Annotated in this window: 54 protein-coding genes and 1 other RNA gene (2 of these 55 running past the window's edge); 48 read left to right on the top strand and 7 right to left on the bottom strand. The window is 50.1% G+C overall.

All coding sequences use genetic code 11. The features are described 5' to 3' along the window. The 4 genes from addA to GGC63_RS13265 all read left to right on the top strand — a co-directional run. Window positions 1-2782 carry the 3' portion of a helicase-exonuclease AddAB subunit AddA gene (gene addA / locus GGC63_RS13280; protein ID WP_192702737.1) on the top strand. Its footprint begins 1247 nt before the window's first position, so only the last 2782 of its 4029 coding nucleotides appear in the window; its start codon lies beyond the left edge, outside the window; it ends in the stop codon at window positions 2780-2782. A gap of 68 nt (window positions 2783-2850) precedes the next feature. After that, on the top strand, window positions 2851-4014 hold the full coding sequence (locus GGC63_RS13275; RefSeq protein WP_192702736.1) for an exonuclease SbcCD subunit D: 1164 nt from the start codon (window positions 2851-2853) through the stop codon (window positions 4012-4014). Window positions 4015-4035: 21 nt separating this feature from the next. Then, on the top strand, window positions 4036-7494 hold the full coding sequence (locus tag GGC63_RS13270) for an AAA family ATPase (protein ID WP_192702735.1): 3459 nt from the start codon (window positions 4036-4038) through the stop codon (window positions 7492-7494). 86 nt (window positions 7495-7580) lie between these two features. Beyond that, entirely contained in the window at window positions 7581-9701 is a 2121-nt protein-coding gene (locus GGC63_RS13265; protein WP_192702734.1) for a stalk domain-containing protein, read from the top strand. On the opposite strand, the gene GGC63_RS13260 is transcribed toward GGC63_RS13265, so the two are convergent. Next, a complete protein-coding gene (locus tag GGC63_RS13260) occupies window positions 9691-11646 on the bottom strand; it encodes an FAD-dependent oxidoreductase (protein ID WP_192702733.1) in 1956 nt (651 codons plus the stop codon). The two genes, GGC63_RS13265 and GGC63_RS13260, sit on opposite strands and share 11 nt — an antisense overlap. Before the next feature lie 236 nt (window positions 11647-11882). Here GGC63_RS13260 and efeO point away from each other — a divergent pair, with 236 nt between their 5' ends. From efeO to rnpB, 27 genes are all read left to right on the top strand, one after another. Next, window positions 11883-12755, top strand: a complete 873-nt coding sequence (gene efeO / locus GGC63_RS13255) for an iron uptake system protein EfeO (protein ID WP_192702732.1) — start codon at window positions 11883-11885, stop codon at window positions 12753-12755. A gap of 4 nt (window positions 12756-12759) precedes the next feature. Further along, window positions 12760-14061 carry an iron uptake transporter deferrochelatase/peroxidase subunit gene (gene efeB, locus GGC63_RS13250; protein ID WP_192702731.1) on the top strand — a complete coding sequence of 434 codons (1302 nt, stop codon included), beginning with the start codon at window positions 12760-12762 and terminating at the stop codon, window positions 14059-14061. A gap of 37 nt (window positions 14062-14098) precedes the next feature. Then, window positions 14099-15898: an FTR1 family iron permease gene (locus GGC63_RS13245; RefSeq protein ID WP_192702730.1), complete on the top strand. Its 1800-nt coding sequence runs from the start codon at window positions 14099-14101 to the stop codon at window positions 15896-15898. Window positions 15899-16056: 158 nt separating this feature from the next. Further along, a complete protein-coding gene (locus GGC63_RS13240) occupies window positions 16057-16401 on the top strand; it encodes a histidine triad nucleotide-binding protein (protein ID WP_079910550.1) in 345 nt (114 codons plus the stop codon). Window positions 16402-16507: 106 nt separating this feature from the next. Continuing rightward, the gene (rpsU, locus tag GGC63_RS13235; RefSeq protein ID WP_010491812.1) at window positions 16508-16681 is read left to right on the top strand and encodes a 30S ribosomal protein S21; all 174 of its coding nucleotides are present in this window, start codon (window positions 16508-16510) and stop codon (window positions 16679-16681) included. Between the two features lie 12 nt (window positions 16682-16693). Further along, window positions 16694-17137 carry a GatB/YqeY domain-containing protein gene (locus GGC63_RS13230; protein ID WP_079910549.1) on the top strand — a complete coding sequence of 148 codons (444 nt, stop codon included), beginning with the start codon at window positions 16694-16696 and terminating at the stop codon, window positions 17135-17137. 156 nt (window positions 17138-17293) lie between these two features. Further along, window positions 17294-18688 carry an NfeD family protein gene (locus GGC63_RS13225; protein WP_192702729.1) on the top strand — a complete coding sequence of 465 codons (1395 nt, stop codon included), beginning with the start codon at window positions 17294-17296 and terminating at the stop codon, window positions 18686-18688. A gap of 58 nt (window positions 18689-18746) precedes the next feature. Continuing rightward, entirely contained in the window at window positions 18747-19736 is a 990-nt protein-coding gene (gene floA, locus GGC63_RS13220; RefSeq protein WP_192702728.1) for a flotillin-like protein FloA, read from the top strand. A gap of 36 nt (window positions 19737-19772) precedes the next feature. Then, the gene (locus GGC63_RS13215) at window positions 19773-20282 is read left to right on the top strand and encodes a hypothetical protein (RefSeq protein ID WP_192702727.1); all 510 of its coding nucleotides are present in this window, start codon (window positions 19773-19775) and stop codon (window positions 20280-20282) included. Window positions 20283-20531: 249 nt separating this feature from the next. Then, window positions 20532-20810 (top strand): sporulation protein YqfC, encoded by a 279-nt coding sequence (gene yqfC, locus GGC63_RS13210; protein WP_192702726.1) that lies wholly within the window; start codon window positions 20532-20534, stop codon window positions 20808-20810. 14 nt (window positions 20811-20824) lie between these two features. Beyond that, on the top strand, window positions 20825-22006 hold the full coding sequence (yqfD, locus tag GGC63_RS13205; protein WP_192702725.1) for a sporulation protein YqfD: 1182 nt from the start codon (window positions 20825-20827) through the stop codon (window positions 22004-22006). A 31-nt stretch (window positions 22007-22037) separates the two neighbouring features. Next, complete coding sequence (locus GGC63_RS13200) at window positions 22038-23000, top strand: PhoH family protein (RefSeq protein WP_377739581.1); 963 nt, start codon at window positions 22038-22040, stop codon at window positions 22998-23000. Between the two features lie 53 nt (window positions 23001-23053). Further along, a complete protein-coding gene (locus GGC63_RS13195) occupies window positions 23054-25306 on the top strand; it encodes an HD family phosphohydrolase (protein ID WP_079910542.1) in 2253 nt (750 codons plus the stop codon). A 4-nt stretch (window positions 25307-25310) separates the two neighbouring features. Next, a complete protein-coding gene (gene ybeY, locus GGC63_RS13190) occupies window positions 25311-25865 on the top strand; it encodes an rRNA maturation RNase YbeY (RefSeq protein WP_192702724.1) in 555 nt (184 codons plus the stop codon). After that, window positions 25862-26563 (top strand): diacylglycerol kinase, encoded by a 702-nt coding sequence (locus GGC63_RS13185; RefSeq protein ID WP_192702723.1) that lies wholly within the window; start codon window positions 25862-25864, stop codon window positions 26561-26563. The genes ybeY and GGC63_RS13185 overlap by 4 nt, the downstream gene beginning before the upstream one ends. 30 nt (window positions 26564-26593) lie before the next feature. Then, window positions 26594-27004, top strand: a complete 411-nt coding sequence (cdd, locus tag GGC63_RS13180) for a cytidine deaminase (protein ID WP_192702722.1) — start codon at window positions 26594-26596, stop codon at window positions 27002-27004. Between the two features lie 4 nt (window positions 27005-27008). Further along, window positions 27009-27920, top strand: coding sequence for a GTPase Era (era, locus tag GGC63_RS13175; protein WP_192702721.1), 912 nt, complete (start codon window positions 27009-27011; stop codon window positions 27918-27920). Between the two features lie 145 nt (window positions 27921-28065). Continuing rightward, window positions 28066-28209: a YqzL family protein gene (locus GGC63_RS13170; RefSeq protein ID WP_192702720.1), complete on the top strand. Its 144-nt coding sequence runs from the start codon at window positions 28066-28068 to the stop codon at window positions 28207-28209. A 34-nt stretch (window positions 28210-28243) separates the two neighbouring features. Further along, window positions 28244-28990 carry a DNA repair protein RecO gene (gene recO, locus GGC63_RS13165; protein ID WP_192702719.1) on the top strand — a complete coding sequence of 249 codons (747 nt, stop codon included), beginning with the start codon at window positions 28244-28246 and terminating at the stop codon, window positions 28988-28990. A 231-nt stretch (window positions 28991-29221) separates the two neighbouring features. Beyond that, window positions 29222-30034 carry a pyruvate, water dikinase regulatory protein gene (locus GGC63_RS13160; protein ID WP_079910535.1) on the top strand — a complete coding sequence of 271 codons (813 nt, stop codon included), beginning with the start codon at window positions 29222-29224 and terminating at the stop codon, window positions 30032-30034. A gap of 94 nt (window positions 30035-30128) precedes the next feature. After that, window positions 30129-30590: a YaiI/YqxD family protein gene (locus tag GGC63_RS13155; protein ID WP_079910534.1), complete on the top strand. Its 462-nt coding sequence runs from the start codon at window positions 30129-30131 to the stop codon at window positions 30588-30590. A 40-nt stretch (window positions 30591-30630) separates the two neighbouring features. Then, on the top strand, window positions 30631-32463 hold the full coding sequence (gene dnaG, locus GGC63_RS13150) for a DNA primase (RefSeq protein WP_079910533.1): 1833 nt from the start codon (window positions 30631-30633) through the stop codon (window positions 32461-32463). Window positions 32464-32508: 45 nt separating this feature from the next. Further along, a complete protein-coding gene (rpoD, locus tag GGC63_RS13145) occupies window positions 32509-33624 on the top strand; it encodes an RNA polymerase sigma factor RpoD (RefSeq protein ID WP_192702718.1) in 1116 nt (371 codons plus the stop codon). A 125-nt stretch (window positions 33625-33749) separates the two neighbouring features. Further along, window positions 33750-34586, top strand: coding sequence for a hypothetical protein (locus GGC63_RS13140; RefSeq protein ID WP_192702717.1), 837 nt, complete (start codon window positions 33750-33752; stop codon window positions 34584-34586). A 1-nt stretch (window position 34587) separates the two neighbouring features. Next, window positions 34588-35358: a tRNA (adenine(22)-N(1))-methyltransferase gene (locus tag GGC63_RS13135; protein WP_192702716.1), complete on the top strand. Its 771-nt coding sequence runs from the start codon at window positions 34588-34590 to the stop codon at window positions 35356-35358. After that, entirely contained in the window at window positions 35325-36440 is a 1116-nt protein-coding gene (locus GGC63_RS13130) for a Nif3-like dinuclear metal center hexameric protein (RefSeq protein ID WP_192702715.1), read from the top strand. The genes GGC63_RS13135 and GGC63_RS13130 overlap by 34 nt, the downstream gene beginning before the upstream one ends. 126 nt (window positions 36441-36566) lie before the next feature. Beyond that, an RNA gene (rnpB, locus tag GGC63_RS13125) (RNase P RNA component class A) lies at window positions 36567-36973 on the top strand. A 78-nt stretch (window positions 36974-37051) separates the two neighbouring features. Here rnpB and GGC63_RS13120 read toward each other — a convergent pair. Beyond that, on the bottom strand, window positions 37052-38965 hold the full coding sequence (locus GGC63_RS13120) for a S8 family peptidase (RefSeq protein ID WP_192702714.1): 1914 nt from the start codon (window positions 38963-38965) through the stop codon (window positions 37052-37054). A 197-nt stretch (window positions 38966-39162) separates the two neighbouring features. Between GGC63_RS13120 and GGC63_RS13115 the strand changes: the two genes are divergently transcribed. From GGC63_RS13115 to GGC63_RS13055, 13 genes are all read left to right on the top strand, one after another. Next, the gene (locus GGC63_RS13115; RefSeq protein WP_079910527.1) at window positions 39163-39663 is read left to right on the top strand and encodes a YpuI family protein; all 501 of its coding nucleotides are present in this window, start codon (window positions 39163-39165) and stop codon (window positions 39661-39663) included. A gap of 71 nt (window positions 39664-39734) precedes the next feature. After that, window positions 39735-40850 carry a glycoside hydrolase family 15 protein gene (locus tag GGC63_RS13110; RefSeq protein WP_192702713.1) on the top strand — a complete coding sequence of 372 codons (1116 nt, stop codon included), beginning with the start codon at window positions 39735-39737 and terminating at the stop codon, window positions 40848-40850. A 47-nt stretch (window positions 40851-40897) separates the two neighbouring features. Then, window positions 40898-41104, top strand: coding sequence for a DUF1540 domain-containing protein (locus tag GGC63_RS13105; RefSeq protein ID WP_079910525.1), 207 nt, complete (start codon window positions 40898-40900; stop codon window positions 41102-41104). 36 nt (window positions 41105-41140) lie between these two features. Then, the gene (locus tag GGC63_RS13100) at window positions 41141-41563 is read left to right on the top strand and encodes a hypothetical protein (protein ID WP_079910524.1); all 423 of its coding nucleotides are present in this window, start codon (window positions 41141-41143) and stop codon (window positions 41561-41563) included. Window positions 41564-41762: 199 nt separating this feature from the next. Then, the gene (locus GGC63_RS13095) at window positions 41763-42464 is read left to right on the top strand and encodes a lytic transglycosylase domain-containing protein (RefSeq protein WP_192702712.1); all 702 of its coding nucleotides are present in this window, start codon (window positions 41763-41765) and stop codon (window positions 42462-42464) included. Between the two features lie 91 nt (window positions 42465-42555). Further along, window positions 42556-43722: a cysteine desulfurase family protein gene (locus tag GGC63_RS13090; RefSeq protein ID WP_079910522.1), complete on the top strand. Its 1167-nt coding sequence runs from the start codon at window positions 42556-42558 to the stop codon at window positions 43720-43722. Window positions 43723-43724: 2 nt separating this feature from the next. Next, complete coding sequence (gene thiI / locus GGC63_RS13085; protein ID WP_192702711.1) at window positions 43725-44927, top strand: tRNA uracil 4-sulfurtransferase ThiI; 1203 nt, start codon at window positions 43725-43727, stop codon at window positions 44925-44927. An 81-nt stretch (window positions 44928-45008) separates the two neighbouring features. Next, a complete protein-coding gene (locus tag GGC63_RS13080) occupies window positions 45009-45677 on the top strand; it encodes a TerC family protein (RefSeq protein ID WP_192702710.1) in 669 nt (222 codons plus the stop codon). Between the two features lie 196 nt (window positions 45678-45873). Next, a complete protein-coding gene (gene typA / locus GGC63_RS13075; RefSeq protein WP_079910518.1) occupies window positions 45874-47721 on the top strand; it encodes a translational GTPase TypA in 1848 nt (615 codons plus the stop codon). A gap of 153 nt (window positions 47722-47874) precedes the next feature. Beyond that, a complete protein-coding gene (locus tag GGC63_RS13070) occupies window positions 47875-48159 on the top strand; it encodes a YlaH-like family protein (protein WP_079910517.1) in 285 nt (94 codons plus the stop codon). Between the two features lie 17 nt (window positions 48160-48176). Then, entirely contained in the window at window positions 48177-48614 is a 438-nt protein-coding gene (locus GGC63_RS13065) for a hypothetical protein (protein ID WP_192702709.1), read from the top strand. A gap of 384 nt (window positions 48615-48998) precedes the next feature. Beyond that, complete coding sequence (locus tag GGC63_RS13060; protein WP_192702708.1) at window positions 48999-49271, top strand: hypothetical protein; 273 nt, start codon at window positions 48999-49001, stop codon at window positions 49269-49271. 186 nt (window positions 49272-49457) lie between these two features. Then, a complete protein-coding gene (locus GGC63_RS13055; protein WP_192702707.1) occupies window positions 49458-49910 on the top strand; it encodes a pyridoxamine 5'-phosphate oxidase family protein in 453 nt (150 codons plus the stop codon). Between the two features lie 43 nt (window positions 49911-49953). Here GGC63_RS13055 and GGC63_RS13050 read toward each other — a convergent pair whose 3' ends face one another. Then, on the bottom strand, window positions 49954-50496 hold the full coding sequence (locus GGC63_RS13050) for a YhcN/YlaJ family sporulation lipoprotein (protein ID WP_225948174.1): 543 nt from the start codon (window positions 50494-50496) through the stop codon (window positions 49954-49956). Between the two features lie 102 nt (window positions 50497-50598). On the opposite strand from GGC63_RS13050, the gene GGC63_RS13045 reads away from it, so the two are divergent. Continuing rightward, the gene (locus GGC63_RS13045; RefSeq protein ID WP_079910512.1) at window positions 50599-51930 is read left to right on the top strand and encodes a PhoH family protein; all 1332 of its coding nucleotides are present in this window, start codon (window positions 50599-50601) and stop codon (window positions 51928-51930) included. A gap of 96 nt (window positions 51931-52026) precedes the next feature. Here GGC63_RS13045 and GGC63_RS13040 read toward each other — a convergent pair whose 3' ends face one another. The 3 genes from GGC63_RS13040 to GGC63_RS13030 form a co-directional block, all read right to left on the bottom strand. Then, complete coding sequence (locus GGC63_RS13040; RefSeq protein ID WP_192702706.1) at window positions 52027-52530, bottom strand: hypothetical protein; 504 nt, start codon at window positions 52528-52530, stop codon at window positions 52027-52029. A 34-nt stretch (window positions 52531-52564) separates the two neighbouring features. Continuing rightward, window positions 52565-53662 carry a hypothetical protein gene (locus GGC63_RS13035; protein ID WP_192702705.1) on the bottom strand — a complete coding sequence of 366 codons (1098 nt, stop codon included), beginning with the start codon at window positions 53660-53662 and terminating at the stop codon, window positions 52565-52567. Between the two features lie 115 nt (window positions 53663-53777). Then, complete coding sequence (locus tag GGC63_RS13030; protein WP_192702704.1) at window positions 53778-54743, bottom strand: hypothetical protein; 966 nt, start codon at window positions 54741-54743, stop codon at window positions 53778-53780. A gap of 145 nt (window positions 54744-54888) precedes the next feature. Here GGC63_RS13030 and GGC63_RS13025 point away from each other — a divergent pair, with 145 nt between their 5' ends. Further along, window positions 54889-56007, top strand: a complete 1119-nt coding sequence (locus GGC63_RS13025) for a class I SAM-dependent methyltransferase (RefSeq protein WP_192702703.1) — start codon at window positions 54889-54891, stop codon at window positions 56005-56007. A gap of 24 nt (window positions 56008-56031) precedes the next feature. Here the strand turns inward: GGC63_RS13025 and GGC63_RS13020 are convergent, their stop codons facing one another. Continuing rightward, window positions 56032-56262 (bottom strand): DUF2626 domain-containing protein, encoded by a 231-nt coding sequence (locus tag GGC63_RS13020; protein WP_079910507.1) that lies wholly within the window; start codon window positions 56260-56262, stop codon window positions 56032-56034. A gap of 338 nt (window positions 56263-56600) precedes the next feature. Here GGC63_RS13020 and GGC63_RS13015 point away from each other — a divergent pair, with 338 nt between their 5' ends. Together GGC63_RS13015 and GGC63_RS13010 are read left to right on the top strand one after the other, a co-directional pair. Continuing rightward, window positions 56601-57254 carry an RsfA family transcriptional regulator gene (locus GGC63_RS13015; protein WP_079910506.1) on the top strand — a complete coding sequence of 218 codons (654 nt, stop codon included), beginning with the start codon at window positions 56601-56603 and terminating at the stop codon, window positions 57252-57254. Window positions 57255-57337: 83 nt separating this feature from the next. Then, window positions 57338-57671: the 5' end (the start) of a ketopantoate reductase family protein gene (locus tag GGC63_RS13010; RefSeq protein WP_192702702.1), read on the top strand. 659 nt of this gene lie beyond the right edge of the window; only the first 334 of its 993 coding nucleotides appear in the window; it begins with the start codon at window positions 57338-57340; its stop codon lies beyond the right edge, outside the window.

Below are 57671 nucleotides of genomic sequence, written 5' to 3'. Positions count from 1 at the left end.
CCGGGTACAGGAATCGATTGTAGCCTTGATATCGAGAACAGCCCCCGGGAATCGCTTTATGGTAGGCGACGTGAAGCAGAGCATTTACCGCTTTCGCCTGGCGGAGCCCGGATTGTTTCTCGAGAAATACAAGAGCTACCGGAACAATGGCACGGAGCCGGGGCAGCGCATCGATCTGGCGCAAAATTTCCGGAGCCGGCTGTCTGTCGTTCACGGAGTCAATTACATCTTCAAGCAGCTGATGGGCGAAACCGTCGGAGAAATTGCTTATGATGATAAAGCTGAGCTGAAGTACGGGGCTGCTTATTATCCGGAATGGAATACGGCCATCAATGGACCGGAAGCCGCCGAGTTGATTCTGATCGACCGTTCGGAGGCGGAAGACAATAATACAGCAGCAGATGCTCCTTTTCAGGAAGGGAACGAGGCTGACGAGAGCACAGGAAGCGGGGAAGCCGCCGATCCGGCTCTGGAGGGTAAGGAGCTTGAGAACGTCCAGCTGGAGGCGCGTGCTATTGCCGCACAAATTCATAAGCTGCTCGGCACGAACGGAGAACAAGCCTTTCAGGTGTATGACAAAGCCACCGGCGGCAAACGAGACATTACCTATAGGGATATGGTGATTTTGCTCAGGGCGACCCAACAGTGGTCTCCGGTTCTTATTGAGGAGCTGCGGCAGCAGGGAATCCCGGCATATGCCGAATTGAATTCGGGATATTTCTCGGCAACGGAGGTAGAGGTGCTGCTGTCGCTGCTTAAGCTGATTGATAATCCTTATCAGGACATCCCGCTGGCTGCAGTGCTTCGCTCTCCGATCGTCCAGCTCTCCACGGAGCAGCTGGCCCAGATAAGGATAGCCGGCAAATACTCGGCATTTTACGATGCAGTCAGAGCCTATGGCAAAGCTCCCTCGGAGCTTATGGAGTCCGGTGAAGACGCAGTCTACCAGGAGTTTGAATCGGAGAATGAGGACAATACGATCGATGATGCAGCGTGGAAGGAAGTTGCAGCCGGCCGTTCTGATGGCTGGGAACCGTTCGAAGTCTTGCCTGCCGGGACAGATGCCGAATCGGATGCCAGGGACAAGGTGCAGCGGTTTTTAAAGCGGCTTCGCTCCTGGAGGGAAGAGGCAAAGGAAGGCTCACTTTCTGATTTGATCTGGAATATCTACAGGGAAACCGGGTTTTATGATTTTGTCGGGGGCTTGCCGGGAGGGCAGCAGCGCCAGGCGAATTTGCGCGCGTTATATGACAGGGCCAGGCAGTATGAAGCCACTTCGTTCAGAGGCTTATTTCGTTTCTTGCGCTTTATCGAACGGATGAGGGACGGAGGCGGCGATCTGGGTACGGCCCGCGCTCTGGGTGAGCAGGAAGATGTAGTCCGGATCATGTCCATACATAAAAGTAAAGGCTTGGAGTTCCCCGTTGTATTTGTAGCCGGTATGGCCAAGCGGTTTAACCAAAGGGATCTGACGGATACGTTTATGGTGCATAAGGACCTGGGCTTCGGACCGAAATGGATGGACCTGGAAGCAAGAATCAGCTATCCAACCCTGCCATGGCTGGCGATTCGCAGAAAAATGCGGATGGAAATGCTTGCAGAGGAAATGCGAGTCTTGTATGTAGCGTTGACAAGAGCCCGTGAGAAGCTTTATCTGCTGGCAACCGTAAAAGGGACGGATAAGCTGCTTCAGAGCTGGGCTAATGTATTGGAACATGACGAGCCACTATTGCCCGACGATATGGTAGCGCGGGCGAAATGCTATTTGGATTGGATCGGCCCCGCTTTAATGCGTCATCCTGACGGCAGACAGCTCAGGGATCAGGCGGGAGCCGGATACCGCCTACCCGCTTTCATGGCGGAGGAGCCGTCCAAATGGCTGGTCCATTGGGTAAGACCCGATATGTTCACGGCTTTGGAGGAGGCGGCTGTAAGCTTTGAGATGTCGGAGGAGCGGAAGCAGGCTGTTTTCCGGCTGGAGCCTGTAACCGGGGAGGACGGTACCGAGTGCCTGTTTGAATCCCATATCGAAGAACGGCTGTCCTGGTCATATGAATTTGCCAAGTCCTCTTCGCTGCTGTCGAAAACATCCGTAACGGAACTAAAACGGCTTTCCGAGCATCACAAGCTGCTGGAGCTCGTATCTGAGGAAGCGCCTGCCGGAGTATCCGAAGTTCTGGGTCAGCAGGGGCCAAAAAGCGTATATCAGCCTGCGATCGTGCGTCGTCCCCGGTTCATGGAGCAGTCGAAGCTGAATGCGGCCGAGAGAGGGACGGTATTCCATTCGGTTATGCAGCATATGCCGATCCATTTCACACCGTCGGTAGAGGTGGTCAAGGAAACTTTGGCGATGATGGTGCACAAGGAGCTGCTTACGGAGGCTCAAAAAGAGGTCGTTGACGCTGAAGTTATCGTCTCATTCTTCCATAGCGACCTTGGACAGCGTCTTTTGCAATCGAAGGCTGTGCACAGAGAGGTGCCGTTCAGCTACGGGCTGCCTGCAAGGGAAGTCTATAGCGGAACGGATGCGGCTTCCTCCGAAGAAACGATTCTGCTTCAAGGGGTTATTGATTGCGTGTTCGAGGAAGCGGACGGGCTCGTGCTTCTTGATTATAAAACGGACCGGTTAAAGGGCCAGGGAGAAAAATCGCTGCAGGCGGTTCGTGACCGCTATCAGCTTCAATTGGACTTGTACGCCCAGGCGATCTCCAGGATATGGAGAAGGCCGGTCACCGGGAAATATATCTTTTTGTTTGACGGGGCTCACATTTTGGAGATGTAGAACCTTATGCGAGTTTGGACTTTATTTAGGATACAGTCAGGCATACATGCCGGAAGGGAGGGGCTTCGATGCGGATATTGCATACGGCTGATTGGCATTTTGGGCGGCAGCTGGAAGGAAGGAGCCGGTTGGAGGAGCAGGAAGCCTTCGTAGAGGAGCTGTCACAGCTGGTGAAGGATCAATCGATTGACCTGGTGCTGATCGCAGGCGACGTATATGATTCCGTCAATCCGCCGGCAGCGGCGGAGCAGTTGTTTTACGACGCATTGGCCCGGCTGGCGGACAACGGCAACAGGCCAGTTGCCGTTATTGCAGGCAACCACGATCATCCGGACCGTTTGGCTGCGGCGGCCCCCTTGGCGCAAAAGCTGGGAGTTAGGCTCGCAGGGCTGCCTGAGGACCGGATCGAGCGTATTGATATTGCAAGAACAGGAGAACAGGCTTGCTTATTTTCATTGCCTTATCCTTCGGAATCGCGTCTTAAGGAGCTGCTGTCCGAACAGGTGGAGGAAGAGCTGCTGAGGGCAGCATACTCGGACCGGGTCAAATATATTGCGGCACAGCAGGCGAAGCATTACAGGAACGATACGGTCAATGTGCTGATGAGCCATATTTATGTCCTTGGCGGTGCGGAGAGCGAATCGGAACGGCCCATCCAGGTAGGAGGCGCCTATACGGTAGATACGGCGGCGCTGGCTGTCGGTGCGCAGTATGTCGCACTCGGTCATCTGCACAGACCGCAGACCATTAAAGCTCCATCGCTAATGCGGTACAGCGGATCGCCTTTGGCGTACAGCTTCTCGGAAGCGGGACAGGCCAAATCGGTCACGGTGCTGGACGTGAAGCCGGGTGAAGCGCCAAAGCTGGAGGAGCTGTTCTTGACCTGCGGCCGACCGCTGACGCGTTGGAGAGCGGAAGACGGATTGGCACAGGTGCATGCGTGGCTGGAGGAAGGAAAGGACGCAAGGGCCTGGATTGATCTGGAAATCCATATGACCGAGGCGATGTCGATGGAGCAAATCCATTTGCTGCGCAAGGCTCACGAAGGGATTGTCAATATACGCCCGATCTATCCGGAGATGGAAGCGGCAGCGGTTTCTTCTGTTTCAATGCGCAGTATGCCGATGGATGAGCTGTTCCGCCGTTACTATGCGAGACAAACAGGCGGAGCCGAGCCGGAGGCTGAGTTGGTGAAGCTGTTTATGGAGCTGTTGGATGCTCCGCAGGGATAAGACGAAAGGAGGTTAACATTTTTGAGGCCGATATACCTTCAAATGGCAGGCTTACAGAGCTACCGCGAGGTACAGGAGATTGATTTTACGGCGCTATGCGATGCGGGCGTGTTCGGGATTTTCGGACCGACGGGAAGCGGCAAATCGACCATTCTCGATGCCATGACCTTGGCGTTGTTCGGCAAGGTGGAGAGGGCTGCGAACGGGACGCAGGGCATTATGAACCATGCGGAGCAGGCTCTCAGCGTCTCGTTTACGTTCGAGCTGGGGCATGCTTCCGGGGCGCAGCGCTACAGAGTAGACCGCCAATTCAAGAGAGGCGGGGAAGTTTCCGTTAACAATACCGTAAGCCGGCTTATCCGCTATCAGGATGGGGAGACGGTCGTCCTGGCGGATAAAGCGGGAGAAGTCAATCAGCAGGTCCAGGATATTTTGGGCTTGTCGATGCAGGACTTCACGAGAGCGGTTGTGCTTCCGCAAGGCAAATTTGCGGAGTTTCTCGCATTAAAGGGCAGCGAACGGAGACAAATGCTGCAGCGGTTGTTTCATCTGGAGCCGTATGGCGACCAGCTGAGCGCCAAGACAGCCGCCCGCTATAAGGAAACGGATATAGCGATCAAGGAGATCACCGCCGAGCAGCAGGGGCTCGGCGATGCGTCGCAGCCGGCGCTGGATGCCGCGGCGGCCGCGCTCGAAGCGGCGGCGCAGGCTGCACAGCGGCTGCGCGAGCAGCTTGCCGCCTGCGAGGCGCGCGCAGCCGAGCAGCGCCGCGTGCGCGAGCTGCAGCAGGAGCTCGCGGCCGTGCGCGTGCAGCGCGAGCAGCACGCCGCCCGCGCGCCGCACGTGCTCGCGCTGCAGGCGCAGCTCGCCCGCGCCGCGCAAGCGGAGCTCGCGCAGCCGTACGCGCGGCAGCGCGAGCAGGCGCTGGCGCGGCTGGCCCGCGATAGCGACGCGGCTGCGGCCGCCGAAGCGGCGCTGCAGAGCGCGCAGGCCGCGCTGGAGCAAGCGCAGGCTGCGCATGCCGCCGCGCGCGAGGCGCTCGCTGCACAGGAGGCGCCGCTGCTGCTGCGGCTCGACAAGCTGCAGCAGGCGCAGGCGCTCGCGGCAGAGCTGGAGCAGCAGCGCGAAGCGCTCGCCAGGCTCGCTGCGAAGGACGCGCAGACGGAGGCTGCTCTTGCCGAAGCGCGCGAGCAGCTTCTGCGGGAGCAGGAACTTCGCGACAAGGCCGTCAAGCGCCAAGCTGACCTGAAGGCGGAGCTTGCGCTGGTGGAGGTGCCGAGCGGGATCCGGGAGCGCCTGCAGGAGGCGCTGCAGGAGAAGCGGACGATCGAGCAATGGCGTCAGCAGCTTGAAGAGCAGCGTGCGGAGCGCGAGCGCCACGAGGCCGGGCTGCAAGCTATCGCGCAGGAGCAAGCTGAATTACAAAGCAAAGAGAGCCAATGGGGACAAGACTTGTCTGCCTGGCTTCAGGATATGTCCGAGATCTACTCGGCAGTAAGCGGTCATGAGGATAGCCTGACCGGGATTACGGAGGCTATCCCGGGATTAATCGGCGAATTCAAGGCTGCGGGACGCGAAGCCGAGCTGAAAGCCATGGCGGCTGCATTAGCCGCCAAGCTGGAGAGCGGAGATCCATGCCCGGTATGCGGTTCGACGCATCATCCGGCTCCCAATTCGCTTCACGAGCATGAAGCGGAGACAGGCTCCGATACCGAGGCCGCGATTGCCCGGCTTGAGCACTTGCTGCTTCAGGTGAGGCAGCAGCAGCTGGCGGCAAGCCAGCTGAGCTTGAGCTTGAACCATGTCGTACAGCAGTGGAGGTCCATGCTTCCGCAGCTGCAGGCGAACGAAGCGTTGGCCGAAGCGGCTGCAGCCATTGAGGCATGGGAACTGCGATCCGAACGGGAACGGTCCTGCACGGTGGTCGATCGATCTGTGGCTGAGCAGCAGCTGAAGGAGGATTTTCAGCAGGCCGAGAACGGTCTGACGGAGGCTAACAAGCAATATCAGCTGCTGCAGATGAGGCTTCAGGAGCTGCTGCAGCTCAGGGGAAGCCTGGATCGGATGAGCGGAGAGCTGCGTTCCAAGCAGCAGACCTTACATACACTGTCGGCCGGGGTCCGGCAAAAAACGGAGAAGCTCCAGCAAACCGTCAGCGAATTGACGGATTCATGGAAACGCAAGTTTTCCGATATCGATTATGAGCAAGTCGAAGCGGCTGCAGAGCGCCAGCGCAAGAGCCTGCAGCAGGCGGAGGACATCCGCCAGCGGCTGGACAAGAGCGTAGGCTTTATAGACGAAAAGCTGCTTGCGATCAGCGTGATTCAGCAGCGAATGAACGAGCTGGACCGCCAGAGCGTTCAATGGAAGACGGAATGGAAAAGCGTTCATCAGCAGGTGGAGGAGAAAGCCGCTAAGCTGACGGAATGGGCAGGCAGCGGGGACATTCAATCCCAAATGGAGGCTGCTTCCAAGCAACTGGATGGACTAAGGCTTGCCAATGATCGGACGAAGCTGGAACATGAGTCGTCCCAGCTGGCCGGACAGCAAGCCGCACAAGCCTATGCAGCGGCCTGCAAGGCGGTCCAGAATGCGGCGGAGCAGGCGGAGCAAGCGGAGGAGGAGTGGAAGCGTCAAGCCGCTCTGCATAGCTTTGCTTCACCGGAGGAAGTCATCTCCGCATTAATTTCCGACGATAACAAGCAAGCCTGGAGCTCGGAGGTAGAAGCCTACAGCAAGCTGGAGCATCAGCTAAGGACTCAAGAAGCCCAATTGGCCGGGCAGCTGGCCGGACGCAGCATTACAGAGGAGCAGTGGGCAACGATGGAGTCCGAGCTTGCCGAATGCAAGCGGCTCGATGAAGCAGCGCTTCAGGCTAAGGCAAAGGCGGAACGGGACTGGGAATCCATCCAAGCCAAGCATGCAAGGTGGAGCGAGCTGGAATCCAGGCGGTTGGTCAAGCAGAGCGAGCTGACGCTGCTCAGCAAGCTGCAGTCGGTGCTGCGGGGCAATGCCTTCGTCGAATTTTTGGCTGAAGAGCAGCTGATGCAGGTAAGCCGTGCGGCATCCGAGCGTCTAGGACAGCTCACACGACAAAAGTATGCCATTGAAGTCGATTCCTCCGGCGGCTTTATCATTCGGGACGACTCTAACGGAGGCGTGAAGAGACCGGTTTCCACGTTATCTGGCGGAGAAACCTTCCTCACATCGTTATCGCTGGCCCTGGCCTTATCTGCACAAATCCAGCTGAAGGGGCAATATCCTCTGGAATTTTTCTTCCTCGACGAAGGATTCGGCACGTTGGATCAGGATTTGCTGGAGACGGTCATTGTTGCGCTGGAGAAGCTGCATTACGATAAGCTGACGGTAGGGGTCATCAGCCACGTTCCCGAGCTTCGAGCCCGTCTACCGCGCCGGTTGGTCGTACAGCCTGCCGAGCCCGGGGGCAAAGGAAGCAGCGTCTATTTAGAAACCTTATAGGCATTTATACGTAAATAGATTCATTATGGATAAAATCGACGGTCCACTCGCAGCCGGTTACAGGCAGCGAGAGAGGGGAGAAGAACATGGCTGCTGCTACACCTAAAGTACTAACCCGGTGGATCAAAGGCTTGCTTGCGGTAACGATGGCTTGCGGCTTGTGGCTGGGAGCATCCCCGGCGCATGCCGACCCGATATGGGATCGCTGGAAGGCCGCTGAAGCCGCCGTGAGCGCCGGCCGCCCGGATGAAGCGGTGCCTCATTGGGAATTTTTGGTCGACCACTATGCATCCATCGAGGATTGGCAGAGTGCCGCGCTCTTCAGCGGCAAGCTGGACGAATATTTTGACAGCATCCGCGATTATGACAATGCCATTCGCTATTATGAGCTGGAAAATCAATATTGGCTCTTATACGGCAAGGATTGGGGAGCCGTCGACCTTCAGCGCGCCGAGCAGATAAGGACGATTCTGGACGTGTACATGTCCACGGACGATACGGAGCTTTTGCGGCAGCAGGGGGCTCCGAAGAACGGCAAGCTGGCCAAATTCGAGCCGGAGTACGGCATGTATATCGGCATGTACTCCGAGCAGGACCCTGCGATGCAAAATCAGTTCACCAAATCGAAATCCCTGTACGGGAAAAATCATGCCCTGTACTTGGCATACGCACAGGTAGGGAATCCTTTTCCCCAGCAGTATGCCGTAAGAGCCAAGGAAGCGGGAGCGGCCTTGCAGATCGCTTGGGAGCCATCCAAGGGGCTCGATTCGCTCCAGGATGACGCCTACCTGCGTCAGTGGGCGCGTGCGGCCAAAGCGTCCGGCATCCCTATTTTCCTTCGCTATGCCAGCGAAATGAACGGAGATTGGGTCGTATGGCATGGCGATCCGGCGAAGTATATAGAAAAGTTTCGGCTTGTCCATGATGTGATGGCCGAAGAAGCCCCTAATGTGGCCATGGTTTGGAGTCCCGGCGATGTTCCGGCCTACTCGATGGATGTCTATTATCCAGGGGATGATTATGTGGACTGGGTCGGTGTCAGTATGTATACGGAGCCTTATGAGAACGGCGACCCCAAGCAGGCGAATATGCAGGCAACGAGTCCGATCGAGAGGCTGGACTACTTGTATAAGACTTATTCGGACCGGAAGCCTCTCATGATCAGTGAAACGGCCGTTTCCCACTATGCCCACATTCCGCAAGAATCGTTTACAGATTACGGTCTGCTGAATTTGCACCGGTTATATGAGATCATGCCGCTTAAGTACCCGCGCCTGAAATCGATCACCTATTTTAATGTGGATCTGAAAAACCGCGAATCGCAGAATAACTATTTGCTCGGAGCCAACGAGCAGATGAAAAGCTTGTACAGCCGGATGATCGCCTCCCCGTTTTATTTATCCAAGGTAGAGCAGGGAGCCAAACCATCGGACGGCATCGGCCATGTGAAGCTGGGGGGTTCTGACACCTTTGCGATCAAAACGAAAATCACGCCTTGGGTCAAAATTCCTGATATTTATATCGGAAAAATCGAATATTCGATCAACGGGGAGATCATTGAGTCCCAGACGAACCCTCCTTTCGGGATCGAATTGAAAGCCGGACAAGTGCCTGAAGGATCGAATCTTCAGCTCACGGTATACAATCGAAGCGGAACGAAGGTCGCATCCAAATCGTTTGCCTTATCCTCCCAGATTACCGTTGAGTTGAACGGGCAGCGGCAGCATTACGAACAGCCGCCTGTGATACGGGACGGTAATACATTGGTGCCGCTAAGGGCTATCTTCGAAGCGATGGGTGCTGACGTGACTTGGGATGAGAAGACGCAGACGGCAACAGGACGCAAAGGGGATATGACAGTTTCTCTGAAAATTGGGGACCGGCAAGCCTGGAAAAACGGGCAGGCCGTTCAACTGGAAGCACCAGCACAGCTGGTTAACGGCTACACGATGGTGCCTGCCCGATTTATCGGTGAGGCGTTCGGAGGACAGCTTAGCTGGGATGGGGCAACTCGAACCGTAACAATTAAATCCTCAGGGGCTAAGACCGCCTTTCATAATCCTTCCATAGAGCAAAAGCCTAAGGAAACACAACAACCCGATTCTGTTCAAGAATCGGGTTGGTTTTCCAAGCTGCTATGGACTGCGGGGCTCATTGTCCAAGCCGCGCTTTCTTTTATCGGTCAAATGATATCCTCTATACTTTAGCCGGCACTTTTAAATCCTCAATAATCGATTTCGCAACCAGCCGCGCACTTGAAAATGCTCTCTCCGCCAGCTCGCCTTTTCCGACACAACCATCTCCGCAGAAATAAAACGGTACATGATCCAAACGAGTAGGTAGCAGCTCGTTCGTTACGATGTTTTTCACACTGGCTACCATCGCTTTTTTGGAAACACGCTTCACTGCGGTCTCATCCCGCCAGCCTGGGTAGTAATGATCGAACAGGTCTTCCATTTGCTTCGTTTTCTTTTCCAAATAATCTTTACGCTCCTGTTCGTCCGCGAAGCTGTCGCTTAAGTAGGCAATCCCTTGCAGCAGCTGACCGCCTTCAGGAACCAACGTATGGTCCGTTGCCGATACGTCGCTGATGAACAGCTTATTGTCCATATCGCTAATGTAGGAGAATGGACTGGCGACGACGCGTTTCAGGCCGATATCGTACACCATAACCTCGGTTGCGGTATTGTTTTCATAAGGAGCCAGGAACGGTTCCCAAGGTGTGCCTTTGAGAAGCTTGCATGTTTGCTGGACAGGCATCGCGAAGATGACGCGATCGAAGCACTCTTCGCGGTTTTTCGTTTTCAACTGGTATTTTCGGTCCGCATATTGAATGGACTCAACGCCTTCCTGGAGCGCCAATTCCCAGCGGCCGGAAATTTCGATTTTTTGCCGCAGCTGATTTGTAATAACGGCCCAGCTTCCCAAGATATAGTTTACCGGACGGCTGGACAGGAACAGGTTATGATAATATTCGCTGATGACCGGACCCGGAACCTTGCGGGCTTCCTCCGGAGTAATAAAGAAGTTGGAGCATACCAGATGCTCCCACAGCTCCTTGACATCCTCGTCGGCATCGGAATGAGCCAGATAGTCGCCTAGCGTTTCATAATTTTTAACATTGTGGATATGGGCAATAATCGCAGTGATTTCCCCAACGAAGCGCACCTTTTGCATCGTGTTTAACAATTCGGTCCGCATCAGGTTGACGAAATCAAGTGGAGCAGGCGTTAATTGATCATGCTTCGCATACATAACTCTGCGTTTGTCCACCTGCTTGGAGCTGAAGGAAAGACCAAGCTCACGCTCCATCGTTGAAATTTCATGACGATCGATACCATAGATGGCATGGGCTCCATAATTTAACGTGAAGCCTGCTTTCTCGTACGTGAACGCGCGGCCGCCCAGCTGCGGACTTCTCTCGAATAAGATGCCTTCGACTCCAGGCTGCTCCGACAAATAAGCGGCAGCCGTCAAGCCGGCCAATCCGCCTCCAATAATTGCGATTCTCATCTTCTTTTCCTCCTTAGCGCTATGCGCAAGCCATGCCGCTTCCGGCCCTGCTTGCCTCGTTTCTACCGAGATGGATGATTCTTGTTGTTCCAAACGTAGACCTGACCAAACCCACGCCAGGTTGCTGCGCATTAAATCAGGTAAGTCCATTTCCTCTTGAGAGCACCACATCCACAACGTTCCTCTGTATGCGGTAATGAGCAGCCTAACTTTATTCGGCTCTGGAAGCCAATAAAGCAGCCGATCGTACAACAGCTGAAATTGTTCGTCTTCAATGTTTTTGACCGACTCATTTTGCAGTGACAAGGCGATTAAACTGCGTACCAGCCTGGGATAAGCCTGAATATTCGACGCCAAGTCTAAAAAGAGTCTGTTTATATGTCCTTCCAAGGATTGGACTTGGGACGGTTTCTTTACGGCCCATTCGCTGATTGTATGGATTTGCTTGCGGTAAATTTCCCGCAAAATCTCATCCTTCCCTTTAAAATAATGATAAAAGGTTCCTTTTGACGTGTTCGTAGCCGCGATGATGTCATCTACGGAAACTTGCTCATAGCCATGCTCTATGAACAATCGAAGGGCAACCTCAATCATGTATTCCCGCTTCTTTCTCGTTGCCGATCGCATCAACCGGTTCATTCCGACCCACCTCACAAGTCTTTTCGGCTTCATTATACCTAAAATTAGACTATGAGTCTATAAGTGAAAAAGCCTATGAAATGAATGGTTTGAACTTTTAGTTTGCGCTAGGGAAGGGAGTCTTTATGTACATCAAAAAACAATTGAAAAACAGGATGAACTGTGATAATTTATTTGAGAATGATTATCAATATCTATTGTTTTTTATAAACGATATAAGGAGATGTCCTATTATAATGATGACCCGTAATGTTGTTTCAGCAATTCTCCTCTCCTCTACCTTAGTATTTACCGGATGCGGAGCTAATAAAGCGAGCGTGCAGCCTTCCCCGGCGCCAGCAGCTAACAATACGTCTAACCAGGCAGCTCCTGCTTCAGACAGCGCAGCGTTGAAGTCTGAGGTGGAACAGTACCGCAAATTTGTGATCGAGCAGTGCGATTTATTCGTCAAGCAAACCGGCGATTTTGTCGCTGCGGTGAAAGCCGGAGATTTGGCGAAAAGCCAGGCGCTGTATGCACCTGCACGGATGTACTATGAGAGAATCGAGCCGATTGCCGAGGCGTTGGGTGATCTTGACCCGGATATTGATGCCCGCGAGGATGACGTAGACCCTAAGGAGTGGAAAGGTTTCCACAAGCTTGAAAAAGCGCTGTGGCAGGACAAGACGACCAAGGGTCAAGAGGAAGCCGCCGACGAGCTGCTCAAAAACAGCAAGCTGTTAAGAGCAAAGGTAGAAACGGTGGAAATCGACGCCAATATGCTGGTTACCGGGGCAGTAGAGCTGCTTAATGAGGTATCGGCAACCAAAGTAACCGGAGAGGAAGAACGTTATTCCCATACGGACTTGTATGACTTTGCAGCGAATGTGGAAGGCGCTAGTAAAATATTTGAAATCTTGAAGCCGGAGCTTCAGAAAAAAGATGCGGCCTTAGCTAAAACCATCGATGACCGGTTTAAAGAGCTAACATCTCTGCTTGTCCCGTACAAAAAGGATAACGGTTATATATTGTATACCGAGCTTAAGCCCGACGAAGTGAAGAAGCTGAGCCAGTCTATTGATGCCTTGGCTGAGCCGCTTTCCAATATGGGCAAATTGTTGGGAGCGTAGCCCGATGGAAGACATGACGAAGCAGGATCAGGAACATTCACCCGACAGTAAGTCAACGGTAAGCCGGAGGGATATTCTTAAAATGGCGGGAGCGGGAGGAATCGGACTGCTGCTCGGTTCCGTCGGCGTTGGTGTCGGAGGCTTGCTAACTGGAACTGGGAAGGCTTCCAAATCAGCTTCCGCAGCTACGGACGGAAGTCATTCCACCATCCCTTTTTATGATCAATACCAAGCGGGGATCTTAACTCCTGCACAAAATTTCCTTTGCTTTGCCGCCTTCGATTTAACTACCAAACAGGCCTCCGATGTAACGAAGCTGTTTCGGGCTTGGACCGAGGCTTCGGCGAATATGGCAGAGGGACGAATGGTCGGCTCTCATAATGACCAGCCGAGTCTTCCTCCCGAAGATACGGGGGAAGCGGTTGGGCTGAATGCCAATCAGCTGACGATTACTTTTGGCGTGGGGCCTTCGATGTTCGACGAAAGATTCGGATTGGCATCAAAACGTCCGGAAGCGTTCGTGGATTTCCCAAAATTTGCGGGCGAACGATTACGCGAAGAGTGGTGCGGCGGTGACATTGGCGTTCAAGTCTGTGCGGATGACATGCAGGTGGCATTTCACGCTATTCGCAATTTAGCCCGTATAGCTCGCGGGACGGCTGTGCTGAGATGGACGCAGGAAGGGTTTCAGCGGTCGGCGACGGCGGCCAATATCCAAGAAACCCCAAGAAATCTCCTAGGCTTTAAAGACGGGACGGGAAATCCGGACGTACGGGATAGCAAGCTGATGAATGATCTGGTCTGGGTGCAACCGTCCGATGGACCATCCTGGATGCAAAATGGCACTTATATGGCGGTGCGGCGTATTCGTATGCGTATCGAGGTTTGGGATCGTTCTACCCTTAGCGATCAAGAAGCTACGTTCGGACGTTATCGGAGCAGCGGGGCTCCTCTGGGCCAGAGCAACGAATTTGATCCCCTGAAGCTGGATGCCAAAAACGCGGACGGAAAGCCCGTAATTCCCGCAAATGCTCACGTACGGCTAGCTCATGGCGAAAATAAAGAAAAAATATTACGGCGTTCCTATTCTTACTCCAGCGGCATCGACAAACAGACAGGTCAATTGGATGCAGGGCTCTTTTTTATTTGCTTCAATCGTGATCCGCGGAAACAATTTATTCCGATTCAGCAGCGTTTGGCCAAGAATGATGCACTCAATGAGTATATTTTTCATATGGGAAGCGCTTCGTTCGCCTGTTTTCCGGGCGTCCGTCAAGGAGGGTATATTGGAGAAGGTTTATTATGAACAGTAATGGAATACCGCTTGAGAGGACGGAGAACTAATGAGGCAAAGACAAGTCAATAGGAAGAAGTGGGTCGGTTGGTTAATGATCGCCTTCCTTCTTTTCGTTCCGTTTGCCGGGAAGGGATGGGCAGCTGAGTCGGACGCGGCTCTTGAGAAGCTGATGCCTCTTGTAGGCGGAGCGCTGGTGGAATCCGGAGATCGGCAATGGGGGGAAGCAGCCAAGGAATTGGACCTTTTTGAAGAACAGTGGAAGCAGCTTCAGGCTCCCAAGTCAGCTCTATACGATAATGTAGCTTCTGCACTGACAGAAGCGAAGCAAGCTCTAAAGGATGCGGCGAACAAGCCGGATGCTGTATACCCTGCAGTATCCAAGCTGGCTAAAGCGACGGGGGGCTATGTAGCCGATCTGGATAAGACGGCGGATAAAGGCGATGGCAAGAAAGCGGCGAAGACCTTACTGCCCATCCTTCAGCAATGCTTGACTGAAATCGGCCATAATGACTGGGCTAAAGCGCAAAGCAGCTTCAAGCAATTCACCAGCCTATGGGCCAAAGCGGAAAATGCGATCCGTGCGGACAATGACCAAATATACGGTCAGATCGAAACAAAAACAACGATGGCCAGAGTTTCCGTGCAAGCAGATCCTCCAAGATCTGAAGCCGCAGCGGCAGGCATTCAAGATTTAATTCAAACTATCAACGACTATGTCAACGGTTCCTTATCCGTATCTTCGCCGGCATCGGGCAAACAGAGCGTCGCGGACGGATTGGTGATCCTGAATAAGGCGGCAGCTGGCATCAGCTCGGGTAATGCGACGGAAGCGGCCGCACAAATGCAGAGCTTCATTACTTTATGGCCGTCTGTTGAAGGCGCCGTTCGAACCAAAGCACCTGATCTGTATACTAAGGTAGAGAATGAAATGACGGAGGCTTTGAGCAGGCTGCTGTCCAATCCGCCGCAGATAGCAGAAGCCGGCTCCATCATCCAAACGATGCAGCAGGAGCTTGCGCCATTTGCCGTGCAAACCAGTTATTCAGCCTGGGATGCCGGACTCGTTTTGCTTCGTGAAGGCGTCGAAGCTTTATTAGTGCTTGCGGCCCTGGCGGCTTTTCTTCATAAAACGGGCAATGCCGCCAAGCAAAAATGGATTTGGTGCGGAGCGGCGGCAGGGTTGCTGCTGAGCGGCGGCTTGGCCGTTCTGCTAAACTACATGATCGCTAATGTCGCAGCCGGCAGCACACGCGAAATGCTGGAGGGCATTACCGGACTCGTTTCTGTCCTGTTAATGCTGACGGTCGGCGTCTGGCTGCATAAAAAGTCGCAGGTCCATGCGTGGAACCGTTACATTGAGAAGCAGGTCGGTGTTGCGCTGGCGACCGGCAATCTGTGGTCTTTATTCGTTGTATCCTGCCTATCGATACTTCGCGAGGGTGCCGAAACGACCATCTTTTACATCGGCATGGCTCCGGCTATCCAACCTGGACAGCTGCTTGCGGGCATTGCAGGGGCCATTCTGCTGTTAGCTATTCTTGGCTATATTATAGTAAAGGGCAGCATAAAGCTTCCGGTCCGTGCATTCTTCCTCGCAGCTACCGTTTTGATTTATTATCTAGTTATCAAATTTCTCGGGGAAAGCATTCACTCTCTTCAAGTGGCGGGGAAACTCTCTTCGCATGTACCTGGCTTTATTCCATCCTGGGGCTGGCTTGGGGTATATCCGACATGGGAGACAGCAGCTCCGCAGTTATTGGTTCTTGCCTTTATCCTGTATCAGGCCGTCCGTCTCGGCCGTAAGAGGGGAGAGGACCCCAATCCGCTGGGTTCGAATCCGGCATAACGAGTCTTACAGCCGCTTTAAAGAGCTGCTGTCCAAAATCTTCAAGAAACTTTGCAAATTCTTTGTATGCAGAGTTTCTTTTTTGCTGAAAATTAGGTATAGTATTATAGGTAAAAATGAAACGGTCATAGTTTAAGTAGCTGGGAGGACAACCCGTCATGGAATGTATTTTTTGTAAAATTGTAGAGGGAACGATTCCTTCCAAAAAGGTGTATGAAAACGAGCATGTCGTGGCATTTCACGATATTCAGCCTGCTGCCCCGGTACATATCTTGATTATACCCAAGAAACACATCGCAACCATGAACGATGTTGAACCCGGCGACTGGGGTTTGATCGGAGAAATTCATCGTGCCGCCCAAGAAATTGCCAAGCAGGAAGGTGTGGCGGATAGCGGTTATCGTCTCATTAATAACTGCGGCAAGGACGGAGGACAAGTTGTTTTTCATATTCATTATCACCTGCTTGCAGGTGAGAAATTAGGCCCGCTCAACGCTAAGTAAAGAATCTTATTCCTTAGGTTGACACCTAGTTTATGTATACCATATAATGAAATTTGATGAACGCTTTTTTCGTCTTGGACGGTCTGTTCGGAGGGAGGGAAAACTGGTGTCAGAAACTCGAGTTCGCAAAAATGAAACTATAGATGCTGCACTTCGCCGCTTTAAGCGCTCCATCGCAAAAGATGGCGTACTAGCGGAGGTTAAAAAACGCAAGCATTATGAGAAGCCAAGTGTGAAACGCAAGAAGAAATCAGAGGCTGCTCGTAAGAGAAAGTTCTAGGAGGCTTAATCGATGAGCTTAAGCGATAGATTAAACGAAGATATGAAGCTTGCGATGAAGAGCCAGGACAAGTTCAAACTAACCGTAATCCGTATGGTTCGTGCAGCTATCAAGAATATTGAGATAGATCAGCGTAAAACCTTAGATGACCAGGAAGTACTTGATGTTCTGAGTCGCGAGATCAAACAGCGCAAAGATTCCCTCCAAGAATTTGAAAAGGCCGGTCGTGATGATTTGGCCGAAACCGTTAAGGCAGAGATAGAAATTCTGATGGAGTACTTACCGCAACAGTTATCTGAGGAAGAAGTAAAAGCCATTGTACAGCAGACCATCCAAGAAGTGGGTGCTTCTTCTAAAGCGGATATGGGAAAAGTCATGGGTGCTTTAATGCCTAAGGTGAAAGGACGGGCTGATGGCAAAATTGTCAATCAAGCCGTTCAACAACTATTATCATAGTATGATGAGAGACACTCCTGTTACAGGGGTGTCTTTTTCTTTTTGGGAATTACAGCTGGAAAAAGTGAGGAAAATTTTGCAAGTTTGAATCGAATCGGCTATGCTTTACGTAAGGAATGTATGTGATTTGGAAAATGGTTGAAGGAGGTCATTCAGATGTTGAACGCTAAGCCTGGATCATGGCTGGCAAGATCCTGTTTGCTGCTACTCTTGGCGTTTCTCTTGCTGCTGCCATTGGGAACTGCATTCGCCGTTGACAGCAATCCGGCTTCTGGTTCGTCATCGGTTGCAAAGTCTGCCCCGGTCGCAGTCATTCCGGTACATCAGACGATTGAGACCGGCCTGCAAAAGTTTCTTGAGCGGGCTATGAAAGAAGCTGAAGACTCGCGGGCCATGTTCATTATTCTCGATATTGATACGCTGGGAGGCAGGGTAGATTCGGCTGAGGATATTGGGGAGATGATTCGCAACAGCAAGGTGCCGACGATAGCCTATGTTCATGGAAGGGCTGTCTCTGCTGGCAGCTACATTGCCTTAAATGCAAGCAAAATCGTCATGGAGCCAGGCAGTACGATGGGTGCGGCTGCTGTTGTAGATGCTTCCGGAGCGGAGGTCGGCAATGTAAAAGTGATCGCCCATTGGGCTAGCCAAATGCGTTCCGCAGCGGAACTAAGAGGGCGTGACCCGCAGATAGCCGAAGCGATGGTGGATAAAAATGCCGGAGTTGAAATGAAATCGATCAACCGGACGGTACCTAAGGGGCAGCTCGTTTCGTTGACCGCCGACGAAGCAGTGAAGGTAGGGTATGCGGAAAGCATAGCCAATAATTTGGATGAGGTTATCCGGTTTATCGGAGCTGCCGACCATCCGGTTCTGCATTTGGAGCCTACTGCTGCGGAATCGTTCTCACGCTTTTTAACGCAGCCCGGCATATCCATTCTGCTGCTGTTCATCGGCATCGCAGGCGTAGCCATCGAGCTGTTCGTTCCCGGGTTTGGATTGCCAGGAATTATAGGGCTTCTTGGATTTGGTCTTTATTTCTTCGGACATTATATTGTCGGATTTGCGGGGGTGGAGGATATCGCTCTCTTCATCATCGGTGTGGTGCTCCTGATCATTGAGATATTCGTATCCAGCTTCGGGATTTTGGGGATACTCGGCATCGCCTGTCTATTCAGCGGCGTCGTCATGGCCGCCTACAATACCAAGCAGGCTGCGCTTCATTTATCCGTAGCCTTCGTTCTTGCCGTTATTGTCGTAGCGATTGTCGTCCGAATCTTTAAGCATAGGGGAGTGTGGAATCGTTTTATCCTGCGGGAGGAGCTGACCAAGGAGAAAGGCTATACACCGACGGTAGAACGTACGGATCTGCTGGGCAAAACCGGCACTTCTATCACGCCCCTTCGTCCGTCAGGTACGATTTATGTCGGAGATGAACGCGTCGATGTCGTGACTTCCGGGGAGTTCATCCCGCTGAATAAGCAGGTCGTCATCGTCCAGGTGGAAGGATCCCGGGTAGTGGTTCGGGAGGTTAATGAAGTCCTGCACTAACGAAATTTCCTGTGTCAAAGCCAGTTGCTGGCGCAAAAAACTCTGAGGAGGTTCAAACATGAACTCTATCGTTTTCGTATTGTTAATAGCAGCGATAATTATTATAGCGCTGTCCGTGTTTTTAAGCTTTTTTCCGATCATGCTATGGATTTCCGCATTAGCATCCGGCGTGCGCATCGGGATTATTACCCTTGTGGCTATGCGGCTTCGCCGCGTAATACCTAGCCGTATCGTAAATCCAATGATTAAGGCGACCAAGGCGGGGATTGACGTCACGATCAATCAGTTGGAAAGCCACTTCCTTGCCGGCGGTAACGTAGACCGGGTTGTCAATGCATTAATTGCTGCCCATCGTGCCAATATTCACCTCGAGTTCGAACGTGCGGCAGCTATCGATTTGGCCGGACGTGACGTGCTTCAAGCGGTTCAAATGAGCGTTAACCCTCGAGTCATCGAAACGCCTACGGTGTCTGCCGTAGCCAAGGACGGGATTGAAGTCAAAGTTATTGCAAGAGTTACCGTGCGCGCTAACATCGATCGCTTGGTCGGGGGCGCCGGAGAGGAAACGATCATCGCCCGTGTCGGCGAAGGAATTGTAACGACCGTAGGTTCGTCGAATTCCCATAAAGACGTGCTTGAAAATCCGGATCTGATTTCGAGAACGGTACTGGGCAAGGGACTTGATGCCGGTACGGCTTTTGAAATATTGTCCATTGATATTGCCGATGTGGATGTCGGTAAAAATATCGGTGCCCATCTGCAGACCGAACAGGCGGAGGCAGACAAGCGAATCGCCCAGGCGAAAGCGGAGGAGCGCCGTGCAATGGCTGTTGCTCAAGAGCAGGAGATGAAGGCTAAGGTCGTTGAAATGAAAGCCAAGGTGGTTGAATCCGAATCGCAAGTGCCGCTGGCGATGGCGGAGGCGCTTCGCAGCGGACAGATGGGCGTAATGGATTATATGAATTTGAAGAATATCGACGCCGATACGCAAATGCGCTCCTCCTTGGGAAAAATGAATGACGGCGGCAAGCAAGATGACCGGGAATAACGCCTCCGGTATGAACCGCCAAAGGAGTGTGCTTACATGAAGCTCATCCAGCTCATTCTCAACAACTGGTTTTTAGTGGTCATTGCTTTTATTGTTTTGAGCAATATCGGCAAGATGTTCAAGTCCAAAACGCAGAATAATCCCGACAAACCGGCCGCTCCGAAGCAAGGAATGCCTCCGTTTGCCGGAGGAGGGGCCGCTGGCACCGGATGGGGGAGAACGAGAAAGCAAACGGTCACACAAAATAAAGACGTTAAACCGCGTTCTGAACCATTCGGGAGACCTGTGAATCCACAGCTCCAGGAACAGCCGAAACCGGCTCATGCGGCCTCTGAAGGCCCGGAAACGACGGATTACTGGAATAACTCTCCTCTGGAACATAGCAGGAAGACAGCGTCAGGATCCGCCAACCGGTCCTCCCGGCAGCCTTTTACATCCGAAAAGCCTATAACACCGGGCCAGCCGTCAGCAGAACAGTTGGCTCAAGGGATCATCTGGGCTGAAATTCTTGGCCCTCCCAGAGCCAAGAAGCCGTTCCGTAAGTAATAAAATAAGCTTCGAAGCACCGTTTTCCAACCCGAAGTTGGAGCGGTGCTTTTTTTTTGTAAGGGCAGCTGCTATGCTCCCAAAGGATATGCCGCCGATCCTAAGAAAGCGAAAGGATATCTCCTTAAAAGTTCCGCCTCTCTTCATAATCGGCTGATTTCCAGCATATGGTGTAAATAGCCTGTGCTTATATAAGGGCGGTAAACTGAGCCGCAATGCAAATGGAACACAACTCTGAGGGGGAATCGTATGCGCAGTCTGACTCGTAAATTCAACCAAATCACCGCCAAGCTGCTGGACCTTCCCCAGGACGTTGTTCTGGATCTTCCCCGGATGACTCTTATTGGCAACATGCAGCTCTATATAGAAAATCACCGGGGCGTCTTGCATTTTTCCAACGAGCTGATGCGATTAGCGCTGAACAAAGGAAGCCTGGAGGTCCGCGGCAAGCAGCTGGTGATCCGGGCTATTTTAACCGAGGAAGTCTTTATTGAAGGGGTTATAGAAGACGTCAAATTTATCCCGTAAAGAGGTGTCTGACAGTGAAATCATCTTTTCTCTTATCGCTGCGCGGTTATGTGCTGATTGAAGTCAGGGGCGGACAGCTTGAAAGGCTGATCAATGCTTTGTCTGAAAAGAAGATGCCGGTTTGGGACATCCGGATAGTGGACGAGACACATGCCGAGATGTTCATCGTTGTGAAGGATTATTTCCGACTTCGTCCGCTCTTGAAGGAGACAGGCTGCCGGGTGCATGTCCGCACGAGGCATGGCCTTCCTTTTTTGTTGGACAAACTGGAGAAAAGAAAAATATTTGCCATTGGCATCATCGGTTTCGTCATCGGGTTGTACATGCTGTCCTCCGTCATCTGGCAGGTTCGGGTAGAGGGCAATGAGCTGATCAGTACGCAGCAGGTGCTTGAAGCAGCCAAGGAGCAAGGCATTTACAAGCTGCAATGGAAATACAGACTGAAAAACCCCGATGTCATGTCAAGAGCGATGCAAAGCAAGCTGCCAGGAACCGCATGGGTCGGAGTGGAGGTCCATGGCACCCATATTATTATCAAAGTGGTCGAGGCCACGGTGCCCGATAAACAGCCGCTGCTTAATCCTAGACATTTGGTCGCATCCAAAAGCGGGATGGTGACTTACATATTGGCAGAAAAAGGAAGGCCGCTAGTTAAGGCGAATACGTATGTAAAAAAAGGAGACATCCTCATATCCGGTATTTTGGGGGACGAGGTCAACCGCCAGACCGTAGTGGCATCCGGAGAGGTCAGGGGATTGGTATGGTATTCGCCCAAGGTGGAGGTTCCTTTGGTTCAGCAGTATAAAGTATATACCGGAGAGGTCAAGGAGCGTTCCTATCTGGTCTTCGGCAATCGCGCGCTGCAGCTGACGGGATACGGAAAGACGGGGTTCGAGCAATTTGAAACGATTCCGGTGAGAAAGACGCTGCAAATCGGAACGTATAATCTGCCGATCGGCTGGCTGAATGAGAAGGTTATGCAGGTCCATGTAATGGAGAAAGCATTGGATCCGCAGGTTGCCAGGGACCTGGGGATCGAAGAGGCAAAGAAGGAAATTTTAGCGTCGGCCGGACCGGATGCCAAGGTCGTCAATGAAAAAATTTTGCATGAAAAGACGGAGAATGGTAAAGTTTATATGGAAGTACATTTGGAAGTAGAAGAATCTATCACTCAAGAGCAACCTATTATTCCATAACGTGTTCGCTTGAAGGAGAAGAGGCCTGTTGATCGACAATGCACGTATTGTGAAAGTATCACTGAAAAACACGGCGGAGGGATTGGCTTTGTTTGGTCCGCAGGACAAGTTTCTGCATCTGATCGAGCAGCAAACCGATGCCAGAATTCAATCGCGCGAGGAAGAAATCGTTATCCAGGGGCCTGCAGCCGAAACGGAATCGCTGCAGCAGCTGTTTGAAGTGCTGCTTGAGCTAGTTCGCAATAATTACATCTTAAGCGAACGGGATATTCATTATGCGCTGGAGCTGTCCAAGCAGATGAAAGCGGACCAGCTGCTGGATCTGTTCAAAGGAGAAATAGCTACAACGCACAAAGGGAAGCCTATCCGTGTCAAAACGATTGGGCAGAAGCAGTATGTGTCGACCATTAAGCAAAAGGATATTGTCTTCGGAATCGGACCTGCAGGTACAGGAAAAACCTATATTGCCGTCGTGCTAGCCGTTTCGGCGTTGAAGGAAGGCAAGGTCAAACGAATTGTTCTAACGCGTCCTGCGGTAGAAGCCGGCGAAAGCCTTGGTTTTTTGCCAGGGGATCTGCAAGAAAAGGTTGACCCTTACTTACGTCCATTGTATGATGCTCTTAATGACGTGCTGGGCCCTGAGCAGGTGATTAAGTCGCTCGAAAGAGGCCTTATTGAAATCGCTCCGCTCGCCTATATGCGCGGCAGAACGCTGGATGATTCCTTTATTATTTTGGACGAAGCGCAGAATACGACTCCCGAGCAGATGAAGATGTTTTTGACCCGTCTCGGGTTTGGCTCGAAGATGGTCATTACAGGAGATGTAACCCAGATCGACCTGCCAAGAGGGAAGTCGTCCGGTTTGGTGGAAGCGCACCGCATTTTAAGACAGATCGAGGAAATCGGATTTATCGAGTTTGCCGAAGCGGATGTCGTGAGACACTCATTGGTTCAGAGGATCATTGTTGCTTACCAAGAGGATAAAGAAAAATAGCTCGTTTCATGAAAACCATAGTGGGAGAGCTGTGAAAGGGATGACCTTTCGAGATGAAGAACCAGGTTTCAATCCAGGGCAAGTTCCATTACAAGCTTGCCGGCTGGAAATACAGCGCCCTTGTGCGCTTTCTTCTGTTTTTAGTGCTAACGGTCATGTTTTATATGGCTTTAATGGGGAAATTGATCCCACAAACGTACGACATTCAAGTAGGATCTACGGCAGAAAAGGATATTCTGGCCCCCCGGGCCATTGAAAATGCTATTGCAACTGAGCAGGCTAAGGAGGATGCGGCGCAAAAGGTACAGCCCGTGTACCGCATCGTCGGACTGAAGAACGAAATTCTGATGGAAGCGATATTCGAGAAGCTGCAGCAGATTAATGCCGATACCGAAGTTACGCTCGGAGATAAAGTCAATATTTTCAAAACGGTGATCCCGAATCTTATCGACGATCACGTGGAAAAACAGATCAAGACCTATATGGACAGCGGCCAGTATAACGAGATGCTGCTTCAGGAAATGCGCAAAATAATACGCGAGCAGCAGTATCGCATTCCCGAAGAGACGTATTACAAGATGCCTCGCGTGTCCAAGGAAGATCTTACGGCCATGGAGCCGGTGGCCAAAGATATTGCAACCAGGCTGATGAACGATCAGATTATGGACGCGCAGACCGCAAGAGCGAAAGTCGCCGAGCTGGTGAACACGTCAACCCTGACCAAAAGCACATCGAGGGAGATGGTGCTGGAGCTCGTCCGGGCTTCCATTACCCCAAACAAGTTTTTTGATCAAAAGGGAACCGATGAAGCTAAAGGCCATGCGCGTGATAATGTGAAACCGGTGTTCATTAATAAAAACGAGGTCCTTGTCAAAAAGGGCGCCGTGATTACTGAGGAAATCTATCAGCGGCTGAGCAGCCTGGAAATGCTGAAGGACGAGTCCAGCTACTGGCCCAAAATAGGACTGCTGCTGCTGGTCGTGCTGTTCGGTCTCGTAATCTTTATGTTCGTCAAACAGAGTACGTTGGCCGTGAGTCATAATAATGTCCAGCTGCTGATGCTTGTTCTTATTTTTCTTATCAATATTTTGGGAATGAAGCTGTTTTCCCTCGTACAAAATTTGGATTATCCGTACATCGGGTTTCTTGCTCCTACGGCTATGGGAGCTATGCTGATAACGATTTTGCTGGATGTGAATCTGGCATTTGTTGCAACCGTTGTATTCAGCGTTATGGCGAGTGTGATCTTTAACACAGACCATCTCCAGCCGTTTGATTTCCGGTACGGGTTACTGACGCTCGCTACCTCGTTCGCGGCGATCTTCTCGATCCAGCGGGCAAGCCAAAGGGCATCCGTCCTGAAAGCGGGCATGATCGTCTCGCTGCTCGGAATAGCGCTTATTGGCTCCCTTCTGTTGATCGACGATCATGAGACAAAGAAGGGCATGCTGTTCGCCCTTTCGTTCGTCGTAGGCGGCGGCTTGCTCACAGCCGTTTTCGTCATCGGGCTGCTGCCGTTCTTCGAGGCTGCATTCGGCATCTTGTCACCACTTAAGCTGGTGGAGCTGTCGAACCCGAATCATCCGCTGCTGCGCAAGCTGCTGACGGAGACGCCGGGGACCTACCATCACAGCATTATGGTCGGCAATCTGGCCGAAGCGGCTGCCGTATCCATCGGAGCGGACGGACTCTTGTGCAGAGTCGGCGCTTACTATCATGATATCGGCAAGACCAAGCGCCCGAATTACTTTATCGAGAACCAGAACCATATGGAAAATCCGCATGACAAGATGGATCCCGCATTAAGTAAATCCATCATCGTCGCCCACGCCAGGGACGGGGTGGAGATGTTGAAGGAGTACAACATTCCCAAGCCGATTCGGGACATTGCCGAACAGCATCATGGAACAACGCTGCTGCAATATTTCTATCACAAGGCCAAGAAGCTCGCAGAGGCGAGTAACGATCCGAAGCCGGTGGAAGAAGAGGATTTCCGGTATCCCGGACCGAAAGCTCAATCCAAGGAAGCCGCTATCGTAGGGATTGCGGATTCACTGGAGGCGGCGGTGCGGTCGCTCCGCAACCCGACCCTGGAGCAAATTGACAGCATGGTCCGCAAAATCATTAAAAACCGTTTGGACGACGGTCAATTTAACGAATGCGATTTGACGATAAAAGAGCTGGATCAAGTAGCCAAAACTTTGAACGAAACGCTGCTTGGCATCTTTCATTCGAGAATTGAATACCCGAGCGATCTTCCGGGGACGAATCAGAATGAAGAGGCTAAGCAGGTGAAAAGGAGCTAGACGTATGAGTCTGCGATTGGAATGGAACAACGAGCAAGAGGAATTCGCTATCTCGGATGAGCTGATTGCGAAGCTTCGCGAGCTAATGGTGCTTGCAGGCCAATCCGAGAATGTGTCGGACGGAGAGGTAGCTTTAACCTTCGTCGATGATGCAGAAATTCAGCGTTTGAATAAAGAGTATCGCAATCTTGACAAGCCGACGGATGTGCTTTCCTTCGCCATGCAGGAAATGGGCGACGATGAGATCGAGATCATATTCGATGAAGAGGATTTCTCGGAGAGCGATCTTGAGGACGTCAAACGGCTCGATGAAGAGACCGATTCGGCAGAAGACGACGAAGAGGAATTCGAGGAACCGCTTGGCGACATCATCATTTCCGTGCCAAGAGCCATCGCGCAAAGCGAGGAATATGGTCATTCCGTAGAACGGGAGCTTGGATTTTTATTCGTGCACGGCTTCCTTCACCTCATCGGTTACGACCATCAAAGCGAGGAAGAAGAGAAAGTGATGTTTGGAAAGCAGGAGCACATTTTGCAGCAGGCGGGTCTTGTCCGGTGAGACCGAAGGTGAAGTGGCATAGAAGCTTTCGGTTCGCGTATGAAGGAGTGAAATATGCCTTATCTACGCAGCGCAATATGAAGTTTCATTTTTTTGCCGCTTTCGTCGTGCTGCTGATGGCCTTGTTCTTCCATCTGCATAAGCTGGAAATCTTGTTTCTGCTGATGGCCGTGACGATGATGATCGTTACGGAGCTTATTAATACGGCAATAGAAAAAACGGTCGATCTTGCCATGCCGGACCGTCATCCGCTGGCCAAAATAGCCAAGGATGTGGCCGCAGCCTCCGTACTGGTGTCTGCGGCTTTTGCCGCTATCGTAGGCATGGTCGTTTTTTACGAACCGATCGACCGGTTGTTCCGCGAAGCCAAGAACGTGGAGGGGCATGTTTTGTCCGCTGGCTCCATATGGATCTTGCTATGTCTGGTCATGCTGACGGTTATTGTTGTGGAGACAAGATTTTCACGCAGAGGGAGCTGGGTCCAGCCTAGTCTGTTATCGGCGGTCGCTTTCGCCATTGCAACCTTTATTACCTGTTATACCAGCGTTACTTTTATAGCGCTTCTGGCGTATTTACTGGCTATTGTGGTTATGATGGTATTATACGATAAGCGCGGCAGAGGCTTTGCTTCACTGCTGCTGGGAGCTGTTATCGGAGGGTTTGTGTCTGCTCTTGCTTACTATTTGATGAATATATAACATTCCATTTCTCGGACGGGGATGATACCTATGGATCGACAAGCTTTGGTAGCATTAGCGAAGCAGGCTATGGAGAAAGCCTACGTGCCCTATTCGCATTTCAAAGTCGGCAGCGCCCTGCTGGATCAGCATGGACGGGTGCATCTTGGCTGCAATGTGGAGAATGCGGCCTACGGCCCGACGAACTGTGCGGAAAGAACCGCATTGTTCCGCGCCATAGCCGATGGAGAGGAGCCGCGTTCCTTCCAGGCCATAGCGGTTATAGGAGATACGCCTGGACCTATTACTCCTTGCGGCGTATGCCGTCAAGTTCTAATCGAGCTTTGCCCTCCCGATATGCCAGTCTATATGGCTAACCTGCGTGGAGAGATTCAAGAAACGACCGTTGCCCAGCTGCTGCCCGGGGCATTTACAATGAATGATCTTAATGGAGGAACTTAATCGAATGACATCAGCATCCAGCAAAAAAGCGTTTAAATCCGGCTTTGTAGCCATTATCGGCCGTCCTAATGTAGGAAAATCGACCTTGATGAACCATGTTATCGGGCAGAAGATCGCCATCATGTCCGACAAGCCGCAAACAACCAGAAATAAAATTCATGGTGTATACACGACCAATGATTCGCAAATTGTATTCCTGGATACTCCCGGCATTCACAAGCCGCAATCCAAGCTGGGCGATTATATGATGAAAATCGCGGAGAGCTCGCTTAGCGAAGTCGACGCCGTTCTTTTCCTTATCGATGTAGTGGAAGGTATTGGCGGAGGAGACCGCTTTATTATCGAAAATCTAAAAAGAATCAAAACGCCGGTCATTCTAGTTATGAATAAAATCGATCAGGTGCAGCCGGAGGAGCTTCTGCCGGTCATTACGGAATATAAGGATCTGTATCCTTTCGCCGAGATCGTGCCGATATCGGCCAAGCAGGGCAATAACGTTAATACACTGCTGGAGCAGATAGTCAAATATTTGCCGGAAGGCCCTCAATATTATCCGGCCGATCAAGTGACGGACCATCCGGAGCAGTTTGTCTGCGCGGAGCTGATCCGGGAGAAAATATTGCATTTGACCCGGGAGGAAGTGCCGCACTCTATTGCCGTGGCCATTGAGGACATGAAGGTGGAGGAGAACGGCGTCGTGCATATCTCGGCGGTCATTTATGTGGAGAGAGATTCGCAAAAGGGGATCATTATCGGGAAAAAGGGCGCTTTGTTGAAGGAAGTCGGCCAAAAGGCGCGGCAGGACATTGAAGCGCTGCTCGGCTCCAAAACCTTTCTCGAGCTGTGGGTGAAGGTGAAGAAGGACTGGCGCAATCAGGAGCGCGTTCTGCGCGATCTTGGCTTCCGCAACGAATAAGCTCTTCATGCCAGTTATTACTTGGGATACTTCCGGCCATTTCGTATCATCCTAATCTTGTAGGCAAAAACAGTCCATCTAATGTCTTTGATTACAACGTCAAGCGTTCCTTGGAAAGCTCTTAGGAGAGGGGATTGATACGCACATGAGAGATTTTTCGTGGAAGTATTTTTCAATGACCGGTGATGTGGATGCTTATCTGCTTTACAAAGAGATGGACAGTGAGAGGCGCGCTTCTGAAGAAAATCCGGAGCAAGATGTTCCAGAATTAACGGACGAGATTCAGTAGCTGTCTACATGGTGCTTTGGGGGAAGGACGGACGATGCAGTACAGAGTGCAAGGGATTGTCATTCGAAGCATGGATTATGGGGAAGGCAACAAAATCATTACTTTGTTTTCACGCGAAATGGGTAAAGTGGCTGTCATTGTTCGAGGAGCTAAAAAGGTAAAAAGCCGCTATGCCTCCGTCGCCCAGCTTTTTACGAGCGGAGATTATTTATTCTTCAGGTCCGGCCAGCTAGGAACCTTGAATCATGCAGAAATCCTGGATTCCCATCATCGAATCCGGGAGGACTTACATAAAGCGGCTTATGCGTCCTACATGGCGGAGCTGACCGATCGGATGATGGCCGATCAGGAAGCTAACGCTTTTTTGTTTGAACAGCTGAAAGCTGCGTTGGCGGGTCTGGAAGCGGATAAAGATATGCAGATCATCGGCTTTATGTATGAAATGAAAATTTGGATGCAGGCCGGTTATATGCCCGAGCTGGACGCCTGTGTTTCCTGCAGATCGACGGAGGGAGAAATGCGGTTCAGCGCAGGCTTAGGGGGGATCTTATGCGGGCGATGCAGAAGCAAGGACCCGCAAGCCGTGCTGATGACTTCCGGCACGTGGAGACTGATGCGGCTGTTTGCCCAGATGGATATTCGGCGCTTGGGAGAAATCGACGTAAAGCCCCAAACCAAAGAAGCGCTGAAGCAGCTGATGAGGACCTATTATGATACTCATATCGGCCTCAATCTGAAATCCCGAAATTTTCTTGAGCAGATGGAGAAATACGGTGTTTAAGCTTTGACATTTTTATTTACGTTTGATAATATAATATATTAACATTAAAGGCGACTTCTCGTCCTGCCAAGTCTTTCCTAGACTTTGCGGCGGGAATTTTTTGTTAGAAGGGAGAAATAGCTGGAATTTCCTTCGCAGCCGAATGCAGCAAGCTGATGCTGCAGCAACGTGAAACATTTATACCTTACATACGTATTATTAGTAGCTTGTCTTAAGAAAGCAGGTGCAGTAGTGGCGGAACAAACGAATCCTATTATCTATGTAGCTTCAGACTCAGCAGGAGAAACGGGTGAAGCGGTAGTCCGGGCGGCGACGGTTCAGTTTTATCCCCAGCAGGTGGATATGCGCATCGTACCGTTTTTGGAGAACAGGGCAGGAATCGATAAGCTGGTGCAGACCGCGAAGCAAAGAGACGGCATTATTGTGTTTACTCTGGTTATACCTGAATTACGCGATTATTTGGTGGAGCAGGCAATCCGCTATCAGCTTCCTTACATCGATTTGCTGGGGCCGATTATTGGTTCTTTGGAAAAAAAGCTTCAGCAGGAATCGCGGCACCAGCCCGGCATGATTCACCCGTTGGATGAGGATTATTTCAAGAAGGTAGAGGCCGTCGAATTCGCCGTAAAATATGACGATGGCCGGGATTTCAATGGGGTTCTGCAGGCGGATATCGTACTGGTCGGGGTATCCCGAACCTCGAAGACGCCTTTGTCCATGTATCTTGCGCACAAAAAGTTCAAGGTGGCCAACGTTCCGCTTGTGCCGGAAATTCAACCTCCCGAGCAGTTGTTTACCATTTCCAAGAAAAAAATCGTCGGCCTCCGCATCGATCCTGTGAAGCTCAATATGATTCGCACGGAGCGGTTGAAGATGCTTGGACTTCCGCAGAACGCGACCTACGCCAATGTGGAACGAATCCATAAGGAGCTCGAATATGCGAACCAAATTATGAAGAAGCTCGATTGTACCGTAATCGATGTCTCCAATAAAGCGGTGGAAGAAACGGCGAGCCTGATCATCGATATGTTTCAAGGACGGTAAGTCATTTTTTCGCGAAATCGTGCAGGATTTTTTATTTATTCATCGTATATAATATTACGGTGGTACTTCAGTAGGAATTCGGTGGGACTTGACTATGCCGTTTAAAATTATTGTGGATGCCGATGCATGTCCGGTTAAGTCGGAAATCGTCAAAGCCGCCTCGCAGTTTAATGTCGAAGTTATGATGGTCGCCTCATTCGATCATCGCCTGGCTCCCATGGAGGGAGTGCAGATCGTTCAAGTCGATCGTTCCGATCAATCCGTTGATTTGTATATAGCGAACCGAATTTCGCCTGGTGACATTCTGATTACTCAGGATTTTGGTTTGGCTGCTTTAGCTTTGGGTAAAAAAGCTCTAGCGTTATCGAATCGCGGGCAGCAGTACAATGACCGGACGATTGATTTTTTATTGGATCGCAGGCATGAGCAGGCGAAGCAGCGCCGGGGAGGCAAGCACTCCAAAGGGCCGAAACCGTTTACCGACGAGGATCGACATTTTTTTCTACATTCTTTGACAAAAGTTTTGCAGGACTTGCAGGAGATTCGCAACCTGTAGCGAATAGTATTACGTGTTAATTTGATTGAAGGTGGATAGGATGAGTAACGGACGCATTCCGGAAGAAATCATCGAAACAGTCCTCAAGCATCATGATGTTGTGGATGTCGTTGGCCGTTATGTGCATTTAAGCAAGCAAGGGCACTATATGAAAGGACTTTGTCCCTTTCATTCGGAAAAGACGCCGTCGTTTACCGTTACACCTGAAAAGCAAATTTATCATTGCTTCGGCTGTGGGGCCGGAGGCGGTGTCATTCAGTTTTTGATGGCGATGGAGGGGTATTCCTTTGCGGAGGCAGTCAGCCAATTGGCCAAAGAAGCCAATCTGGATATCGGCCTCGATGCTATAGCGGACCAGCGTCGCGAGCAAAATCCTGAGAAAACCAAGCTGCTTGAAGCCTATGAGCTTGCCGGTAAGCTGTATCAGTATATTTTGAAAAATACCGAGCAAGGCAAACAGGCGATGCAATATCTACGATCGCGGGGTCTGAACGACAAACAGATAGAAACGTTCGGAATCGGCTACGCTCCCACTCCATGGGATACGCTGACACAGCTCTTGGAGCGGAGGCAGTTCTCTCTGCCCTTAATGGAAAAAGGGGGACTGATTTCAGCCAGGCAGGAAAATCAGGGATATTTTGATAAATTCCGCGACCGAATCATATTTCCGATTCATGACTGGAAGGGAAACATCATTGCGTTTGCGGGAAGAGCGATGGGTGACGCACAGCCCAAATATTTGAACAGTCCCGAATCCATGCTGTTTCACAAGAGCCGAAGCCTCTATAATATGCATCTGGCAAGGCCTAATATTCGAAAGCATCAGCAATTGGTGTTGTTCGAGGGCTATATGGATGTCATTAAGGCTTGGGAGGCCGGGGTCGTCAACGGTGTCGCCACGATGGGAACCGCGTTGACCAGCGAGCACGCGGATATCATCCGCAAGCAGGCGGATCAGGTCATTGTTGCATATGACGGAGATTCCGCAGGTCAAGCAGCAGCCTATAAGAGCATTCCGATTCTGGAGAAGGCGGGCCTGCTCGTCAAGGTCGCCATCATTCCAAACGGTCAAGATCCAGACGAATACATTGCCAGCAACGGTTCTGAACGATTTGTACGGGAAGTGATTGAAGCTGCCGTACCGTCGATCAAATATAAACTTCTTTATTTTCGCAAAAATTTCAAACTGCAGGAGGATGGAGAAAAGCTGCGTTATGTTCAGCAAGCTTTGAAAATTATTGCTGAAATTCCTTCGCCAATCGAACGAGAGCATTATGTAAGGGAGCTGTCAACCGAATTCCATTATTCCTACGAATTTACGTTACAAACCTTGAATGAAATTCGACTCCAAGCGGAAAAAAACAACAAGTTCGGGGATAATAAAGATAAACCGTGGAATAATGTTATGAATGACGGAGCACCGCGTCAGCCAAATCCCTCATTATATCTTGCTTATCATAATGCGGAGCGTCAGCTCTTGGCTATCATGATGTACGATCGGGAAGTGACGCACTACGTGGAACGGGAGCTAGGTGACCAATTTAACGTAGATGCGCACGCGGCGCTGGCTGCTTATTTGTACGCCTATTATGCACAAGGGTATGAGCCTAATGCGAGCAGCTTCATTGCCATGCTTCAAGAAGCGGAGCTGGAGAGCTTGGCCAGTTCCATAGCAATGATGGGCAATTCTCACGGGGTCAACAATCAAGTCATTGATGATTACATCCGAGAAATAAAAAAATATCCGCAGCAGCAATTAATTAAGCGAAAAAGAGAAGAAATGATTCGCGCAGAACGTTCAGGGGACATAACACGGGCTGCACAAATAGGTATTGAGATTATATCCCTAGAAAAGCAATTGAAATCATCTTAAGCGTGAGAAGCTACAAGATGTCTCTAGGGAGGAGGGAGTTGGATTATGGCGAACGATCAACATACGGAGATAGAGACTGAGTTGACGTTAGAGCAAGTTAAGGAACAGCTGATTGAGCAGGGCAAAAAGCGTTCCTCTTTAACCTACAAAGATATTATGGAGAAGCTGGCTCCCTTTGACCAGGATCCGGAGCAAATCGACGAGTTTTTTGAACATCTGTCGGAGTTGGGGATTGATGTAGGCAACGAATCGGATGAGGATCATGAGCATGGACAGGATCAGGAGCATGACGATTTCCACTTTGACGATGACTTGTCGCTACCGCCAGGTATCAAAATTAACGATCCGGTACGTATGTACTTGAAGGAGATCGGCAGAGTTCCATTGCTGTCGGCAGAGGATGAGATTGATCTTGCCAAGCGTATCGAATTGGGAGACGAGGAAGCCAAGCGCCGTCTGGCCGAAGCCAACCTGCGTCTCGTTGTCAGCATTGCCAAAAGATACGTGGGACGAGGGATGCTGTTCCTCGACCTTATCCAGGAAGGTAACATGGGCTTGATCAAAGCGGTTGAGAAATTCGACCACGACAAAGGCTTCAAGTTCAGTACGTATGCGACCTGGTGGATTCGTCAAGCGATTACCCGCGCGATTGCGGACCAGGCAAGAACGATCCGTATTCCGGTGCATATGGTTGAGACGATTAACAAGCTGATTCGTGTATCGCGGCAGCTTCTTCAAGAGCTTGGACGTGAGCCTATGCCTGAGGAAATCGCTAAGGAAATGGATCTCAGCACCGATAAGGTCCGTGAAATTATGAAGATTGCTCAGGAGCCGGTATCGCTGGAAACGCCAATCGGTGAGGAAGACGATTCTCACCTGGGTGATTTTATCGAGGATCAGGAAGCGTTGGCTCCTGCAGATGCGGCTGCTTATGAATTATTGAAGGAACAGCTCGAGGATGTGCTTGATACGTTAACTGAACGTGAAGAAAACGTACTCCGGCTTCGTTTCGGCTTGGATGACGGGCGTACACGCACACTGGAGGAAGTCGGCAAGGTGTTCGGAGTTACCCGTGAGCGGATTCGCCAAATCGAAGCGAAAGCGCTGCGTAAGCTGAGACATCCTAGCCGCAGCAAACGATTGAAAGATTTTCTTGAATAAACAGCTTGAACCCTACGACCTTTCTGCACTTGCTGCAGTTAGGTCTAATTTTTTGTTTCACCTCAACCGATAAATGAACAAGTAGCAATTAGCAAATAGGTCGTTAAAGAGGTGAAAGCATTAGTATGGATGATAAAAGAAAAATAATTATTCGTGAAATCGAACAATGGCGCAAAAGCAAGCTGCTACCTGAACATTATTGTGATTTTTTATTAAACCTCTATTTGGAGGAAGGAACAAATCAAGCTTCTGGCAAAACATCGTTCCTGGGGATTACGCCTAACGCGATAAAAAACAGTAATTGGAAAATATGGGTTCTTCTCTTCGGCTTCATCGCCGTTATTTCTTTAACTGCTCTTAATTTTACCGCTTTTAATTTACCAATGCAAATTGGGGTTTCCTTAACCTTCCTTTTTCTATGCTACGCGACAGGAAGCCTGCAGAAAGACAAAGAGCCGCTTAGAGCACAAATCTTGTTCGGGATGGCCTCGCTCTTCCTGCTCTTTATTGGCGTGTATTTGTTCCGATTGTATCATATTTATGAATCGGTGCTTGTCGTAGGCTACGTTGTTCTGTGCAGTCTCATATGGCTGCTTACGGGTCTATTGTCCCGTTTCCTGCTTTTTCAACTAAGCGGCTGGGTCGCACTTGTTTTCTGCTATGGCTGGCTGCTGCATTATCAGCTGGATTCCATCAATTGGGTAACTCTGGAGCTAAGCTGGGTGCCTCTCAGTCTGCTGTTTGGCTGGCTTGGATGGCTCCTGCATCAGAAAACGAAGCAAACAAGCACAGTCTTCCTTATGCTGAGCTGTATCGTTTGGTTTATGCCCGAATTATATGGTATGCTGTATGCCGAACAGTATGGGCCTCAAGCGGTACAATTGGCCCTGGTAGGCAAAATATTTCTAGAAGCAAGCGTATTGTTTACATTTAGAAAAAAATGGACTGAGTGGGTTGCATAATATGTTAAAATTATCAAAACGACTGGAATGGATAGCGAAGCAGGTACCTGCCGGGAGCAGTCTGGCCGATATTGGCTCCGACCACGCTCTGCTTCCCAGCTTTTTGGCGCTTCAAGGGCGCATTGTGAAAGGGATTGCGGGAGAAGTAAATCCGGGTCCTTTCCAGGCAGCTTCCAAGCAAATTCGTGAATCCCGACTGGAAGAAATAGTAGACGTACGTCTCGGGGATGGATTGGCGGTCATTTCAGCAGGCGAAGTCGAGGTAATAACTATAGCCGGCATGGGAGGCGCCTTGATTGCGAGTATTCTGGAGGCGGGTAAAGAAAAGCTGGCCGGTGTAAAGCGTCTCGTTCTTCAGCCGAATGTCGGGGAAGCCAACGTTCGCAGCTGGCTGCTGGAGCATCACTGGGTTCTAACGGAGGAGCTTATTTTGGAGGAGGATGGCAAAATATACGAAATTCTCGTAGCCGAGCCGTCCGGGCAAGCTGAGGCTAGCAATGAGGAGCTGTATCAGACTCGCACCCTCCATGGAGGCGTTACTATGGGCCGCGAGCAGCTAATAAAAATGGGTCCTTATTTGACACGGCAGCCTTCTGTGGTATGGTTCCAGAAATGGGAGCAGGAATTAGGCAAGCTGGAGATGATACGACGTCAGCTGGCTTTGTCTGAAGCAGCGGAGTCGCGGTCCAAAGAGAAGGATCTGGAGCTGGAAATGAAACGAATCAAGGAGGTTATGGCATGCTTGCAAAAGGACAAAACGTCATCCAATTGATGGAGGAGCTTGCACCCAAACATTATGCCGTACCCGATGATAAGATAGGCTTGCAATTGGGTACTCTGAACAAAGAGATCACCAATGTTCTGGTGGCTTTGGACGTGACCGACGAGGTAGTCGATGAGGCCATTCGTCTGCAGGCCAATTTGATTATTGCTCATCATGCGATTATTTTCAGACCTTTGGCCCATCTCCAGACGGATTCTCCTGCAGGAAAGCTGTATGAGAAGCTGATCAAAAACGATATTGCCGTATACATCGCCCATACGAATTTGGATGTAGCGGAGGGCGGAGTCAACGATTTGATGGCAGAGGCGTTAGGGTTACAGGGTTTGTCCCCGCTTGAGGATATCCATACGGACAAGCTGAAGAAGCTCGTCGTGTTTATCCCGGAGGATCACGTGGACAAAGTGCGGCAGGCACTGTTCCAAGCCGGTGCAGGCTGGATCGGACAATACAGCCACTGCAGCTTCAATATCGAGGGGACCGGTACCTTCGTTCCGGAAGAGGGGAGCGACCCCTTTATAGGCAAGCAAGGGAAGCTGGAAGAAGTGCGGGAGGTCCGACTTGAAACCATTATTCCGCAAAGCATCGAGCGCAAAGCGATCCAGGCTATGCTGAAAGCACATCCTTACGAAGAAGTGGCGTATGACTTGTATCAATTGGATTTAAAAGGCCGGACCTTCGGTTTAGGCCGTGTCGGCAAGCTGGACGATGCCGTAACGCTGCAGGAGCTGTGTGAGAAGGTGAAGCAGGCCTATGATGTTCCTGCGGTACGTGTTGTAGGTGATCCTGCCCGTTCCGTGCGTAAAATCGCGGTACTGGGCGGCTCTGGCAGCCGCTATGTGCGCCATGCTCTGTTTGCGGGAGCCGACGTATTGATTACCGGCGATATCGACTATCATACGGCGCATGATGCCTTGGCTGCGGGGCTTGCTATTATAGACCCGGGGCATAATGTAGAGAAGATAATGAAGCAGGGGGTTGCCGATTACCTGCGTAAAAAGCTGCAGGATAAAAAATCGGAAACCGGTGTCTTTGCATCGGAAATTCATACGGAGCCGTTCCATTTTGTCTGATTAACCATTAAACGGGCTTCAAATATGCAGCTTTTTACATGTGATAGCGTCATTTGGCGCAAATGGAAACAACACAACGGTTGTTTTTTATTCGAAATCGCTGTATACTAGCAAATGCACATCAGGAAAGCTTGACAGACAATCGCTGGTGAGAAATCACGAGAGGAAAGTCCGGGCTCCGCAGGGCAGAATGCTGGATAACGTCCAGTCAGCGCGAGCTGAAGGCTAGTGCCACAGAAATGGACCGCCGATGGCGGAGGGCTTGCCCTTCGCACAGGCAAGGGTGGAACCGTGGTGTAAGAGACCACGAGGAGATATGGTGACATATGTCCTGGTAAACCCCATTTGGAGCAAGACCTAATGGAACGCACATCTTTTCGAAGATAGTCCTTGCCCGGGACGCGTTCGGGTTGGTCGCTTGAGCCAAGCAGCAATGTTTGGCCTAGATAGATGATTGTCGCTTCAACGGTGGGAGGGTGGTACCCGTTACGACCACTGGAAGTACAGAACCCGGCTTACGGCAAGCTTTCCTGGAACCGACAAAAACCGCCCTTGCAGGCGGTTTTTGTGCTGTTGATACTTATTTATTGGAAATAAACAATTAGCGAAGATTATCTCCATCCGAGGCGTTCCAGAAGTCTCTGTGCCCAATCGGACCGGGCGGGAGCCGCTTCGGGTGTTTTGGTTTCTGTGTGATTTTGCGGTTTTTGCATGGTTTGCGGATTTTTATTGCCTTGAGCTTTGTTCAAAGCGGCAACGACATCAATCAATCCGTATCCGTAGTAAGAGTCCTTTCCTTTAGGTCCGATATCTTGTGCGGTATCCCGCATAATCTGCATAACCTCTGTGTTTTTCAATTGCGGATTTACAGATCGGATCAAGGCAGCCAAAGCAGTGACATGCGGACTTGCCATGGAGGTGCCGGATAAAGCAGCATATTGATTATGCGGATAGGTGCTCGCGATGCTGACGCCAGGCGCGGCAACGTCAATATAATCCCCGTAGTTAGAGAAGGATGCTTTATTTTTATTGGCGTCTGTAGCGGCTACGGCGAATACCTCTGGGTATGCCGCCGGGAAGCCGGGAGTCGCTGTGTTATCATTGCCGCTCGCGGCAATCAGGACAACATCATGATCGTAAGCATACTTGATGGCGTCATGCAGGAAATTGGCTTGAGCGTAATTGCCAAGGCTCATATTGATGACTTTGGCTCCGTGATCGGTAGCCCAGATGATTCCCTGCGCGACGGAGTACGTGCTGCCCGCACCGCTTTGGTCCAATACTTTGACCGGCATAATGCGGTTATACCAGCTCATTCCGGCTACTCCCAGATGGTTGTTGACGATAGCGCCGACGACTCCGGCAACATGGGTTCCGTGGCCTACGTCGTCTGCTGGGGGAGCATCGCTATTGACTACGTTATATCCGGAGATCAACTGGTCTTTCAAATCCGGGTGATTCAAATCCACTCCGGTATCCACGATAGCCACTTTGACGTCCTGAGATCCTTTGGATATAGCCCAGCCGGATTCCGTATCGATAAGAGGCAGGTTCCATTGATATCGCTGATATAAGGAGTCGTTAGGCTTGAAATTGGTATTGTCAGAAGCCTGGGAGCCGTTCTCTTTAACCGCGTCAACAGCTTCACTATTGGTTAAATATAAAAAATGCGGCTCTGCATAAGCGACATTCCACTTTTGAAAGTAGTCCATCAATTGCTTGGCTTCCAACTTACGGGATTCGAAGACATATGTGTAACCAACCTTACGGTAATGGGTCGTGCCTATATCCGCTTCGATCTTGGCTAAATCTGCGCTGGAGGGCTCCTGCTTGAAGCGGACGACGACCTGATTCACATGATAATGGCTTGTTCCTTCGTTTTCTTCCGGATGGTTTACTTTAACATCCTGCAATGTCCTGGAATCCACCGATTCAATCTTATAGTGATTGTCGGCCGGATAGGTCACAATTCGCAGGTTTTTGAGCTGATGGTTCTCCACCTGTTTCAAGATGGTCTGCTTGACGACTCCAATCATGGCCGAATCGTAGCTTTTGGAAGGTACGCCAAGAACAAAATAAGGTTCGCCCTGATGCTGAAAAGGCGAGGATTGGTAGCTTTCTCCCCGATCCGTATGCTCCTTCGCTTTCTTCAATTCCGGCTCGGCGAATGAACGAAGAGCATCATCCATTTGGCCTGCCTGTAAACTGCGGTCGAGAGGCTCGTTCTTGGTTGCCCAATACAGCTTAAGCATATGAGGGTGCTCCTGCTGCAGGGTTGTAAGACCGCTTTGCTTCTTATCCGCGGATTGATGCTCGGCTTGGCTAAGAATACGCCCCAGCTCCAGACTGCACTGCGAACGGCATAAATCGTCTGTCAGCTTCATATCCTGCGACAGGGTAGCTTGTTTCACTTTGATCTCCTCAGCGGGAGACAAATTTGCTATACGGGGTGCACCTTCGTTACGGGGAAACAGGAGCGCACCAAAGGCAAGCAATAATGCAAAAGACAAGGCGTATTTCCACATCGGACTGACTCCTTTTCCTTGATGATACCGTTAGAGTCTCCGTATGAAGAATAGATTACAACCGGAAATCATCTCCTCGTTTTTTGCCAATAGTTATTTTTCGTATTACTTTTAGCTACATTTTGTGGTAGGATGAAGAGAAGATATTATGATTATTTATCAGCATGTTTTGTTTTAAATACAGGAGGTCTTGACTTATGGCGATGTTTAATGTGAAAAATTTATGTGAAACGACTAAATCCAAGCTAAGCGATGCCATCACGAAAATGGAAACTTTCTTGAACGATCATTCCTTGCAAAAGCTGAATTCTGAAATGGATCCAACAATGGAGGAATTTTATAAGGGGTATTTATCCGACACTCGCCATCTTCTTGTTTTCTGCGAAGTGGCTTATGAGAAGCTTGGCGTAAGCTTAAGACGTCCTACGTTTAATGTGGAGTATGCTGAGAAAGTATTGTATGAGGTGTACCACAGCTGCGTCAATAATTTCTTCTATCCTAAAAATGAATGCTATTCTGAGGATGGACGCTATGCTTACACGGGACAAGATGCGATCCGCTTCCGCAAAAAGCCGGTTCGGGCCGTTCGTGACCTGACTATCGAGCTGTCCAAAATTTTTGAGACGCTTCGTGAAGACTTGGCTTATTATGAAACGGATTATATTACGCAAAAGCGCATGCAGGGCGAACGCGTATAAATAGACCAACTTGGAAATACTTACTAGAGATGCTTAATGCATCTCTTTTTGTTTAGAGAGGGGGTACGCTTGTGGCCGTTACTATGCATGAATTGGCTGCAATCAGCAAACAGATCATCCGGTTTAATCAACATCCTAGCGGGAGTTACGTAGCATGTCCTTTATTTTCCCATTATACGTTCAGCTGGCTAAGGGACGGCAGTTTTATTGCTTATTCAATGGATATAGCCGGAGACAGGGAAAGCTCTGTGAAGTTTCATGATTGGGTGAATCAAGTGCTGACGCGGCTTAAGGATCGTGTGGAAGCCTTGCTGCAAAAGCATCAAAGGGGCGAGCCTATTGCTCAGCACGAATTTTTACATACAAGATACCACCTCGATGGCCGTGACGATGAACATTCGGAGTGGGGGCATTTTCAATTGGACGGTTACGGAGCCTGGTTATGGGGGCTTGCGTGGCATTGGAACCAATCGGGACTGACCTCGGTACCGGAATCGTTCCGGACCAGCGTAGAACTAACTATACGGTATTTGAGCGCATTCTGGATGCAGCCGAATTTTGATTGCTGGGAGGAACGCAACGATCAAATCCATGCCTCTACGCTTGCTTGCATATATGGGGGGTTGACCTCGATGAGACCCTATATCAATGACCCTTCCATCGATGAGGTTACCGGGTCCATCCGCAAGTTTTTGTTAGAGCATTGTGTTGACCGGCAAACGGGCAGCTTTGTAAAAAGCATTCGTCCGGCAGACAACGGTCAATATGACGTCAGTTATGCCGGTGTGGATGCGAGTCTGATGTGGCTTTGTGAGCCATTTCAAGTATTTTCGGTAGATCATCCGATAATGTCTGCTACCCTGGATAAACTTAGGACGGATTTAAAAAGCGATCAAAGCGGAGTCCGAAGATATGCAGGGGATGAATATTATGGCGGCGGCGAGTGGATTCTGCTCACAGCCTGGTATGGCTGGATCGAATATAAGGCTGGCAGACGTGAGCAGGCGGAGGCTGCACTCGAATGGATTGTGCGGCAAGCTGATGCATTGGGACGCTTGCCGGAGCAGGTTCCACATGCTTCGACAGATATTTACAAGCAATGGGTGGAACGTTGGGGGACCCCGGCTACTCCATTGTTATGGTCCCATGCGATGTATCTTGTGCTATATTCCCAGCTATACGGATAGTATAGCGCCCCCCCTTCTTCGGGCACATTGAGGAGGGGGTGATATGGATGCCAGACGTAAGATGCAGTGTTTCCAACTGTAATTTCTGGGCAGAAGGGAATCAGTGCGCAGCCAAATCCATCATGATTGAGATCGACAAACACGCCAACGACCAGTATGACTCCGAATTCGCTCAAGACTTCGACGATCATCAAGACCGTGCGGGAAGTGTCCGCAGCACCTGCTGCCACACGTTTCAGCCGAAGAAGAAGTAGTCTTAGCTACGATCAGGCAGATCGGAGGGATAACCTATGACTGACCATAGGAAGCGGGGGCGAGCAAGGGCACAGGCCAAGTCCAGGCATGATTCCATGAAGCGGATGCCGAAGCCTTACACGTTTAAAGATTCGGATGAGTATGCTGCCGAAATTTCGTCTACTTTCGGTCCTCCCGTTCAGGCTCCTGTTCATACAAGGGAGTCATCCAAACGGAAAATGGAGTCGGCAACGGATGTGGGGGCCGAAGCCCGCGGCCAAAGCCGCTGGTTAGGGTATACGGCGCTAGCTGCGGCTATCTTGTCGATGTTTATGTTTCCGGTAACGCTCGGCACAGCCGCCATTGTTATAGGGGGCCTGTCGTACATGCGGGGGATTCGGGCATTAGGGGTTTGGTCCGTCATCCTTGGGCTTATTTCATTGGCCGGTTATTTTTTGCTGCTGCCTCTTTATTCTTAACGGGTATTTTATCATTTCATCATGGCAGGTTAATTACCAAGCACGGGGTATGGATATCCTGTGCTTTTTTATGTTTACCTAAGCTTTGAAACAACGTAACCATAGGTTTTCTGACAATTAGTGCAAAAAGAACTGGATGGCAAGTCCAAAACAGTGTACAATAGGGGGTGAAACTGGGAATAGGGAGCATATAACAGAAATGAACATTGACCCTAGAACGATTAAGGAATTGCTTCAGCTTCAGATCTTAAGCAAATCAAGCTTGTTATCTACGAGTGCGCAGACTGCGACGGAAGACGATACCAATTTCTCGGAAATCCTGAACAGTCTGTTATTCTCATCGGCATCGAGCTCCGATAGACCGTTGGCGGCAGCTGGGACGATCGCTTCTTCCGGTTCGTTGCAGCCTTTTCGGAACAGTTATGTTCCTGTTATGCCTAATGGGGCGTATGCTTCCGTACAGAAGCCGGGCAGCGTGAAATCAGCCGGAGATCTTGAAGCTTTAATAGAAAGCGCAAGCCGTAAGCACAGCGTTCAATCCAGCTTGGTCAAAGCGGTCATTGATACGGAATCCTCTTTTAATCCGCGGGCGGTTTCCGGAGCTGGAGCCAAAGGCTTAATGCAGCTTATGGATGGCACCAGCAGGGGATTAGGGGTAACGAACCCGTTTGATCCAGCCCAAAATATTAATGGCGGAACCCAGTATCTGGCCGGTTTGCTCCAGAAGTACAATGGGAACCGCGGTGTTGCATTAGCTGCTTATAATGCGGGTCCGGGACGAATAGACCGTTTAGGAATTACGAACGATCAAGAGCTGAAGTCCAAGATGCATTTATTGCCGAGCGAAACCCAAGCTTATGTAGGCAAGGTGCTGCGACTGCAGCGTGATTATGAAGCTTAACTGCGGCAATATACCAAGACCTACTGCAAGCGCCCTGTTCTTGGAAGGGGCTTAAGCTGGGTCTTATTTTTATGATAAGGAGGGATATGGCATGCTGTATTTGGATTATGCGGCGACGACGCCTCCTTATGACGAAGTCGTCGATACGATGGCTGAGATCATGAAGAAGCATTTCGGCAACCCTTCTTCCCTGCATCGCATCGGTATGGAGGCGGAGCAGCTGATCCGGCAATCCAGGGCTGTAATAGCCAAGTGCTTGAATGTGCTTCCTGACGAAATCCGCTTTACTTCCGGAGGAACGGAAAGCAACAATTTGGCTATTCAAGGGACTGTAAGCAAGTTCAGGCACCGCGGCAACCATATAATAACCAGCGTCATCGAGCATGCATCCGTCTACGAGACATTTCAGCAGCTGGAGCATCAAGGCTTCCGGGTTACCTATTTGCCCGTTGATGAGACCGGATGTGTCCGTATGGATCATTTGGAGCAGGCTTTGACGGACGATACGATTCTAGTCAGCATTATGGCCGTCAATAACGAGATGGGACGAATACAGCCGATTTCGGAAATAGGGGAGCTCTTAAGAAGCTATCCTAAAGCGGTCTTTCACGTTGACGCCGTTCAAGCGGTCGGCAAGCTGCCGATAGACCCGGTCAAGCAGCGAATCGATCTGTTTTCTTGCTCTGCACATAAGCTTCGCGGCCCCAAGGGTATAGGGTTCCTCTATTGCCGGCAAGGACTGGAGCTTACACCCTTGCTTTGGGGAGGAGGACAGGAAGCGGGTATCCGGTCGGGAACGGAGAATGTTCCTGCCGTAGTCGGAATGGCAAAAGCTGTGCGAATCGCTTATGATCACCGCGAAACGTTTTTCGAGCATACCTCCAGACTGCGTGAAAGGTTTGTTTCGGCGATTCAAGCCATTCCGGAGCTTAAGCTGAGCGGATCCGAGCGCGCAGAGGATATGGCGCCCCATATCGTTCATTTTTCTTTTCCGGGTATGAAGTCGGAGGTTCTAGTTCATGCTTTAGAACAGCATCAGATCTATGTTTCGACCCGATCTGCATGCTCGTCGGGAGCTGAACTGCCCAGCCGGGTGCTTCATGCTATGGGATATGACGATGCAAGAGCGGCGCATGGAATCCGGCTTAGCTACTCGCTGGACCAGAGCATGGAGGATGCGGAATTTTTTGGCCGGGCATTGCGTGAGGTTGTAGAAAAATTAAAGCCGACAATGACAACTCAGAGCAGACGGAGGTAGCTATGGCACCGGATTTGATAGTTCTCCGCCTCGGGGAACTTGTGTTAAAAGGAAAAAACAGGCACCGTTTTGAAAAAACGGTCTACGAGCAGATTAGAAAAAAGCTGCAGCTCTATGACCGCTTAACGTTTCAGCGCGATTTTGGAAGAGTATACATTACGCTAAATGGCGAGCCGTATGAGGAGATAGCCCTTCGCTTGAAAACAATACTGGGGCTGACCTCGTTCAGTCCAGTCTTTACGGCTCCTCTGGAGCTTGAAGCCGTTCAATCCGCCGCGTTAGAGGCTATGCTCAAGATCGGACGGGTGCCGGATAGCTTTAAAGTATCGGTAAGACGTGTGAATAAAAGCTTTCCGTATGATTCTCAAGAAATGAATCAACGGGTTAGTGCTGCTGTGCTGCGCGCTATACCTGGTCTCAAGGTCGATGTCCATCGTCCTGAAGTGGAGTTGAAGGTGGAGCTCCGCGAAGAGCGGGCGCTTATTTATTCCCAGGTCGAAGCTGGGGCAGGAGGGTTCCCGGTCGGCACAAACGGGAAGGCGATGCTCATGCTTTCGGGGGGCATTGATAGCCCGGTGGCCGGTTTCCTCGCGATGCGACAGGGCTTGAGGATCGAAGCGGTTCATTTTCACAGCTACCCTTATACTTCCGAGCGGTCCCAGCAAAAAGTAAAGGATCTGGTCGGCAAGCTATCGGAATATGGAGGCGATATCAAGCTTCATCTCGTTCCCTTCACCGATCTGCAAACCAGGGTTCATCAGTCATATAACCAAAACCTTCTGATAACTATATTAAGACGGGCTATGTTTCGTATTACGGAGAAGCTTGCCGCAGCCAATGAGGCCATGGCTATCGTTACGGGGGAAAGCCTCGGGCAAGTGGCGAGCCAAACGCTCGCCAGCATGAACGTGATCGGCAGAGCTGTGGACCTGCCAGTTATTCAGCCTTTGATTTGTATGGAGAAGCAGCAAATCATTGACATTGCGGAGACGATCGATACGTTTGCTATTTCGATCCAGCCTCATGAAGATTGCTGTACGCTCTTTCTTCCGCCGTCGCCGAGCACCAATCCGAATTTGCGGGTAGTTATGAGCATCGAGAAGCAAATGGAATGGCTGGAGGAGGAAATAGACCGCGCGGCGCAAATGACGGAAACCGTCTGGATTCATGCGGGGCAGGAGTCCAAATTCTCAAGCTTTTTTTGAATGATTGCGAAACGGGCTGCCGAATGCAGCGTATGAAGTGGAATGGACTATATGGATAGCGAATTTGGAGGTTAGAAGCGCATGTTAGAATGGTTCCTGCTTTTCTTGCAGATTATGTTAATCAATATCGTATTAAGCGGCGATAACGCGGTTGTTATTGCTTTAGCCAGTAAAAATCTGCCGTTAAGTCAACGGAAAAAAGCGATCTGGTGGGGGGCTTTCGGGGCAATAGGCTTACGCCTTATTCTTACCGTTATAGCCGTTTACATATTGCAGGTGCCTTATCTGCAGGCGGCTGGCTCGCTCCTGCTGATCTGGATCGCCATCAAGCTGCTCATTGATGATGACGGTCATGCAAATGTGAAGGAAGCTTCCACACTTGGCAAAGCGGTTTGGACTATTATTGTTGCGGATTTCGTGATGAGTCTGGATAATGTGCTTGCTATTGCGGCAAAAGCCAATAACGACATCGCCGTTATCATTTTGGGTATCGGGTTGAGCGTTCCCATTATTATTTGGGGCAGCACATTGGTTATGAACCTGCTGACGAAGTTTCCTATTCTTGTCTTCCTTGGGGCTGGTATTCTCGGTTATACGGCCGGAGAGATGTTTGTGAAAGACAAATCGGTTTCCGACTTGCTGCTCTCAAACATTCCGCACTGGATTATCCCGGTTGCGGGCGTAATTATCGTTATCGGTGCCGGCATCCTGAAAAAACTGTCGGGAAGACCGAAGCCGCACCATTCCTAACATGAATGTAAAAAGGATGTAAATGGCATGTTAATCTTGTCGTTTTGCCTTGCCTTTTTTACTATTTGCACGTATAATAAACGTAAATGTCAAGCGTCGGCGCTTATGTCCGACGCTTGTTTTGTGGAACGGGCCCCGGCTGCTCTAAACATAGAGCAAGGTAACAGGGTCAAATTTAGGAGAGGTAAGGGAAAACATGCATTCAAGAGATAAAATACGCAACATTGCGATTATTGCTCACGTCGATCATGGTAAAACGACTTTGGTAGACAAATTGCTTCAACAATCAGGTACGTTCCGCGAACACGAGACGGTTCAAGAACGTGCGATGGACTCCAATGATTTGGAGAGAGAACGCGGTATTACGATTTTGGCGAAGAATACGGCGATCAATTATAAAGACTACCTTATTAACATCGTAGATACTCCAGGGCATGCCGACTTCGGCGGTGAAGTGGAACGTATTATGAAGATGGTTGACGGAGTTTTGCTGGTGGTCGATGCATTTGAAGGCACCATGCCGCAAACGAAATTCGTACTGCGCAAAGCTTTGGAACAAAACCTCACACCTATTGTTATCGTGAATAAAATTGACCGTCCTAACGCACGTCCGGCTGAAGTAGTCGATGAAGTGCTGGATCTGTTCATCGAGCTAGGAGCTAACGACGATCAATTGGATTTCCCGGTTGTTTATGCATCGGCTTTGATGGGGACCTCCAGTCTGGATTCCGATCCATCCAAGCAAGACGACAACATGCAGGCTATTTATGAGACTGTCGTCAGCCATATTCCGGCTCCTACAGAGAACGTGGAAGAACCGCTGCAATTTTTGGTAACCTTGATGGACTACAACGAGTACTTGGGACGTATTGCAATTGGACGTGTCAACCGTGGTGTTGTAAAGCAAGGACAACCGGTAGCGGTTATTAATCGTGACGGCGTTACGAAGCAGTCGCGGATAGAGAAGCTCTTCGGTTTCCAAGGTCTGAAGCGGATCGAAATTGAAGAAGCGGGAGCGGGGGATATTGTCGCTATCTCGGGGATTAAGGACATCAACATCGGAGAGACCATTGCAGATCCCGCTCATCCTGAGGCTCTGCCTGTATTGAAGATTGATGAGCCAACCCTGCAAATGACATTCCTTGTTAACAACAGTCCATTCGCAGGACGCGAAGGAAAATGGGTTACCTCCAGAAAGCTGCGCGAGCGTCTGTTCAAAGAGCTCGAGACCGATGTCAGCTTGCGCGTTGAGGAAACGGATAGCCCGGATGCTTTTATCGTATCGGGCCGCGGTGAGCTGCATCTTGGCATCTTGATCGAGAATATGCGCCGTGAAGGCTTCGAGCTTCAGGTATCCAAGCCGGAAGTTATTATCAAGGTTATTGACGGGCAAAAAATGGAGCCGTTGGAGCGTCTGATTATTGACGTGCCTGAAGAAAGCATGGGTGCGGTAATGGAAAGCCTCGGGACCCGCAAAGCCGAGATGGTTAACATGATCAATAACGGTAACGGCAATGTGCGCCTGGAATTCCTGATTCCTGCCCGCGGCTTGATCGGATACCGTACGTACTTCCTGACCTTGACTCGCGGTTACGGCATTATGAACCATGCGTTTGACAGCTACGGACCTTATTACGGTTCCGGAGTAGGCGGACGCCATGAGGGCGTGCTGGTATCCAGCGAAACAGGAACTTCGACCTTGTATGGTATGCTGTCGGTTGAAGACCGCGGTATCCTGTTCTTAGAACCGGGCACTGAGGTGTACGAAGGCATGATCGTCGGCGAACATAATCGTGATACCGACATTATTGTTAACATCTGTAAAGAAAAGCAATTGACGAATATCCGCTCTGCAGGTAAGGACGATACGGTGAAGATGAAAACTCCTCGTATCTACTCGCTGGAACAAGCGCTGGAATATTTGAACGACGACGAGTATTGCGAAATTACTCCAAAGTCGATCCGTCTGCGCAAAAAAATATTGAACAAGAGCGAACGCGAGCGTGCTGAGAAGCACCGCAAGATGGCTGAAGCTAACGCTTAAATTTATGGGAGAAAGCTCTGATGATTCAGAGCTTTCTTTTTACCAAATAAAGATCTTTTCAAAAGTATTTATGCTTGCTAGGATTGCTGCTGTTTTTGGTCTTACCATTGTCCTAGATAGGGCGTATCTCACCTGAAGGAGGTTATATCATCAATGACCGAATGGTTTCGTGAGCATCCCGTTATTACATACTTGATTATCCTGGTATTAATCAGCTACGTGTACAACAAAGTATTCAAGGTACGCAGACTTCCCATTCTCAAAGAAGCGATCGTCTACCTGATGCTCGCTATCGGCGCCGGTATGCTGCTATTGTTCCAGCTTGGAGCACTTCCAATCGTGCTGTGCCTAGCCGTTGCTGTAGGCTTGATGTTTCTTGTCAGAATTCGTTATTTCATTGAAGGACGCACTAAAAAACAGCAGCCGGAAGAGCAGTAACGAAAGCGGGTGAACATGTGAAAAGCTATTGGCTGGCACCGTTAAAGATGGATGGAGCTTCCTGCTTACTGTTACCCGAACGCTTTGAACTGGCTCCTGTAGAAAACAGAGAGCGTTTTCTTCAGCTGATGAAGTCTGTTCATCCGAGACTGCTCGTGCCTTTTAAGTCCAACCTGCTGCTTAGTGAAGAAGCGGAGATTCGATGCGGAGTAGACGAGCTGCCGTTCCGGCTTGATTCAGGAGATCCTGTCTTGTTTACCCCCGACCGTCTGGAGCTTTCTCACTGTGCGCATGCTTATATCGATAAGCGCCCTGCAGGAGATGAGTTGGATGTCATGCTATCCCAGGCCGAGGAGCTGCTTGGCCACGTGGGTGTGGACGAACCGATTCTGGAGTGGCTGCATAGAATGAAGAAATGGAATGCGCAGGGTTACACCATCCTGCTGCTTGTCTAGCTCAGGGCATACCTGCGGAAAGCCACTAGATTACGCTTACGAAGAAGGGAAAGCCCTTAAGTCAACGAGAAACCCGTCATATACAAAATGTGAAGGTGGGAGGTGAGATATTCCCCGGAGGAGCGTTAGCGTCCGCCTTTGTTCTCGGAAAATCCCCGCTGACAACATATACAATCCATATTTTCTGAGAACAACAGCGGCCGGAGGGGGGATATTTCACCGAGATACCATAGCATTTTGCAAATGGATAGGTTTCTCAACAGACTCAGGCTTTGCAATGCAAAGCCCTTAGGATACGCTTACGAAGAAGGCTTTGCAATGCAAAGCCCTTAGCATATGCTTACGAAGTAGGCTTTCCTGCGGAAAGCCCTTAGGAGGATGCCCATGAAACTGGAGGACGCGTTATTTAACTGGCTGCAAATGAAGATTGTATCCGAAGCTAGGCCCGACGACAAGGCAGCGGAGGAGACGAGGCTTTTTTTTGAAGAAATATTGCGGGAGGATCACGCCGTTTCGGAGCTTGAAACCCAAGATGACCAGGAACGGATTCACATCGTTTGCAAGGTTAACGGAGCTCCCAATAAGCTCTTCTTCGATAAGGATTACGCCGAACAGCTGCTCCATGACATTAATTCCAATCCTAAGTACAATCAATGACATATAAAAGGGACACACTCGATAAAATAAATTAATACCGTTTGAAAGGAGTGTCCCCCTATCATAGAGCTACATAACCGGTTCATCCTTGCAGCAGCTACGGCATTCTGTGGTTGCCAAGCAGTACCTGTGTTATAATAAAGCCAGATATAGATCATTTTAACAATGGACACAGGAGGGGAAATCATGGCGGAAACGATCACTGTTCTCCCGCAGCAGCTAATTGATGCTATGCAGAAAGATACGTTCGCCCTGCTAAGTACCATTGATTTCGAATCGGGTTCTCCCAGCATGAATGCCGTTTCCTGGCTTTATGCCAAAGATTCGGAAACGATTCGCTTTGCTATCGATCAGCGTTCGAGAATTGTAACGAACCTGCGGCAAAATGAATTGGTCAATGTAACCTACATTGGCGAAGGATCCGTTCATGCCATTTACGGCAAAGCGCGTCAAGTAACCGAGACGCTGGAGGGTGTGCCTTTCAAGCTGGCATGCTTCGATATCGACATTACCGCGGTACGTGACGCGATGTTCTATGGCTCACGGATTTCCGTCGCGCCCGAATTTGAAAAAACCTACGATAAGCGCGCAGCCGAGAAGCTGGATGCGCAAGTTTTTGATGCTATGAAAAAAGCCTAGAATGGTTATTCTAGGCTTTTTCCCCATATGATTTTTCTTCATCCTACATCTGTTTATTCGGCATTTGAGGCTCTGTACTCTGAGGAGGTGAAATCGGCTCTACTTCTCGGGGAACTTGCGGCATAATACGTCCGATAATCTCCGCCATTTCTTGTGCAAAACCGCTTATCGGTTTGCCGTTAACAACGCTATCTCTGATTTTCCCGATTCTTGCGGACAGATCCATATCGGCTGTTACAATGGCATCTACACCGTAAGGATCTTTCTTTAAGGCTTCCGCAACCGACAGCTTGATGGTTCCCACTTTGGAACGGTCCATTTCCGGAGGCAAATTGATCCCAACGACCGCCGTGTTTCCAAAAACGACGCATTTGGCGCCTTCGACCAGCGGCACGCTGGTGGCGATTTGCTCCAAACGTTCGGAGACGGCCCGGGAATCGACGATTTCTTTTTTCTGAGGTGCTGTTTGCTTCACTTGTACATGTCGATTCACATCATTAGTCGGGGAAGCTCCATTCTTAGGTGATTGGTTACAACCTACCAATACTGACAACAACACAACACAGTAGACAAACACTCTCATCATCGATCGTTCCTTTCTATCCCTTAATTGCTTTGGTTAGTTTGTCCTTACTAGTCGATTCCTATGTATAACGGCAACCAAACACCAGCCTGGGAGGGGACTCAAATGAGTAAAATTTTTGTATTGGATACCAATGTGCTTTTACAGGATCCTAACGCAATCTTTGCTTTTGAGGATAACGAGGTGGTCATTCCCGCCATTGTCCTGGAGGAGATCGATTCTAAGAAACGCAATGCGGATGAGCTGGGGCGCAATGCGAGACAAATCTCCCGGATGATGGACAGCTTGCGGTCCCAAGGCAGGTTATATGAGGGGATTGAGCTCCCCAATGGCGGTCAGCTGAAGGTCGAATTAAATCATCGCAGCTTTGCCAAGCTGCAGGAAGTATTCGCCGAAGGAACCAATGACAACCGGATTTTGGCAGTCGCTCTGAACTATCATCTGGAAGAGCAGGAGAAGGAGGACCCCAAGCCGGTTATAATGGTCAGCAAGGATACGCTGGTCCGGATCAAAGCGGATGTCCTCGGTTTAACCGCGCAGGATTATTTGTCGGACCGGATTGTGAATATGCCGGATATGTACATGGGGTATTTAACTATTCATGCCCATCCGTCGGTCATCGACGAGTTTTACACCTACCGGTATTTAAGCGTAAACTCTTTAAATCTGGCGTATCCGCTTCATCCGCATGAGTTTGTTATTTTGAGAGACGAGATGGGAACATCCAAGTCAGCGCTCCTTAAGGTCAATTCGGATGGGAAGAAGCTGGAGCCGCTGTTTCTGAGCAACGATCCGATCTGGGGGATTGCCGCGCGCAATGCGCAGCAAAGAATGGCATTGGAGCTTCTGCTGAATGATGAAATCCCGATCGTCACGTTGACGGGCAAAGCGGGTACGGGGAAAACGCTGCTGACGCTGGCGGCCGGCTTGTTGAAAGTGGAGGACGAGAGGAAATACAAGAAATTGCTGATTGCCAGACCTGTAGTCCCTATGGGCAAGGATATCGGGTACCTCCCCGGGGAGAAGGAGGAGAAGCTGCGGCCCTGGATGCAGCCGATCTATGACAATCTGGAATTTTTATTCGATACGAAAAAACCGGGCGATATCGACAAAGTATTGGCCGGACTAGGCAGTATTCAAGTGGAAGCCTTGACCTATATTCGCGGGCGCTCCATACCGGGGCAATTTATCATCATAGATGAAGCGCAAAATTTATCCAAGCATGAGATCAAGACCATCGTGTCGAGGGTGGGAGAGGGCAGTAAAATCGTTCTCCTGGGCGATCCCGAGCAAATAGACCATCCGTACCTGGATGCCTCAAGCAACGGGCTTACGTACGTCGTAGAGCGGTTTAAAGGCCAACAGATCAGCGGACATATCACTCTGGAGCGCGGTGAGCGCTCACACCTGGCTCAGCTTGCGGCAGATTTGCTTTAACCTGTAACCCAATAAAGCGCAGTGTAAGGCTTCTTATGACAAGCCGTACTCTGCGCTTTTTTCATTGTTAATGAAGATGTTGTGGGGCCCGTTTGCTTACGGATCCAGCTGGATGAAATTGACAGTGCAGCGGTACGCACGCGCGATCCCGCTCATCAGCTCGTCCGATTGGCAATCCGTTATGAAGAGAGTGTTCTCGCCATCTTCACAAACGGCTAACAGGTGCTCCTCCATCTGCTGCCGGGCAGGAGCAGGCTCCGCCAAAGGGTCCTCTGCTTCAAGGGTGAAGAGGCAGACGTTATCCTGATAGACATAGGCATGTCCCGAACGGCTGACAAAGCCGTAATCGCTAAATGCAGGCTCAGGGGAGGCAGGCTCGGGGAGAAGCAGCAGATCCAGCTCATCAAAGGGGATTTTGTACTGCTTCATAATGCCGTAAGCATGCTCCCTGTCCCCGGGTGTGGAGAAAATAAGCAGCTCCTTGTCACGGTCAAACGGAGGCGACTTTTCAGCCAATGCTTTAATGATTTGTGTGTAAAAGCCCGGGAGCTTCCCTTCCGGCAGCTCCATGCTTAATCCATATTTCCGTATCGGTTTCATTCGAAGCTCCTTTCGGTTAGACCGACCTGTTTCCTTACAGCGCAAGCTTCAGCATAATGCTGAGCTTTCCTTCCTCCAGCCGAACATCGGTCACTTGCAGGAAAGAAGCGATGGCTTGCGGATAAATGCCAAAATCAAAGTCCTGAACCATAGACTCGATGGTTGACTGGGGCAGGTCGAAGCCATTGAATTGCAGCTGCTCTAAATGAAATCGGATATATTTGCCCTTCAGCGTTTCTTTGGCTGCCAGCTCATATGATCCCTTGATCATAACCTCCATATCCTCTTGTTTCCCCTTGGCGATTACTTTTGAATCGGCGAACAGGAAATGTAAATTTTGAAATAAAGGATTTTTGGAGCGGAGGAAGGCGTTAAGCTCTTCATCTGTCATTTGAAACGTATATTGAAAGCCGTTCATGATAAGATGATTGCTTTTGCCGCCATTCGTATCGTTGATGAATTCGGGAAGCTGATTCATCGCTTGCGCCAGTGCACGGAAATAGGTCTTGAATAAAGGAACGCCCTTGTCCTGCCATTGTACGGTGAGCTTGGTAATTTCCTGTATGACCGCGGTAGAAGAAGCCTGCTTGGCCAATCCTTCGTCAAGCTGCTTTTGCAGCTGAACCTGCTGCTCTCTTTGGGCGATATAACGAGCCTTGGATTGCTCCAGGGCTGTCTGGGATTCAAGCAGCGAGGCGGTAAGCTTCTGCAGATCCTTCTGGCTGTTCAAATACCGCTGAAGCGTATCGTGATCACTCATGATAATCATTTGCAAAAATTCAAAGGTCGACAGGGCATCCTTGAAGGATTGGACGGAAAACAGAAGCATCCATAAGGAGTCGCGGTCCCCCATATAATAAGCACGGAGCACTTTGCCGGCATGCTGTCGGGTCTCTTGGGAACGGGCTTGCTGTTGGATGAGCTGCTGCCCCGTGCTGTCAATTTGCTGCTGAAGCTTTTTTTGCTGCTCCTCGATTCGGGCCAATTCCTGATCGATTTCATAGACGGTCAGCCCTTTTTGCAAAAGCTGTTTGGCTTCCTCATTGGGCGCCGCCAGAGCCGCCGAGGAATAAAAGGACAGGCAAAGACAAAGGGACAGCAGGATGCAGGCTGCTTGCGAAAAGTGCCTCATCGGCATAGGCTTCCTTTCTGGATCAGATCCATACTAGATTATCACAACTTTATGAGAAAAAGGATAAAAAAATACTTCTTCCCGAAAGAAGAAGTAGAATAATGCATCGCAAAATTTAAGGTTTAGCGGTATTCGCAGGCTTCACCAAGCGGAGCAGGTCCTCCAATGATTTGACCTTAGCCGGTGTTTCCATAGTAAACGCAGGATTGGTATTGATATCAGATAGCGAATAAGTCCAAGTTACATGGTTTTCATTAGTGCTGTTCCCCGCAGTAAAGGTCAAATTCCACTGCTGCTCCCGGATAAATCCGTTTTGGTCCATAGACAGGGTAATCGTGCTGGGGGCTTTGAATTTCAGCTGGCCAAGGCTTGCAGACCAGGCCTTCATGGAAGCTTCGGATGCCAAGCCGTTGGTTTTAACAATTTCGAGCAGGCCGGGAACGACCGATTTGCTCATGTATTCTGTGACAGCCTGCTCATTCTTCTTGTTAATATCCAGCGTAATGCGTTTGGCAGGTGTTCCGTCCGGCAAAGTGCCAGAGTCTTTGGGAGCCTGCAGCCATTCGGGATCTACGTCCTTAAACAGCTGCTGGGTGAGGCTCGCCGTCAATTGCCCGGTGTTTTTCAAAGGATCCTTACCAGCGTCAGAAGCTTGCTTGTTCTGAACAGGAAGCATCATATATTCGTCGGGCTTATTTAATGGTGGCATCTGGAAAAACAATTTGCTATCTTTAATGAGAACAGGAACGCTGATCGGTGAGCCTCCGGCGGGCGTTATCGTAAGATTCGTTTCCATACGGGCCGGCTCAAGCGCAGTAACCCCTTTGTAATCAATCTTGCTCTCCTTCATTAAGGAGAATAAAGATACGGTCAGCGGGTTGGCTTGTCCTAACAGTGAAGAATCGGCATGCAGCTCGATAGCCCCTTCGAACCGGTAGCTGGCAATGTCTTGCTGCTTGGCAACAGCTTGCAATAAATCCTGCTTCAGCTGCTTATGATCCGTACAGCCTGCGAGGATGATCATTGTGGACAACAGTAACAGTAAAGTAACAGAGATGAAATGCTTGCGGTAGGCTTGCAAAAGGGTGGCTCCTTCCAACTTGAATTCAAGAAACAGAAACAACCTTCATTATATCGACTATGGTTCATTTTGTCTTTAGTGATTAAGATGTATGTTTTTACTATGCTGTGAATATGGCACATGGCGGCATGACAGGGGGATCAAAATGGCAGGGAATCAGGCGCTTATCGAAGTAATTAAACAACGGATCGGACAAAGTCCGGCAGGGGCTATCCGCTTTTACGACTATATGGAGCTGTGCTTATATCATCCGGAATACGGTTACTATATGAATGGGAAAAGCAAAATTGGACGTGACGGAGACTTTTATACCAGCTCTTCCATTGGTGGTTTGATGGGAGAGATACTGGCGCGCTATATTGCCTCTCAAACGAAAGAATTAGGCCCTGAGAGGCCCTTGAATATAGTGGAATGGGGCGGAGGTACCGGAAGACTTGCAAGGCTGTTATTGGACGAGCTGGAGCGTACAGCGCCGGACCTTTACCGCCGAGTCCGATATATTTGCGTAGAAAGAAGCCTGCACCACCGTATGCTTCAAGCGGAGGAATGTAAGGACCATATACGGCAGATCAGCTGGTTAAGCGAAGCGGAATGGATCGAAGGTGGCCCATGGACAGATACTATCGTCTTGTCTAATGAACTGCCGGATGCGTTTGCCGTTCACCGCATGGAGTTCAGGAATGGAGAGCCGCACGAAATTTATGTGGAATGGGATGAACCATCCAGTGCTTTCCGTGAGAGATTAATGAGACTCGAGGACCCGGCGTTACTGCGTGTTATTGAACGCCAGCAGATCACCTTTCTGGAAGGTCAGCGATGGGAAATCAATAGCGGCGCGGCCGCGTGGATGCGGAGCATCGGCAGTTCGCTAGGGAGCGGACAAGTGATTACGGTGGATTATGGAGATGAGACAAGGGAGCTGATTGCCCCTCATAGAATGAATGGCACCTTCATCTGCTACAGAAGTCATAGAGCCTCCGACGATCCCTATGCCTATCCCGGCGAGCAGGATATGACGTCACACGTGGATTTTACGGCTTTGGCGGAGGCGGGAGAGACCGTCGGGCTCCGGGTACAAAGCTACATGACGCAGAAGCAATTTCTGGTGGAGAACGGAATTCTTGATTTGCTGCAGGATCATGCCTCAACAGACCCGTTCAGTCCTGTGGCTCGAAGGAACCGGGCAATCCGGCAGCTGCTGCTAAGCGATCAGATGAGCGAACTGTTCAAGGTGCTGATTCAAAAAAAAGGTGAGCTGCCATAAGGCAGCTCACCTTTTTTTCCCTGACTAGATGGACATTTTGAAAAATGACCAATACGTAAAGCCGGTAAATGAAAGAATCATGTACCCCCAAAAAAGCAATATGTAGGTACGTTCGGATAGTTTCAAATACCCTAGCAGTACGAAGATTGCCGTTTGAGCAAAAAAGAGCAACGCCATCGGAATCATATCACCGGCTAACGCCATCAAACCAATGACCAGCGTCCAGAATCCAAGAACGCGAAACATGCGATCCATTCTGCTTCCCCCTTAGAGTTATGTAGAAAGTTCTGCCATTTTAGCATATTTTCTCACTTCGGCACTTTACTATTAGACATTATAACTGCTGCGTCAATGCCTGTAAACGTCCAATCGGTGACGAAATTAAAAACAATTTTATCGCTTGCATACCTAGGTTACCCTAATCCGCACAAAAACATGTATGAGTCCCTTAAAAAATGGCAATACAAAATAGTAGAAAAAGATTCTATGAACTCTACTATGGGCATAGAGATGAAGTAACGCAACATTCCACGTCTTACTTTCGATAGATGCATGGATGATTGATACCCAGGGGTTAGGAGGACTGCTTTTGTATGACAGCTATAAGACAAGATGCTTGGAGCGATGAAGATGATTTGATATTGGCGGAGGTGACACTGCGTCATATCCGCGAAGGAAGTACACAGCTAACCGCTTTTGAGGAAGTCGGCGAAAAAATAGGAAGAACGGCAGCGGCCTGCGGCTTTCGTTGGAATAGTTTCGTAAGGAAAAAATACGAGGCTGCTATTCAGATAGCTAAGTCGCAGCGGCAAAAGCGCAATCAGCAGAAAAAACATTCGGCTTACGCGGCTGTATCCAACAACACCGCTGTATTGGACCATGCTCATTCGGAGCAAGTGAAGCCCAGCGATGCGTTTGTGGAAGAGTCTATCTCTATCGATGCCGTCATACGTTTTTTGCGTCAATGGAAAGGCACTTATCAAGAAATGTCGCGGCATATTCGTCATCTCGAGAAAGAATTAAGCGAGAAACAGGATGAGCTGGACCGCCTGCGGAGCGAGAATGATATTTTGAATAAGCAGGTTAACGAAGTCGAGACCGATTATCGGGTCGTTAATGACGACTACAAAGCGCTTATACAAATTATGGATCGTGCCCGTAAGCTGGCATTTCTCGTAGAGGAGGAAGACGAGAACAAGCCGCGGTTCAAAATGGATGCTAACGGTAATCTGGAAAGAATAGAATAAGCATAGCCCTGCAGGCATTTGGCTTGCAGGGCTTTTGTTTGCTAATATGGAAGGAAAAGGTTTACCTGGGGGAGAGAAGCGAAATGAAAGTCAGAATCATAGGAGCGGGAGCGCTTGGAATGCTGTTTGCTGCCTCTCTCGCTCGATCGGGCGCCGTACATATCGAATTGGTTACGCATAGCCGTGAGCAAAGTGAGAGAGTTTCCGCAGAAGGGCTTCGCCTGCTAACCAAGAGCTCAGAATCAGGACAGCAAGACATTAGAGTCCGTCCTTTTGTGATCGCTGAGGAAGAGTTGATTAGCAGTCCAGACAGCCTTCCAGCTCCTGACTGGATCTTCTTGATGGTGAAGCAAACGGCGGTGACGGAACGGCTTGCCCGTACAATCGCAGATCAGATGAAGTCGGAGACCCGGCTGC

The sequence above is a fragment of the Paenibacillus sp. OAS669 genome, assembly GCF_014873645.1.
GTDB lineage: Bacteria > Bacillota > Bacilli > Paenibacillales > NBRC-103111 > Paenibacillus_S > Paenibacillus_S vulneris.
Note: the sequence above shows the minus strand (reverse complement) of the source record. Positions and strands in the feature narration are given on the sequence as shown.

Bases quoted from the DNA above. Each gene is read 5' to 3' on its own strand.
- GGC63_RS13240 (WP_079910550.1), top strand. From the start codon at position 16,057: ATGGAATGTATTTTTTGTAAAATTGTAGAGGGAACGATTCCTTCCAAA.
- GGC63_RS13230 (WP_079910549.1), top strand. From the start codon at position 16,694: ATGAGCTTAAGCGATAGATTAAACGAAGATATGAAGCTTGCGATGAAG.
- GGC63_RS13265 (WP_192702734.1), top strand. From the start codon at position 7,581: ATGGCTGCTGCTACACCTAAAGTACTAACCCGGTGGATCAAAGGCTTG.
- GGC63_RS13060 (WP_192702708.1), top strand. From the start codon at position 48,999: ATGAAACTGGAGGACGCGTTATTTAACTGGCTGCAAATGAAGATTGTA.
- GGC63_RS13215 (WP_192702727.1), top strand. From the start codon at position 19,773: ATGAAGCTCATCCAGCTCATTCTCAACAACTGGTTTTTAGTGGTCATT.
- rpoD (WP_192702718.1), top strand. From the start codon at position 32,509: ATGGCGAACGATCAACATACGGAGATAGAGACTGAGTTGACGTTAGAG.
- GGC63_RS13070 (WP_079910517.1), top strand. From the start codon at position 47,875: ATGACCGAATGGTTTCGTGAGCATCCCGTTATTACATACTTGATTATC.
- efeO (WP_192702732.1), top strand. From the start codon at position 11,883: ATGATGACCCGTAATGTTGTTTCAGCAATTCTCCTCTCCTCTACCTTA.
- GGC63_RS13040 (WP_192702706.1), bottom strand. From the start codon at position 52,530: ATGAAACCGATACGGAAATATGGATTAAGCATGGAGCTGCCGGAAGGG.
- GGC63_RS13245 (WP_192702730.1), top strand. From the start codon at position 14,099: ATGAGGCAAAGACAAGTCAATAGGAAGAAGTGGGTCGGTTGGTTAATG.
- floA (WP_192702728.1), top strand. From the start codon at position 18,747: ATGAACTCTATCGTTTTCGTATTGTTAATAGCAGCGATAATTATTATA.
- GGC63_RS13090 (WP_079910522.1), top strand. From the start codon at position 42,556: ATGCTGTATTTGGATTATGCGGCGACGACGCCTCCTTATGACGAAGTC.
- ybeY (WP_192702724.1), top strand. From the start codon at position 25,311: ATGAGTCTGCGATTGGAATGGAACAACGAGCAAGAGGAATTCGCTATC.
- GGC63_RS13120 (WP_192702714.1), bottom strand. From the start codon at position 38,965: ATGTGGAAATACGCCTTGTCTTTTGCATTATTGCTTGCCTTTGGTGCG.
- GGC63_RS13170 (WP_192702720.1), top strand. From the start codon at position 28,066: ATGAGAGATTTTTCGTGGAAGTATTTTTCAATGACCGGTGATGTGGAT.
- GGC63_RS13225 (WP_192702729.1), top strand. From the start codon at position 17,294: ATGTTGAACGCTAAGCCTGGATCATGGCTGGCAAGATCCTGTTTGCTG.
- GGC63_RS13155 (WP_079910534.1), top strand. From the start codon at position 30,129: ATGCCGTTTAAAATTATTGTGGATGCCGATGCATGTCCGGTTAAGTCG.
- GGC63_RS13195 (WP_079910542.1), top strand. From the start codon at position 23,054: ATGAAGAACCAGGTTTCAATCCAGGGCAAGTTCCATTACAAGCTTGCC.
- GGC63_RS13260 (WP_192702733.1), bottom strand. From the start codon at position 11,646: ATGAACCGGTTGATGCGATCGGCAACGAGAAAGAAGCGGGAATACATG.
- GGC63_RS13045 (WP_079910512.1), top strand. From the start codon at position 50,599: ATGAGTAAAATTTTTGTATTGGATACCAATGTGCTTTTACAGGATCCT.
- cdd (WP_192702722.1), top strand. From the start codon at position 26,594: ATGGATCGACAAGCTTTGGTAGCATTAGCGAAGCAGGCTATGGAGAAA.
- GGC63_RS13130 (WP_192702715.1), top strand. From the start codon at position 35,325: ATGCTTGCAAAAGGACAAAACGTCATCCAATTGATGGAGGAGCTTGCA.
- GGC63_RS13025 (WP_192702703.1), top strand. From the start codon at position 54,889: ATGGCAGGGAATCAGGCGCTTATCGAAGTAATTAAACAACGGATCGGA.
- GGC63_RS13095 (WP_192702712.1), top strand. From the start codon at position 41,763: ATGAACATTGACCCTAGAACGATTAAGGAATTGCTTCAGCTTCAGATC.
- thiI (WP_192702711.1), top strand. From the start codon at position 43,725: ATGGCACCGGATTTGATAGTTCTCCGCCTCGGGGAACTTGTGTTAAAA.
- recO (WP_192702719.1), top strand. From the start codon at position 28,244: ATGCAGTACAGAGTGCAAGGGATTGTCATTCGAAGCATGGATTATGGG.
- dnaG (WP_079910533.1), top strand. From the start codon at position 30,631: ATGAGTAACGGACGCATTCCGGAAGAAATCATCGAAACAGTCCTCAAG.
- GGC63_RS13135 (WP_192702716.1), top strand. From the start codon at position 34,588: ATGTTAAAATTATCAAAACGACTGGAATGGATAGCGAAGCAGGTACCT.
- GGC63_RS13050 (WP_225948174.1), bottom strand. From the start codon at position 50,496: ATGATGAGAGTGTTTGTCTACTGTGTTGTGTTGTTGTCAGTATTGGTA.
- GGC63_RS13080 (WP_192702710.1), top strand. From the start codon at position 45,009: ATGTTAGAATGGTTCCTGCTTTTCTTGCAGATTATGTTAATCAATATC.
- GGC63_RS13020 (WP_079910507.1), bottom strand. From the start codon at position 56,262: ATGGATCGCATGTTTCGCGTTCTTGGATTCTGGACGCTGGTCATTGGT.
- efeB (WP_192702731.1), top strand. From the start codon at position 12,760: ATGGAAGACATGACGAAGCAGGATCAGGAACATTCACCCGACAGTAAG.
- GGC63_RS13035 (WP_192702705.1), bottom strand. From the start codon at position 53,662: ATGAGGCACTTTTCGCAAGCAGCCTGCATCCTGCTGTCCCTTTGTCTT.
- GGC63_RS13140 (WP_192702717.1), top strand. From the start codon at position 33,750: ATGGATGATAAAAGAAAAATAATTATTCGTGAAATCGAACAATGGCGC.
- GGC63_RS13100 (WP_079910524.1), top strand. From the start codon at position 41,141: ATGACTGACCATAGGAAGCGGGGGCGAGCAAGGGCACAGGCCAAGTCC.
- yqfC (WP_192702726.1), top strand. From the start codon at position 20,532: ATGCGCAGTCTGACTCGTAAATTCAACCAAATCACCGCCAAGCTGCTG.
- GGC63_RS13275 (WP_192702736.1), top strand. From the start codon at position 2,851: ATGCGGATATTGCATACGGCTGATTGGCATTTTGGGCGGCAGCTGGAA.
- GGC63_RS13105 (WP_079910525.1), top strand. From the start codon at position 40,898: ATGCCAGACGTAAGATGCAGTGTTTCCAACTGTAATTTCTGGGCAGAA.
- typA (WP_079910518.1), top strand. From the start codon at position 45,874: ATGCATTCAAGAGATAAAATACGCAACATTGCGATTATTGCTCACGTC.
- GGC63_RS13055 (WP_192702707.1), top strand. From the start codon at position 49,458: ATGGCGGAAACGATCACTGTTCTCCCGCAGCAGCTAATTGATGCTATG.
- era (WP_192702721.1), top strand. From the start codon at position 27,009: ATGACATCAGCATCCAGCAAAAAAGCGTTTAAATCCGGCTTTGTAGCC.
- GGC63_RS13115 (WP_079910527.1), top strand. From the start codon at position 39,163: ATGGCGATGTTTAATGTGAAAAATTTATGTGAAACGACTAAATCCAAG.
- GGC63_RS13015 (WP_079910506.1), top strand. From the start codon at position 56,601: ATGACAGCTATAAGACAAGATGCTTGGAGCGATGAAGATGATTTGATA.